The sequence below is a fragment of the Streptomyces sp. NPDC041784 genome (assembly GCF_055591025.1).
Genome location: NZ_JBVJAB010000007.1, coordinates 81,254 through 137,280, shown reverse-complemented (window position 1 = coordinate 137,280; position 56,027 = coordinate 81,254). Strand labels below are relative to the sequence as shown.

Genomic DNA, 56,027 nt, shown 5'->3' with positions numbered 1-56,027 from the left:
GGCGATCGAGACCGCCATGAACAGCGCGAGCGCGCTCGCCCCGAGCACCACCAGCGCGGCCGACACACTCAGCCAGGCCAGCCCGAGCAGGCCGGCGCCGAGCCGGTGCAGTCCGTGGTCGGCGTCGCCGGCCAGGAGCGGCACCGCGGCCACCGCGAGTGCCCCGATCGCGACCGCCCGGAGCTCCTGTCCCGGCGCCAGCCAGGCGGCCAGCACCACGCCCGAGACCGCCGCGGCCAGCACCACCCGGTCCGCCCGGCCCAGCCGCATCAGCCCGCCGAACTCCATCACCGCGATCACCCCGACCACGAGGGCGATAGCAGCGGTACCCGGGCGGCCGAGCCAGAACGCCCCGGTGACCAGCGGAACTCCGACCGCCCAGGCGCACCACCGGATCAGCAGCTCGCGGCGGCGCGACGCCACCACCGCGACACCGCCGAGGACCAGCGCCCCACCGAGGCAGGGCGCCAGGGAGGCCACCGTGATCACCGAGCGGCTCCGACGGCGGGAACGCCCTCAGGCATCGCAGCGAGCGGGGCCGCACCCGGCCGCAGCACGTCCAGGGCGGCCCGACACGCGGCCACGATGCGCGCGTTCTCGGCGGTGTCCTTGACCGCGATACGCACGGTGCGCCCCTGGTACTCCGCCGACAGCGGCGACAGATCGCGAAGACAGACGTCGTGGCGGCGGCACTCGTCGACCAGTTGCGCGGCACTCGGCCCGCCGGACGGCAGGGTCACGGTGAGGAAGTTCGCCACGGCCTCTTCGACCACCACGGCGTCGTCCACGCCGGCCAAGTCGGCGGCCAGCTGCCGGCGCAGCGCGTGCGTGCGCAGCCATCGGTCGTCGTAGTACGCCGGGTCGCGCAGGGCTGCCACCGCGGCGAGCTGCGCGGGGAGGCTGACCGGCCAGGGCGGGGTCCGTCGGCGTAGCCGCGCCGCGGTGGTCGGCTCGGCCACCAGGTAGGCGGCCCGCATACCGGACAGCGCATACATCTTGGACAGCGAGGTGCAGACCACCACCCGCGGGTCCGTCGCGGCGAGGCCGGCGAGCGACTCGGTCAGGTCGACATAGCCCAGGTATGCCTCGTCGATCCACCAGCGGGTCCGGGCCGGCGCGGCGGCGATCAGCGAGCGCAGCTCGGCGGCCGGTGCGTGGCGTCCGGTGGGGTTGTTCGGATTGACCACCACCACGAGGTCGTAGCGGCCGGACCCGACGGCGGCGGACAGCCGGGCCTGATCGATCCGCCAGCCATCCTCGCGGCGCAGCCGGAACCGGTCCACCCGGCATCCGATCACCCTCTCCGTGACATGGGCGTACTCGCCGTAGCCGGGGTCCATCAGGAGCACCCTGCTCTCCGGGGTCAGCCACTGGCCGAACGCCCTGAAGATCAAGTCGGATGAACCGGCGCCGACCGTGAGCGTCTCCACCGGCAGCGCCCGGGCCGCGGCGATCTCCGCCAGGAGACCCTCGGCGCCGGTCGGCGGCGAGGTCCTGGCGGCCCAGGCCGGATCCTCCGCCAGCGCCGCCACTGCCCCGGGGGCGGGCGGGAACCAGGCGTCCAGGACATCGGCGGCGACCACCTCATGGCGCCGGTGCAGGCTACGGAAGTCCGTGCCGATGGCGGCGAACGAGGCACCGCCGTGCTCGCAGCCGTCCGGCCGGGGAGCGAACGGCACGTCCAGCCGCCAGTCCACCACGGAACGCAGCCGCTCCACGAGGGTGCGGTAGCGGTCCGTCGTGACCTTCGTCAGCTCGGCCACGCTGCCGGTCAGCACCTCGAACGTGACCGCACCGCTGTGGACGGTACGGCCGACCGGGCGCAGGCCGGCGGCCCGGTACATGTCGAGCAGTTCGGTGCGCCCCATCGCCACCACCCGGCGACCGCCCCGGGCGGCGATCCAGCGCAGCGCCGCGTACATCAGCAGCGGTGCCGCCGCGGAGGCCCGCCAGCGCGGCTCGACGGTGAGGATGCGCACCTCGAACAGGTCGGCCTCGGTCAGCAGCGGCAGCTCGTCGCGGGTCAGGTACTTGTCCAGCGCGTACCGCCCCACCCAGGGCGGAGTCAGGCTGACAAAGCCGATCCGGGCCGCGCCTCGCGCCGCGACCAGGTAGACGTTGTCGCCGTCCAGCCCGTCGCGAAGCCGCCCGGCGGGATCCGGCGCATGCTGGCCCAACTCCTGTGCGTACACGCGGTGACGCAGTTCGTGGATCCACTCGAGATCTTCCGGAGCAGCAGCGCGCAGCTGCAGGTCACGGCCCATCAACACCTCTTCCGACGCGGGGACTTCATCGTCGTGGGCGAGGATCGGGCGCGTCAGGGCGGAGCGACGCAGTCGGCCTGAGTACGCGTACTCAGGCGCGGCCGCGCCGCGCCCGCCCTTCCAAGGACGTCGGTGGCGACAACTACCGGGGAACGTCAGGCCGTCGAGGCCCGCGTCGCCTCGTCCCAGGCGTGCGGGCTGCGGTAGTGGTTGCGGTGTCCGGCGGCGAGTACGGTCCGCAGGGACGCGAGATGCGGGGTGTCCGCCGGGAGTTGGAGTCGGGCGAGGAGGGCCCGTGCGGCCGTGGGGTCCAGGTCGCCGGAGACGTCGTGGTAGCCGGCCAGCAGGGCCTTGAGCAGCGGCGCGTGCAGTGCGGGGAGCCGCGCGGCGGTGTCGTACACGCTCTGCTTCACGGGCCAGGGCACGGGGCCCGAGCAGGCCAGGACCCGGCCGGCCCGGCGGAGTCGGGCGGGCGAACTCTCCGCCACGACATGGTCGATGTCGTTCCCGAGCACCTCGGCGAAGGCCGTCGCGGCGGTGTCGTGGTCCTCGAACCAGTCGGCCCAGAGCGAGTAGGTGACGGCCTCGGCGTCCCGCTCCGCCTCCAGCCGTCGGCGGTAGCCGTCCCACAGCGGGTCGGCGGGCAGGGGCCCCCGCGCACCACGATCCGCGAACCGGATCTCGCACGTCACCCAGTAGTCGTCGAGAAGATCCAGCAGCCCGAAGGCCACCCGTACCCTCCCGGCCATGTCCAGGCCCTCGTCCGTGAACACCTCGCCGGCCCAGGAGTGCGCGACCTCGTTGGCGGTGAGCGGCCGGTCCGGCCTCTCGACGTCGCCCCACCCGTCAGCGGCCTCGACGACGCCGCACTCGGCGAGCCAGCGCCGCGCTTCCCGCATGGCTTGCGATTCCATACGAAAAGTATGACGAGTCAAACAGTTCACCGGTCAGCCTTACTGAAGCACCGGATCGAGTGGCGGGCCGGGCCCTGGCTCCCAAGTGGTCACAGAAGCGGGGACGGACCGTCCGGAACCGTCAGCAGCGCCAGATGGGCGATGTCTCCGGGCGGAGGTGTCGTCACCGACCAGAGAGGCGCAGGGGATCCGTCGGCGACGGCGGCCGGGGCGTCGGTCAGGTTCATCCGCTCGCGCAGCCGGCCGTAGAAGTCCATCGGCCCCAGCCGTACGGCCCGCAGCCGGCGCGGAGCGGCGTACACGCCGATCCAGTCCCCCGGGTCCAGCACGCCTCGTAGCTGGCCGTCGATGCTGACCGCGGCCGGCCCGGACCGTTCGAGGACGCGCAGGCCGACGGGTTCGTCGGGCGCCGTGACGACCGAGCGGTCGAACGCCATGTGCGGGGCGACCGGCGTGAAGACGAGGGCCTCGGCCCGCGGCGAGACGACGGGGCCGCCGGCGGCGAAGCTGTAGGCGGTCGAGCCGGTCGGGGTGGCCACCAGCAGCGCGTCGGCGGAGTACGACGCCAGGAGTCGGCCGCAGACGTAGACGCCGACCGACACCTGGCGGTCCCTGGCCAGCTTCTCCAGGACCACGTCGTTGAGAGCGGTGACGTCGAGCGGGATGCCCCACTCGTCGTCGACCTCGCAGTCGGGGCGCACCTGGGGAGGCGGCAGGAGCGGCCCTCGGCCGTACCGCGTCCATGCCTCGATGTCCGCCGGCACCTCCAGGCGGCGGGAGGCGCGCAGGGCGAGCAGCATGCGGCTGTCGATCCTGAGCCGGTCCTCGCGCACCGCGTCCAGGGCCGACCCCAGCGCGGAGGCCGGCACCTCCGTCAGGAAGCCCACCCTTCCCACGTTCACGCCCAGGACGAGGGCGTCGTTCTCCGCCGCCAGCCGCGCACCGCGCAGGAAGGTGCCGTCGCCACCCAGCGTGACGATGAGATCGGGGTCTCCTGCCGCCTCGACCTCGTCGTGGGCACGGCGGCGCCCGCCGTCGCGCCACACGTCGATGTCCGTGCACCGCACAGCGTGTTCCTCGCACCAGGCACGGACCACACCGGCCGCCTGCACGGCCTCCGCGCGTCCGCCGTGCACCACCAGACCGAGTCGGCTCACCCGCATCTCTGCCTCCAGGACATCCTGGTCCCCAGGGCCGGCAACGGCCACCCGGCCGCCCCGGCCGCCCCCTCCGTAGGATCGCCTCATCCGCCCGGTTCCGCACGCGCGGTCGGCAGGGGAGGACGTCGGTCCCGGGCTCGGACGAGGGCCGACCGGCCCTACCCCCTCGCGGCGGTCACGGGGACGATGGAGTGATGTTCCAGAACGACGCCATTCGCGCACTCGACCGGCAGGAGTGCCTACGACTGCTGGCCAAGGCACCGGTCGGCCGCGTGGTGTACACCCGGCAGGCACTGCCCGCCGTCCTCCCGGTGAACTTCACCCTCGACTCCGACACCTCCGTGCTGCTGTACACCTCGCCCGGATCCGACCTGGTACGTGCCATCGACGGCGTCGTGGTCGCCTTCGAGGCGGACGAGTACCACCCGGTCACCCAGTCGGGCTGGAGTGTCATCGTCACGGGCCGGGCCACCGTGGTGTCGGATCCCGCCGAGCACGAGCGGCTGTCGCAGAGCGGGCCGCGCTCCTGGATGCCCATACAGGACGGGGTCTTCGTACGGATCGAGTCCGATCTGGTCACCGGCCGCGACCTCAGGGGAACACCCGTCACGCAGTGAGGCGCAGCCCGCGCCGGCCCGCCGGGCTGCCGGGCTGCTCAGGGGGAGGCCTGACCGGCCCGTATGCAGCGGGCCGTACGGCCTCGGTCGCGGGCAGGCCACTGCTGCCGGCGGGCGGATCCGTGCGCAAGGGGCCGATCAGCCCATGCGGCAGCGCCGCGCCGGGCGGAGAGTGGAAGGAGGAGCCCGTACGGCATCGGGAGGCGGGATTCATGTGGCACCGGAGCCCGAAGCTTCTCGCCGCGCCGGACCGGCCACATGAGCGGGGCCGGTTCCGCCACGGCGGCGCCGACCGCCCGCGCGCTCGGCAGGAGCCGACCGAGAGGAGTTGATCGCCATGACGTCCCCGGCGGCCGTGCCCGGCTTCCCGGTCCGGGTCACAGCACGACTCGACGCACCACTGTCCCGCTGGCTGTGGCTGGTGAAGTGGATCCTCGTGATCCCGCACTACGTGGTGCTGTTCTTCCTGTGGATCGCCTTCTTCGTCGTCAGCGTGATCGCGTTCTTCGCCATCCTGTTCACCGAGCGCTACCCCCGCGCACTCTTCGACTTCAACCTGGGCGTGCTGCGCTGGAGCTGGCGGGTCGCCTACTACTCGTACGGCGCCCTCGCCACCGACCGCTACCCACCGTTCAGCCTGGGCGAGGAGCCCGGATACCCGGCGCGGCTGGACATCGCCTACCCCGAACGTCTCTCTCGGGGCCTGGTCCTCGTGAAGTGGTGGCTGCTGGCCATCCCCCACTACATCGTCATCGGCTTCTTCCTCGGCGGCTGGCACCTCGGCTGGGACGGCGGGCTGGTGGCCGTACTGACGGTGATCGCCGCCGTGATCCTGGCGTTCACCGAGACATACCCCCGAGACATCTTCGACCTGATCGTGGGCCTGAACCGCTGGGTGCTGCGGGTCGCCGCCTACGCCGCTCTGATGACGGACGCCTATCCCCCGTTCCGGCTCGACATGGGCGGCACCGAAGCGGACATCCTGCGCAAGGCCCCGTGATCACCGCACGCGGCACGTCGTCGGCGTCGTCTGCGGAGCCGACCCGCTCCCTCACACTCCCCGGGCGGGGGCCCTCCGACGAGGGCCGATCGGCTCCCCCGGAGCGCACCGTCCGGCCCTGTCCCCCGCTGCCGGGACTTCCGAGGATTGAGGCAGAGGATCGAGGCAGTGGAGGGTACGGCGTGCGGCAGCCGGCCGTAGGGCGTCCGCCGCGTCGAGCGCAGGAGGTGCCCCATGACCAGACCCGTCGTGGTCGGACTCGACGGCTCCCCCGGCAGCGTGACGGCCACGTGGTGGGCCGCCGGACAAGCCACGCGAAGGCGGTTGCCGTTGGTCCTGCTCCACTCGTGGACCACGCAACCGCTCGACGTGCCGATCCCGCAGGAGGCCCGGAGCAAGCAGCAATACGGGCGGGACCTGGTCCAGCGTATGGAGGCCGAGCTGCTGCACCGGTACGGCGATCTGACGCTGACCACGGAACTGGTGTCCGACACCGCCGCCCACTGCCTCGTCGAACGCAGTGAAAGCGCGGCCTTGCTGGTGCTCGGGTCCCGTGGCCTCGGATCGGCGGCGAGTTTCCTGCTCGGTTCCATCAGCCTGCACGTGCTGGGTCTCACGCAATGCCCGGCGGTCACCGTCAGAGCCGGCGATCCCTGCGTCGAAGTCGGCTGGGGACACCCGGCCGTAGCGGACCGCCACGAGGTGGTCGTCGGCGTTCAGGAGCCGGGGCCGGCGAGCGACGCGCTGCTGGAGCTGGGTTTCGCCGCCGCCGAGTCGTACGGCATCGGCGTACGTGTCGTGCGAGCCCTGCCTCGTTCCACGCCGCAGCCGAAGAGACGGGCACAGCTCGCCACCACGTTGGCGCTGTGGCGCGAGATGTTCCCGGACGTCCCCGTCGTGGAGCAGATCGTCACGGGTCCGGCCGCCGAGGCGCTGCTGTCCGCCGCCACGCACAGTCGGCTCACCGTGGTGGGACGCCGCCGTCATCCGTCCCACCTGACGTGGAAACTCGGGCCCGTCGCCCACGCGGTGCTGCACCACGCTCCGTGCCCCGTCGCCGTCGTACCGCACGGTTGAGGCAGAGGCGCGGAACCGGGCGGGCCGCGCCGACCCCGGCATGAACCCGACATGAACCCGACCCCGGCATGAACCCGCCGCTCAGCACGGTCCGGGGCACCTACACATGGGGCACGACGGCGACAGGGCAGCCGACGTGGTGGATCGCGGCGTGGGTGACCGGCCCGGTGCGGGGGCCGACCGGCCGTTCGGCGAGGCGGTGGCCCACGACGAGAAGGCTCGCTCCGGTCGAGGCCCGCACGAGCGCGGTCGTGGGCTTGTCCCGCACCACCGTCTCCAGGACCTCCACGTCGGGGTACTTGTCGCGCCACACCCGGAGCACGGCCCTGAGGAAACCCAGCCACTCCTCGCCCCGCCAGGAGTCGCCGACCACAGCGCTGTCGCCGGGTCCGAGACCGATGGCCCCGGGTCCAGGACCGATCGCGCCGGGCCCCTGCCAGGCGTACACGGCGCGCAGCCGGGCGTGCCGGAGCCGGGCCGCCTCGAAGGCGAACTCGATGACCTCGTCGCAGGCGTCGGTGAGGTCGACGGCCAGCACCACGTCCCGGTATGCGGTGTCCGTCGAGGCATCGCCGTCGTCCGCCGACACGTGTTCGTCAGTCGGCACGTGGTCGTCCGCCGGCACATGTTCGTCCGCCGCCTCCTCACCGGCCCGGACGAGGACGACCGGTCGCGTGGCCTTCGCGACCACACCGAGCGCGACGGACCCCACGAGGAATCCGGTGAAGCCGCTCAGTCCGCGCGAGCCCAGGACCATCAGGTCGGCCTGGTCCGCCGCCTTCAGCAGGGCCGCGGCGGCCGGGCCCTCCATCAGCTCGTCGGAGAGGCGGACGTCCGGGCACTCGGCACGGACGCGTTCCTCCGCCTGGCGCAGGGAACGCCGGGCCAGATGCCGCTGAGCGGCACCCTCGATCTCGCGTTCGTGCCGCCGGGGGTGCCAGTCCCAGGCCTGCACCAGGCGCAGCGGCCGGTCCCGCCGCGCGGCCTCGCGGGCCGCCCACGCGGCGGCGGCCAGACTCTCGGCGGATCCGTCGACTCCGGCGACAACGGGCAGAAGCATCGCGGCACCTCCGGCAATGGCTGTTTCTGATCCAGCACCAGCGTCGTCCCGAAGTCCCCGCGCCGGCAGGGGCCGGCAGGTCCTGCCGTGGGGCCGTCCGGCCCCTCAGTCCGCGAGCGACAGGCGGCACGTCTCCCCCGGCTCCACGCGGACCGCACGGTCCGGCAGCCGGATGTCGATCGGCGCGCGGTCGGACGGCGGCACCGTCACCTCCAGCCGGCCGTGCTCCAGGCGCAGCCGCACACCCCAATGCCCTTGGTAGTGAAGGGAGAAGCCGTAGGCCGACAGTTCCGGCAGCGGTACGGGATCGAGCCACAGCAGGCCGGCGCGGGTCTCCAGTCCGGTCAGTCCGCGTTGGACCAGGTCGAGGGTGCCGGCCATGGCGCCCAGGTGGATGCCCTCGCCCGTGGTACCGCCCTGCAGGTCGGCCACGTCACCGAGCAGGGCTTCCTGGCAGTACGTCCACGCCTCCGCCCGCCGGGCCCGGGCCAGGACCCAGCCGTGGACCAGGCCGCTGAGGGTGGAACCGTGACTGGTGCGGTGCAGGTAGTGGTCGACGGTGCGCTGCCAGGTGTCGTCGTCGAGGGGATGGCCCAACCGGTCGAAGAGGCCGGCGAGTTCGGCCGGTGAGAAGAGGTAACCGAGCATCAGGACGTCGGCCTGTTTGGACGCCTTGTAGCGGTTGACGGTGTCGCCCTCCGCCTCCAGGATCCGGTCCAGGCGCCGGATGTCGCCGTACCGCTCGCGGTAGCCCGCCCAGTCCAGCTCGGCGAGGTCGCCGTAGCCCTCGAACTGGCTGATGACACCGTCGTGGAAGGGCACGTGGAGGGTACGCGAGACGTCCTCCCACTGTTCGAGCTCGCCGTCGTCCAGGCCGGTGCGCTCGGCGAGTTCGCGCCGCCGGGGCTTGGGCAGGATGCGCAGCACCTCCAGGGCCCGGGTGAGCACCCAGGCGGCGGTGACGTTGGTGTACGCGTTGTCGTCGAGGCCGGGTTCCGGCGCGCCGGGGTAGGCGTCGTGGTACTCGTCGGGTCCCATCACACCCCGGATGCGGTGCCGGCCCAGCCCTTCGTCCCACTGGGCCGAGTCCGCCCAGAAGCGGGCGATCTGCAGCAGCATCTCGGCGCCCTTCGTGTGCAGGAACTCGGCGTCGTCGCTGGCCTCGCAGTACTGCCAGACGTTGTACGCCACGGCCGAGCCGACGTGCCGCTGGAGCCGGGAGTGGTCGGGCAGCCAGCGTCCCGAGCGGGGGTTGAGGTGGAGTTCCTGCGACTCCTCGCGTCCGTCGCTGCCGCTCTGCCAGGGGTACAGCGCTCCGCGCCGGCCGGCCGCTCGGGCGGCGGCGCGGGCCTGGTCGAGGCGGCGGTGACGGTAGAGGAGCAGGGCGCGGGACACTTCCGGGAAGTGCAGGTTGAGGTACGGCAGCACGAACAGCTCGTCCCAGAAGACATGCCCGCGATACGCCTCCCCGTGCAGTCCCCGGGCCGGTACTCCGACGTCGAGGTCCGCCGTGTGCGGGGAGAGGGTCTGCAGGACGTGGAAGAGGTGGAGCCGAAGGATCCTGCCCGCCTCCCCGGGAACGTCCAGCTCGGCCCGCCGCCACAGCTGGTCCCAGGCCGTCAGGTGTGATTCGAGCAGCTGGTCGAAGGCGGGTGCCGCACCCACGCGGTCGATCGCGGCGTCCAGCGGGTCGCTGATCGCCGGGTCGCGGGAGGTGTGCAGGGCGATGGTCTTGTCGACGGTGACGGTACGGCCGGGCAGCAGACCCAGCCGCACCAGCTGACCGACACGCGGCCCCGCCTGCCGGACGGTGACATCCGCGTCGGCGGTCAGCCGGGCCGCCATGCCGACGCGGATGTCGGAGGTGCGGGTACGGCAGCGCAGCCACACGGTGTCCGGCGTGGCGGCACCGGTGTGCACGTGCGTCAGGTGGCGGCCGTCCAGATCCCGGTAGCGCGGTACCCCGGCGTTGGTGACCCCGCCGTCGAGAGCCGCCTCGACATCGAGGTCTCCGGCGAAGCCCTCGGCCGTGAACTCGGTGCGCAGCGCCGCCAGATGGGGGTCGGCCATGTGCACGAGCCGCTGCTGGCGTACGGAGAGCACCCGGCCCTCGCCGACCGCGTACCGCGTGCGGCGCTCCAGCAGTCCCGAGTCCAGGTGCAGCACCTGACGGTGGGCGAGCACCTCGGCCGTGTCGGGGGTGAGCCACGGCCGGCCGGCGAAGCGGAACCGCAGGGGCAGCCAGTCGGGGAGGTTGACCATGTCCTCGTTCTCCACCCGGCGCCCCGCGACCTCCGTGGTGAGCCGGTCGTAACCGCCGGCCACGTAGGTGCCGGGGTAGTGCACGTCGTCCGCCGCGCACTCCGGCAACGCCCCGCGGGTGGCGAAGTAGCCGTTGCCCAGCGTGCACAGCGACTCCCGCAGGCGCTCGTCCGCCGGGTCGTAGCCGTCGTACTCCCAGGTCCGGCCCGTCACGGTCGTGCTCCCTCGGCGAGCAGCTCCGCGAGGTCGGTCACGACGATGTCGGCGCCGTGGTGCAGAAGTCGCCGCCGGGTGTCGGGACCGTCGGCCCGGTCCACGCCGACGACGAGGGCGAAGCCGCCGCTGCGGCCCGCCGCGACGCCCGCCAGGGCGTCCTCCACGACCGCGGCACGGACCGGGGGCACGCCGAGCCGACGGGCCGCTTCCAGGAACAGGTCGGGCCGCGGCTTGCCCGCGAGCCCCAGGCGAGCCGCCTCACCGCCGTCGACCAGGGCGTCGAAGAGGTCGAGCACGCCCGCTCCGGTGAGCAGCTCACGGGCGTGCCGTGACGCGGAGGCCGCGGCCACCGGCACCTCGGCGGCACGCAGCGCGCGCACCAGCCGTACCGTCCCCGGATACGCTTCGACGCCGTGTTCGCGCAGCCGCCGGGTGAACAGCCGCTCCTTGTCCTCGGCCACGGTGTGCACGAACGCCTCGGTCGGGTCGAGACCGCGCGACGCCAGGAACGCGGCGGCGCCGTCGAGGCGGGATCTGCCGTCCACGTACCGCAGGTAGTCGTCGCCGGTGTCGAAGGGGCGCCGCTGCGCGGGGTCCTCGGGCGGGTGCGCGGCCAGGAAGGCGTCGAAGGCGGTCTTCCAGGCGGCCGCGTGCACGCGCGCCGAATCGGTGATCACCCCGTCGGTGTCGCACACGACCGCCTCGATGTCCCGCAGCGCGGGTGCGAGCGCGTCGTACGACCGAGCGGCCATCGTTCACTCCCTCCACGGGCGGCACGTCACTCCCACCATCGGGGCGGCACGTATCTCCCTGCACGGACGGCACGTACAACGTTCACACCGCCTGCGGCCCGACCGCCACCGGACAGTCCGCATGGTGGAGCAGGGCGTGGCTCACCCGCCCGAGCTGAAGCCCGAGGCGACCGCGCCGGCGCCCGGCCCCCACGACCACCAGGTCGGCTGCGGACGAGCGGTGCACCGGTTCCTCCGCGAGCGCGGGATCCTCGGCGCTCAGGGGGCACGACTCCAGCGTCGTACCGGTCGTGGGCTTGCGCCGTGGGCCCCTCGGTCCGCCCCTGGGCCCGCTCGGCCCCTGTGGCGCGTCCGTGGGTCGGCGGAGGCTGAAGGCAAGGCGAGTCCCCGGAAGGGGAGTTCGCGATCACCACAGGAGAGGGGCTCAGTCATGAAGCCCATCAGGACAGGCGCTCTCATGGTCGACGACGTCGTCACCGTGCGGTGCGGCACACCGTTCAAGGAGGTGGTGCGCCGGCTCGAAGAGCACGGCATCAGCGGGCTCCCGGTGGTCGACGACGACGACAAGGTCATCGGTGTGGTCTCCGAGACCGACCTCATGCTGCGCCAGGCCCGCGAGCCACGTGGCGCCCGCGGCTGGACGCGCCGCCTGCGTCTGTTCGGCGGCGGCGCCCGACGTGCCGCCGCCAAGAGCCGCGCGCGGACGGCCGGCGGAGTGATGTCCACGCCCGCCGTCACCGTGCGCGCCGACGCCACGGTCACCGAGGCCGCCCGGCTCATGGCAGGCCATCGCGTCGAACGGCTTCCCGTGGTGGACGAGGAGAACCGGCTGATCGGCATCGTCACCCGCCGAGACCTGCTCCAGGTCTTCCTGCGCACCGACGACGAGATCCGGCGGGAGGTGCGGCAGGAGGTGTTCCTCAACACGCTCTGGCTGGCCCCGCACACCGTCGAAGCGGCCGTCGAGGACGGCGTGGTCACGCTCACCGGCCAACTGGAACGGCGCAGCGAGATTGCCGTCGCCGTGGGCATGACGCGCCGGCTGGACGGTGTCGTGGACGTCGTCGACCACCTCTCCTACCGGATCGACGACAAGCGTCTGCAGCCCGCCGAACAGGGGATGCAGGGCGTCGCCGACGACTGGCTGCGCAAGCTCTGAACCGGAGGTCCGCAACAGTCCGTGCGCGCGGGCCCGTTGGGCCCTGCGGACCTGATCAGGGCCGATCGGCCCTGGTGGCCGGGCGGTCCTTCATGGTGGGGTGGAGGTGGCGGGAGGACCCGAAGAGGACGCGGAGATACGGCCGACGACACGACGTCGTGCGCCGCGCCTTCAGGATCCGCGAGAAGCGGCCGGCGTCCTTCCCGTCCTCCCTTTCGAGGAGGAGACCATGTACGGCAGCCCGCACGTCGTGCGCGACGTGATGACACGCGCCGTCGTCGCCGTCGGCCGCGACGCGCCGTTCAAGGACATCGTCCAGCTCTTGGAGCGATGGAAGGTCAGCGCCCTGCCCGTGGTCGAGGGCGAGGGGCGGGTGATCGGGGTCGTCTCGGAGGCGGATCTGCTGCCCAAGGAGGAGTTCCGGGACCGCGATCCGGACCGGTTCACCCAGCGGCGGAGGCTGTCCGACCTGGCCAAGGCCGGCGGGGTGAGCGCCGAGGAGCTGATGAGCAGCCCGGCGATCACCGTGCACGGCACCACCACCCTGGCCGAGGCCGCACGCATCATGGCCCGGCGGAGCGTGAAGCGGCTGCCGGTCATCGACGGCGAGGGCGTGCTCGAAGGAGTCGTCAGCCGCTCGGACCTGCTCAAGGTGTTCCTGCGCAACGACGAGGACCTCACCGAGGAGGTGCGCCACGAGGTCGTCGACCGTCTGTTCCCGCTGTCCGCCGACCACATCCGGGTGGAGGTCGCCGAGGGCGTCGTGACCCTCACGGGCTGGGTGGACGGCCCGCACCTGGCACCCGTGGCCGAACGTCTGGCGCGGGCAGTCGAGGGAGTGGTCGACGTCCGCTGCCGCCTCACCACCGCCTCGGCGCGGAGCGACCCGCTGTGAGGGACGGGAGGACGTGGTCCGGACCCGCGCCGCCACGCGGCGGCGGCGGTGCGCGCGGCCGGTGACCGGTGATGCACCGGCGGCGCGCGACACGGCCGCAGCTCGCGAGAGGCGCCCGCCGGCTACCCGTCCTTCACCGGTACCGCCCACACCAGCGAGGTGCCACCGCCGGAACGTTCCGCCAGTTCCAGCGCGCCGCCCAGTTGCTCGGCCCGTTCCGCCATGTTGCGCAGTCCGCTGCGGCGGCCGTCGGGCGGGATGCCCACACCGTCGTCCGTGACCGACAGCCGCACCTCGCGCCCGTCGGTCGTGAGGGCGACCTCGGCCCGGCCGGCGCGGGCGTGGCGGGCGATGTTGGTCAGGGCCTCGGAGAGGACCGCCACCACGTGATCGGCGGCCTCCTTGGGCACGTCGGTGTCCAGCAGGCCCTCCATCCGCACGCTGGGGGCGAAGCCCAGGACCGGCGCGGCCTCGCCGACGACCCGCATGGCGCGGGCCCGCAGTCCGGTCCCGGCGCCTCCCTCACGGGCGCGCAGCGCGAAGATCGTCGACCGGATGATCTTGATCGTCTCGTCGAGGTCGTCGACCGCCCGCACCACGCGCTCGGAGGCTTCCGGGTGCTCGATGAAGCGGCCCGCGCTCTGCAACGTCATGCCGGTGGCGAAAAGCCGCTGGATCGCCAGGTCGTGCAGGTCACGGGCGATGCGGTCGCGGTCCGTGAGCACGGCGATCCGCTCGGCGTCGAGCCGACGATCCGCCAGCTCCATCGCGATCGCGGCCTGCCCCGCGAAAGCCTGCAGCGGCTCGATCTCCTTGGCGGCGAACCGTGCCTGCCCGGCCTCCCTGACCAGCAGGACGACACCGCGGGCACCGCTCTCCCCCGTGCCCACCGGGACGGCGACCGCCGGGCCGAGCCCGGCGAGGCCCGGCGCTCCCGCCACCCGGTCGTCATGGGTGACGTCCGTGCTGACGACCGCGGTCGCGGTGGAGAACGCCTCGCCGATCAGGCTGCCCTCGATGGGCAGGACCAGCCCCCGGAGCGCCTCCGCCTCCTGCCCGAGGGCCAGCTCCACGGTGAGCGAGCCGGTCTCCTCCATCGGCATGGCGACCACGGCCAGCGCCGCGCCCGTGATCTCCCGGGCCCGGTCGGCGATCAGCCCGAGGGCCTCGGCACGCTCGCTGCCGGACATCAGGCTGTGGGTGATCTCGGCGTTCGCCTGCAGCCAGCGCTCGCGCAGCCGGGACTCGGCGTACAGCCGCGCGTTGTCGATGGCGACGCCGGCCGCGACGGCCAGGGTCAGCGTGACGGAGATGTCCTCCTCGTCGAACTGGCCGCCGCCGCGCTTCTCCGTCAGGTACAGATTGCCGAAGACCTGATCGCGTACCCGGATCGGGACGCCGAGGAAGGTGTTCATCGGCGGGTGATGGGGCGGGAAGCCGTACGAGGCCGGGTGATCGGAGATCTTCGCGAGCCGCAGGGGCTCGGGGTGACGGATCAGCTCCCCGAGGATGCCGTGGCCCTCCGGGTAGGGGCCGATGGCGGCGATCTGCTCCTCGGTGACACCGACGGTGTGGAAGGCCGACAGCCGCTTGCCGTCGGGGCCGATCACGCCGAGCGCGGCGTACTCCGCGTCGACGAGCGCCGCCGCCGCTTCTACGATGCTGTGCAGGGCCTGTTCCAGGTCCAGCTCGCGGCCGACCGAGAGCACCGCCTCCAGCAGGCTGTGCACCCGGTCCCGGGTCCCTCGCGCGGCGTCCAGCCGCGCCTGGAGCTCTTCCAGCAGTTCGTCCAGCCTGAGCTGAGGCAGCCGTACACGGGCCTCCTCGGGGCTTCCCACCTGCGATTCCTCCAGGTCCCTCGTCGAGCGGACACCCACTGGTCCGGTCAGGTGCCACGGTAACGGCCGACGGGCCGGGGCGTAAGCGGAACCAGCCGGGTCGGGCGGGCTCCGCCGCCGTGCCGCCCGCTGGCCGTGCAGGCCCTGGACCTGGGCCGATCGGCCCACCGGGCAGGACGGACAGCACCTGGCCCCGCCACCCCGCTCATCCGACGCTGGAGGTGTACCGAGTCCGCAGACCGACCGAGGAGAACCGAGGAGACCGGCGTCATGGTCCGTTACGTGTACGACTTCGCTGAGGGCGGCCGTGACATGGCCGACCTGCTCGGCGGCAAGGGCGCGAACCTGGCCGAGATGACCCGGCTGGGCCTGCCCGTCCCGCCGGGCTTCACCCTGACCACCGAGGCCTGCCGGGCCTTCCTGGCGACCGGCGCGGAACCGGAGGGCATGCTGGAGGAGGTCTCCCGGCACCTGTCCGCCCTGGAGGAGTCCGCCGGGCGCCTGCTGGGGCAGCGGGACGATCCGCTGCTCGTGTCCGTCCGGTCCGGGGCCCGGTTCTCGATGCCCGGCATGATGGAGACCGTCCTGGACATCGGCCTCGGCGACGACTCCGTCCAGGGCCTGGCCAAGGTGTCCGGCAGCGACCGCTTCGCCTGGGACTCCTATCGCCGGCTCGTCCAGATGTTCGGCAGTACGGTCATGGGCGTCGACGCGGCCCTGTTCGACGGGGCCATGACCCTGCTCAAGGAGACCCGCGAAGCCCCCGACGACCTCCACCTCGACGCGAACGACCTCGCCCGGCTCGTCGAGACGTACAAGCGGCTGATCCGCGACGAGACGGGACAGGACTTCCCCCAGTCCCCCGCCGAGCAGCTGCGCCTGGCGATCCTCGCGGTCTTCCGCTCCTGGAACGGCGAGCGCGCCCGCGTCTACCGCAGGCGCGAGCACATCCCCGACGACCTGGGCACGGCGGTCACCGTCCAGCGGATGGTGTACGGCAACCTCGGCGCCGACTCCGGCAGCGGCGTCGCCTTCACCCGTGACCCGGCCACCGGGCGGCCCGGCCTGTACGGCGACTACCTCGCCAACGCCCAGGGCGAGGACGTCGTCGCCGGTATCCGCAACACCGTGCCCCTCATCGACCTGGAGCGGCTGGACCCGCGTTCCTACCAGCGGCTGCGCGACCACATGGGCGTCCTGGAACGGCACTACCGCGACCTGTGCGACATCGAGTTCACCATCGAGCGCGGCACGCTGTGGATGCTCCAGACCCGGGTCGGCAAGCGCACCGCCGGGGCGGCGTTCGCCATCGCCGCCGAGCTGGTGGAGGAGGGACAGATCACGCCGGAGGAAGCGCTGGCCCGGGTCAGTGGTGACGGCCTCGCCCGGCTGATGTTCCCGCGTTTCGACACCACCGCCACCGGCCCGGCGCTCGCCCACGGCCTGCCGGCCTCCCCGGGCGCCGCGGTCGGCGCGGCGGTCTTCGACTCCGCCGAGGCCGTACGGCGTGCCGCGGCCGGCGAGAAGGTGGTGCTCGTGCGCCAGGAGACCACCCCGGACGACCTGCCCGGCATGGTCGCCGCCGAGGCCGTGCTGACCAGCCGGGGCGGCAAGACGAGCCACGCGGCCGTCGTCGCCCGCGGCATGGGCAAGGTGTGCGTGTGCGGCGCCGAGGAACTCGCCGTGAACACCGGGGCCCGGCGGTTCACCACCGCCGACGGCACCGTGGTCGAGGAGGGCACGGTCATCTCCGTGGACGGCTCGGCCGGCGCCGTGTACGCGGGTGAGGTCCCGCTGGTGGCCTCCGCGGCGATGCGCTACCTGGAGACCGGCGAGCAGTCCGGCGCTGTCGTGGCCGCCGTGGCCCGCGCCCTCGAACAGGCGGACTCCGTCCGGCGGCTGGAGGTCAGGGCGAACGCCGACACCCCCGAGGACGCGGCCCGTGCCCGCCGGTTCGGCGCTCAGGGCATCGGTCTGTGCCGGACCGAGCACATGTTCCTCGGGGAGCGGCGCCGGCTGGTCGAGCGGATGATCCTGGCCCGTACCGACGCCGAGCGCGACCGGGCGCTGGCGGCTCTTCTCCCGCTCCAGCGGCGGGACTTCGTCGGCATCCTGGCGGCGATGGACGGCCTGCCCGTGACCATCCGCCTGCTGGACCCGCCGCTGCACGAGTTCCTGCCCGACCACACCGAACTCGCCGTACGGATCGCCTCGGCCGAGGCCCGTGGAGAACGACCGGACCCGCACGACGTCGAGTTGCTCGACGCGGTGAACCGCATGCACGAGGAGAACCCGATGCTCGGCCTGCGGGGCGTGCGCCTGGGACTGGTGGTTCCGGGCCTGGTCGCCATGCAGGTCCGGGCGATCGCCGAGGCGGTCGTCGAGCGCACGCGGGCCGGGGGATCCCCCGAGGCGGAGATCATGGTGCCGCTGGTCGGCGCGGTCGAGGAACTCCGGCTCGCCCGCGAGGAGGTGGAGCGGGTGCTCGCCGAGGTCGGCGCCGACACGGGCGTCCCCGTCCGCTGTCCCGTCGGCACCATGATCGAGCTGCCCCGGGCCGCGCTCACCGCGGGCCTGATCGCCGAGGAGGCGGAGTTCTTCTCCTTCGGCACCAACGACCTGACGCAGACCACCTGGGGCTTCTCCCGCGACGACGTCGAGGCCGCGTTCTTCTCCGCCTACCTCGACAAGGGCGTCTTCGCCGTCTCCCCCTTCGAGACGATCGACACCGACGGAGTGGGCCGACTGGTCCGGATCGCGGTCGACGAGGGACGCGCCGCGCGCCCCGGCCTGAAGATCGGCGTCTGCGGCGAACACGGCGGCGACCCGGAGTCCGTGCACTTCTTCCACGCGGCGGGCCTGGACTACGTCTCCTGCTCCCCGTTCCGTGTCCCGGTGGCCCGGCTGGAGGCCGGCCGGGCCGCCCTGTCGGCGACGGAGGGCAGCGACAGCCGCTGACCGGCCCGCTCCGGCCCGGCAGGGACGATCGGCTCCCGACCGAGGACCTTCGGCACTGGAACGGCGTGACGATCCGTAGGACTCTTGACCCAGGAGCGGCACCGATCCCCCGCGGTGTCGCTCCGCCCATACCCGTGAAGTGTGCCGGGGTGCGCCGCGATCAGGCACCCTCGGCCCCGGGCCGCCCCCAGGGGGTGTCTTGTGGATCTTGCCGGGGTCGCGGGCCCTGGCACGCACATCTGCCGCGTTGTCGTCGGTTGCCAACTCCCCCACGCTCGGCTGCGCTCGCGCGGGAGGGACCCCCATCGCGTTGACGCCCTCCTCCGCCTTGCAACTGCACGCACCAGACCCCGCCCGGCCGCGCTGAAAGGGCCCCGCTGATGGGAGCCGACCTGATCCACAAGACACCCCCTAGTACTGCAACGGTGCTAGCCCGACCTGGTGCGGACCGCGATCCGGCGGCCCGTGACGGCGTACGGATCGATCCGGACCCACAGGTCGCGCCGGCCCCCGGCCCAGGGTGTGCTGTGCGCCCGTTCGGCGAGACGATGCGTCTCGCCGACGTCCGTCACCATGCGCGCGTGTCCGCGCACCAGCACGCTCCAGCCGTTGCTGAAGGTGTCGTCGATGCGGTCGACCTCGAAGGCGACCGGGCAGCCGGCGGCCAGCGACGGTGTCGCACCGTGTGCGGTCCGGAAGACGATCGCGCCGTCGACGACGCTGTAGTTGACCGGGACGACGAGCGGCGCCTGGGCCGTGGGCACCGCGAGCCGTCCCACGCCGTGGGTCGAGAGCAGGGCCTCGCACTCGGTCCTGCTCAGCTCGGTGAACTCGGGAGCGGGCCCGGCCTGTCCGGGACCGGGCGGCCGTTCGGCCTCGCCTCCGGCCAGCGCCGAGACGGTGGTCCGCAGCGCGCCCGCCAGGCTGAGCAGTGCGCCCCGGCCCGGTGCGGCACCGGGGTGCTGCTCCAGGTGCGCCAGATAGCTGGAGGCCATGCCGGCGCGGGCGGCCGTCTCCCCTCGGGTCAGCCCGAGTTGGTGGCGGCGTGCGGCGAGCCGGCGGCCCAGGTCTCCCGAGGGCGGAGTCTCCGTCACGTTCGCCTGTTTCCGTTCGGCCATGACCCGTCACGTCCTCTCCTCAGGTCGCCCGGACGGCGACCTCCTCGTGCGACTGCTCGCCGAGCACCACCTTGAGCGCGCCGGTGTCGGCGGCCCCGGCGAAGACGTGGTACGCCTCCTCCATGTGGTCCAGCGGGAAGGTGTGGGTGACCAGCTGGGCGGTGGGCAGCCGGCCGGCGGCGGCCATGCGCAGCAAGGTGGGGGTGGAGTGGGTGTCCACCAGCCCCGTGGTGATGGTCACGTTCTTGATCCACAGGTCTTCCAGGTGCAGGGTGGCGGGCTTGCCGTGGACGCCGACGTTGGCCACGTGGCCGCCGGGGCGCACCATGCGTGTGCAGAGTTCGAAGCTCTCCGGCACGCCGACCGCCTCGATGACGACGTCCGCGCCGAGCCCGTCGGTGAGGTCCGCGATCAGTTGCTCGGGCTCCTCGCGGGCGTCGGCCACGGCGTCGGCGCCGAGCCGCCGGGCGGCCTCCAGCCGGGACGCGGCCAGGTCGACGGCGACGATCCGCTCGGGCGCGAACAGGCGCGCCGTGGCGATCGCCGCGAGGCCGATGGGGCCGACTCCGACGACGGCGACGGTGTCTCCCGGTCGCACACGCCCGTTGAGGACGCCCACCTCGTAGGCGGTCGGGAAGATGTCCGCCAGCAGGACGGCGTCCTTGCTCTCCACCGCGCCGGGCAGCGCGTGCACGGACAGATCGGCGTAGGGGACGCGGACGTACTCGGCCTGGGTGCCGTCGATCAGGTGGCCGAGGATCCAGCCCCCGCCGCCCCGGCACTGGCCGTAGGCGCTCTCGCGGCAGAAGCGGCAGCGGCCGCAGGGGCTGATGCAGGAGACCAGCACGCGGTCGCCCGGACGGACGGTCCGGACGTCGCCGCCGATCTCCACGATCTCGCCCACGGCCTCGTGGCCCAGGACCGTGCCCGGGCGCACCTCGGGCACGTCACCCTTGAGGATGTGCAGGTCGGTGCCGCAGATGGTGACGGCGTCGACGCGCACGATGGCGTCGGTGGGGTCCTTGACGGCGGGGTCCGGGACGTCCTGCCAGGCGGACTGCCCGGGACCGTGGAAGACGAAGCCTTTCATGTCCTTCCTCACCCTCCTCGCTCCGGTGCGGAACCCGGGGCCGGCGGTGCTCACCGTCTCCCGCGGACCGGCGCCGACGTCGGTACCGGAATGGCCCCGCAGATCCAGCTTGTGCGCTGATGACGTCCGGCGCACGGGCCGTCCGGTCCCCATGGCCCGGACGATCTCGCCCGTACGCACCGCCGCACGGCGTCAGGAGTCCTGCTCGTACGCCCGCGTCACGCCCGCGTCAGCTCGTGGGCGACACCGGCCGCCCAGGTCTCGATCACGTGGAAGTCCCGGAAGTCGCCGCCCTTTCCGGAGCGCACGATCATCCCGGCCACGCGCCCCTTGGCGCCGTCCTCCAGGCAGCCCCCGAAGGTGACGTGCGCCCGGAGGTCCAGCCGTGTCATCGCCCGCCGTACACCGCGCACGGGCGGGATGTCCCGTTCGGAGGCCGAGGCGTCGAGCGGGCCGCTGCTGAAGAACCAGACCGGGCGCTCTGCGAGCGGACGGCGGTGACGGCGGACGAATCGGCGCGCGTCCTTCTGCCAGCGTCCGGCCGCCGACCACGACGGCGTCGTACTTCTCCCCGCCGTGCTTCTCCCCGCCGTGTTTCTCCCCGCCGGTGTCGTACTCGGCGAGGCCGATCACGCGGCCGTCCGCCTCGGCCAGCAGGGCTCGGTAGCCGGGGCGTGCCAGGGCGCAGGCCCGGTCGGCGGCCAGGGCGGCCGAGCGCCTGCTCGCGGAGAAGAACCGCAGGCGGAGGTTCTCCTGCGACATCTCCTCGTAGAACCCCCGCACCTGTCCGTGGTCGCCCGGCAGCACCGGCCGGATGCACACGGTGGTGCCGTCCGCGAGCAGCGCGTGGACCGAGGGTCGGTCGATCAGGTCGTCCGTCACATCGCAGATCTCCTCCATGCCTCTCGACACTTCGATCGTCCGACGGAGCCCGGGGGGATCACAGGGGCCGTCCGGGGTGCAACGGGGGCCGATCGGCCCGCACGCTCACACCCGCTCGGGCACGATCGCGACGGGGCACGCGGCGTGGTGCAGGACCCCGTGCGCGACACGGCCCAGTTGGAGCCCGCGGTGCCCGGGGTCGCGGCGGGCACCGACCACCAGCAGCCCGGCGTCGTGGGAGGCGCCCAGGAGGACGCCGCGAGCGGATCCCTCGACGGTGCGACGCCGCACGTCGACGTCGGTCGGGGCGTCCTTCAGCGCCGCTTCCAGGGCCTCGACGGCGTGTTCCTCGTACAGGCGCGCGGGTTCGCCGGCGAGCAGCGGATGGTGCACGCTCTCGTGTGCGGGGCATCGCCATGCCCGTACGGCGTCCAGGGGTACGGCGCGCAGCCGCGCCTCCTGGAAGGCGAATCGCGTCGCCGCGGAGTTCTGCCCCTGCTCACCGACGCCCACCACGACGCGGCCGTGGGCCGGCGAACCGACCCGGTTGTCGTGGCTGCCGCGCACCACGACGACCGGGCAGTCCGCGTGCGCGGCCACGGTGAGGCTGACGGACCCGAGCAGCATCTCGGCGAGACCGCTGCGGCCGCGGGTGCCGAGGACCAGCGCGGAGGCGCCTCGGCCCTCCCGCACCAGCGCGTACTCCGGTTCCTCGGGAAGCACGTCGGAGACGACCCCGAGGTCCGGCCGGCGGCTCAGGGCGCGCCGTACGGCGGTGCCCACGATGTCGTCCGCCCGTACCTCCTCCCACGGTTTGCCGAGGTCGTCGGCGAGAGCGGTGCCCTCGTAGCGCTCCCAGAGGGAGGCGTACACGACCCGCAGCGGGGTCCCGCGCAGGGCCGCCTCGTCGGCGGCCCAGTCGACGGCGCGCAGGCTCGGCTCGGAGCCGTCCACGCCGACGACGATCGGGAGGGCCATCGGTCTCACCGTCCCGCGCCCAGGTCGAAGACGATCCGGGCCTTGACCTGGCCGCGCAGCACCTCGTCGATGGACTCGTTGACCGAGGCCAGGGAGCGGGTCTCGTAGATGACCTCGGTCCGGCCGGCCGCGTGGAGCTGGAAGACCTCCGCGAGGTCCTGACGGGTGCCGACGATGGAGCCGATCACGGAGGTGCCGTTCAGGACGGTGTCGAAGATCGGCACCTGGACGGTGCCGTGGGCCGGAAGCGCGACCATGACGAGCTTGCCGCCGCGCCGCAGACCGGAGTTGACGGCGGCGAACGCGGCCTCGTTCACGGCGAGGGCGATCGCGGCGTGGGCGCCGCCGTGCCGCTTGAGCACCGCTCCGACGTCGTCCTTGCGGGCGTCGATCAGGATGTCCGCCCCGAGTTCGGCGGCGAGGTCGAGCTTCTCGTCGGTGACGTCGATCGCGGCGACGGTGGCGCCGGCGATCTTCGCGTACTGCACGGCGAGATGGCCGAGCCCGCCGACGCCGGAGATCGCGACGAGCTGCGTCGGCTTCACCTCGGCGACCTTCAGGGCCTTGTACGTGGTGACGCCGGCGCAGGTGAGCGGGGCGGCGTCGAAGGGGGTGATGCCGTCCGGCACCGGCTGGGCGAAGTCGGCCCAGGCCAGCATCTTCTCGGCGTACCCGCCGTCGCAGCCGTAGCCGGTGTTGATCTGCCGCTCGCACAGCGTCTCCCAGCCGGACAGGCAGTGCTCGCACCGCCCGCAGGCCTTGCCGAGCCAGGGCACGGCGACGCGCTGCCCGACGGCGAGGTGGGTGACGCCGTCGCCGAGGGCGCCGACCAGGCCGACTCCCTCGTGGCCCGGCACGAAGGGCGGGTTCGGCTTGACCGGCCAGTCGCCGTGCGCGGCGTGGATGTCGGTGTGGCACAGTCCGGAGGCCTCGACGCGGATGCGGACCTGACCGGGGCCGGGCTCGGGTTCGGGGCGCTCCTCGATGACCAGGGGTTCGCCGAACGCTCGTACGACCGCTGCCTTCATGGGTCTCGTCTCCTTGGGAGTGGGTCAGCCGTGCGGGACGACGGCGACCGGGGCGGTGGAGTGGTGCAGGACCGCGTGGGTGACGTGGCCGATGTGGGCACCGAAGGGGCTGCGGCGGATGCGTCGGCCCACGACGACCAGGGATGCCTCGTGGGAGGCGTCGACGAGGTGGACCGAGGGGCTGCCGTACCGGGACTCCCGCACGACCTCCACGTCCGGGAACTTCTTCCGCCAGGGAGCCAGGACCTGGTCCAGGGCCTCGGCGTCGCTCAGGGCCAGTGCCTCGTGCAGGGCGGGATTGGCGGGCGTGCCGTACGCGTAGTAGGGCGGCGGGTTCCAGCCGTGAACGACGCGCAGGGAGGTGGCGCGGCGCTCGGCGGCCTCGAAGGCGAACTCGATCAGCGTCTCGTCCGGGTGCTCGATGTCGAGTCCGAGCACCACGGGCCGGAACGGCGTCGCCGCGGACGGCACACCCGCCGGGTCCATCTCGTGCTCGTCGGCGGCCTGCTCCAGGGCGCGCACCAGCACCACGGGATGGTCGGCATGCGCGACGACGGACAAACCCACAGAACCGACCATAAACCCGCCGAGTCCGCCGAGGCCGCGCGAGCCCAGGACGAGCAGCTCGGCGCTCTTCGCCGCCGCGGCCAGTGCGTCGCCCGGGTGACCGGAGAGCTGCTCCCTGGTCACCTCGACGCCGGGGTGGCGCAGGCCGATGCCCTCGGCCGCCTCGCGAGGGATCCGCTCGGTCCAGTGCTGCTGGGTCTCGGCTCCCAGGAGCGGGGCCTGCGCCATGGGCTCCGGTACCGGCTCCCAGACATGGACGATCTTCAGGGGCAGGCCGCGCAGCTTGGCTTCGCGAGCGGCCCATTCCGCGGCGGCCCTGCTCTCCTGCGAGCCGTCGAGACCTACGGTGATGGTGCGGAGCATGATCTCCACCTCCTGGGGCGAGGGATCTGATTCCAGCGTCGTGTTCGGGGAGTTCCTCGGGCAGGGGCCACTGGTCCCGGATCGGGACCGGACGGTCCACCGCCGGCGGTGGACCGGCGCCTCACGGCGCTCAGTCGTGCGGTACCACCGCGACCGGTGCGAACGCGTGTTGCAGCACGGCGTGCGTCACCGGGCCGACACGGCCACCGACCGGCGCGCGGCGGTCGCGCCGGCCGACGACGACGAGCGCCGCGTCCCGTGAGGCGTGCACGAGATGACGTCCGGCGCCGCCGATCACGGCCTGCTCCCGTACCTCCACCCCGGGGAACTTGTCCTTCCAGGGGCGCAGGACGTCGCTCAGCCCGTTCCGTGCTTCCTGGGCCAGTTCCGCGTTGAGCCCCGCGTCCAGGACGGCGCCGTAGCCGTAGACGGCCGCCGGGTTCCAGCCATGGACCACCCGCAGGCCGGCCGCGCGCCGCCGGGCGGCCGCGAAGGCGAACTCGATGACGGCCTCGCCCGGGTTCTCCAGGTCCAGCCCCAGCACGACGTCGCGGTACGGCGTGACGGTCGTTCCGGCGCCCATGGCGTCCGGCAGATGCTCGTCCTCGGCGCGCTCACCGGCCCGTACGAGGACGACGGGGTGTTCGGCGCGTGCCACGACGGCCTGGGCCACGGAGCCGACCAGGAACCCGGCGACCGTGCCGAGGCCCCGGGAGCCCAGGACCAGCAGGTCGCTGTCCTCGGCGGCGGCGAGCAGTGCGGGGACGGCCTGTTCCCCGGTGAGCGTGGTGGTGATCCGCAGACCGGGGTGGCGCCCCGCGAGCCGGGACTCGGCCTTGTGGAGCAGGTCGGTGGCCCACTCACGTTGTGCGTCGATCGCGCCCGGCGCCGGAAGGCCGCCGAGCGGGGCGTAGAGGGGCCCCAGCGGGTCCTCGGCACGGACGAGGCGCAGGAGCGCCTCTCGTTGTGCTGCTTCGCGGGCGGCCCAGTCTGCGGCGGCGAGACTTTCGGGCGAGCCGTCGAGACCGACGGTGACGGTGGACATGTGCGGACCTCCTTCGGGGTTGCACCGCTAGTCTCCGAGCCCCAACACCTCGGCCAGTAGGGGCCGGAGGTCCCTGCGGGGGGCCGATCGGCCCCCCGGAAGCGGCCCTTGACGCCGTGTCAGTCGGCGTCCCCGGGCCGCCGTCTCACACCGCCCGCAGCCCGTGCTCGCGGAACTGCTCCCGCACCCGCTCGACGAGGTGGCGGTCGGGCACCGGGGTGTCCTTCAGCGGGAAGGGGATGCCGAGGGCCTCGTACTTGTGCGCGCCGAGCTTGTGGAACGGCAGGACGTCCACCCGGTCGACGTTGCCCAGCCCGGCCAGAAACGCGCCCAGGCCGTCCACGGCACTCTCGTCGTCGGTCCAGCCGGGGACCAGGACGTAGCGGATCCACACGGGGACGCCCAGCCGGTCCAGGCGGGTGGCGAAGCCGAGGGTGGGGGCCAGAGCGCCGCCGGTCAGCTTGCGGTAGGTGCCGATGTCGAAGGACTTGATGTCCAGGAGCACCAGGTCGGTGTCGGCCAGCAGGGTGTCGTCGGCGCGGGCGCCGAGGAAGCCGGAGGTGTCGAGCGCGGTGTGCAGTCCGAGCTCCTTGCAGCGATGGAGCACGGCGGCGGTGAAGTCGGACTGGAGCAGGGGCTCGCCGCCCGTGACGGTGACCCCGCCGCCGGCCGTGGTGACGAAGGCCCGGTACTTCTCGATCTCGGCCGTCACCTCGTCCACCGTGGCCTCGCGGCCGTCGCGCATGTGCCAGGTGTCGGGGTTGGCGCAGTACAGGCAGCGCAGCGGGCAGCCGCTGACGAAGAGCACGAACCGGGTCCCGGGACCGTCCACGCCGGTGGACAGGTCCCAGGAGTGGATCCGGCCCTTCCCCATCGTGACCATCGTGCTCACAGCGATCCGTGGAAGGTGCGGCTGATCACGTCGAGCTGCTGCTCACGGGTCAGCCGGACGAAGTTGACGGCGTAGCCGGAGACCCGGACCGTCAGCTCCGGATACTTCTCCGGGTGCTCCATGGCGTCCTCCAGGGTGGCCCGGTCCAGGACGTTCACGTTCATGTGGAAGCCGCCGGAGGCCATGTACGCGTCCAGGATCCCGGCCAGGTGAGCCGCGCGCTCGGCGGGGTCGTGGCCCAGTCCCTCGGGGGTGATCGTCGTGGTCAGCGAGATCCCGTCGCGGGCCTGTTCGTACGGCAGCTTGGCGACCGAGAGGGCGGAGGCGGCCACGCCGTGCCGGTCGCGGCCGTTCATCGGGTTGGCGCCGGGCGCGAAGGGCTCGCCGGCCCGCCGGCCGTCGGGGGTGTTGCCGGTGTGCTTGCCGTAGACCACGTTGGAGGTGATCGTCAGGACCGACTGGGTGTGCTCGGCGTCGCGGTACGTGGGGTGGCGGCGCACCTTGGCCATGAAGGACTCGACCAGGCCGACGGCGAGGGCGTCCGCCCGGTCGTCGTTGTTGCCGTACGCCGGGAACTCGCCCTCGACCTCGTAATCGACGGCCAGCCCGGTCTCGTCCCTGACGACCTTCACGCGGGCGTGCTTGACGGCGGAGAGGCTGTCCGCCGCCACCGACAGGCCCGCGATGCCGCAGGCCATGAACCGGTGCACGGGGTAGTCGTGCAGGGCCATCTCGATGCGTTCGTAGGCGTACTTGTCGTGCATGTAGTGGATGACGTTCAGCGCGTCGACGTAGGTGGCCGCCAGCCAGTCCAGCATCCGGTCGTACGCCGACGACAACGCGTCGTAGTCCAGGTACTTCCCGGTCAGGGCCGGCGCCTCGGGGGCGATCTGCTCGCCGGTCATCTCGTCCCGGCCGCCGTTGACGGCGTAGAGCAGCGCCTTGGCCAGGTTGACCCGCGCTCCGAAGAACTGCATCTGCCGGCCCACCGCCATCGCCGACACACAGCAGGCGATCGCGGTGTCGTCGCCGGTGCGCGGGCGCGTCAGATCGTCGGACTCGTACTGGATCGCGCTCGTGTCGACGGAGACCTGTGCGCAGAACCGCTTGAAGCCCGAGGGGAGTCGGGGCGACCACAGCACGGTCAGGTTGGGCTCGGGGGCCGGGCCGAGGTTGTACAGGGTCTGCAGGAAGCGGAAGGAGGTGCGGGTGACCAGCGTCCGGCCGTCGGTACCGATGCCGCCGATGGACTCGGTCACCCAGGTCGGGTCGCCGGAGAACAGGGCGTCGTACTCGGGGGTGCGCAGGAACCGGACGATCCGCAGCTTGATCACGAAGTCGTCGATCAGTTCCTGGGCGCGGGTCTCGTCGAGGATCCCCTCGTCCAGGTCCCGCTGGAGGTAGACGTCCAGGAACGTGGAGGTGCGGCCCAGCGACATCGCGGCGCCGTTCTGCTCCTTCACCGCCGCCAGGAAGCCGAGGTAGAGCCACTGCACGGCCTCGTGGGCGGTGACGGCGGGGCGGGTGACGTCGCAGCCGTAGCCGGCCGCCATGCGCGTCAGCTCTCCCAACGCCCTTATCTGCTCGGCGAGTTCCTCGCGGTCCCGGATGACGTCCGGGGTGGAGGGCCGGGCGTCCAGCCGGGCCTTGTCGGCCCGCTTGGCCTCGGTCAGCCGGTCGGTGCCGTAGAGCGCGACGCGCCGGTAGTCGCCGATGATCCGGCCCCGGCCGTAGGCGTCCGGCAGCCCGGTGATGATCCCGGCCTTGCGGGCGGCGCGCATCTCGGGCGTGTACGCGTCGAAGACACCGTCGTTGTGCGTCTTGCGGTAGGTCCCGAAGACGCGCGTGACGAACGGGTCGACCTGGTAGCCGTACGCCTTCAGCCCGTTCTCCACCATCCGCAGCCCGCCGTTGGGCATGATCGCCCGCCGCAGCGGGGCGTCGGTCTGGAGGCCGACGATCAGTTCGCGGTCCCGGTCGATGAAGCCCGGCCGGTGCGAGGTGATCGTGGACGGGTTGCCCGGGTCGACGTCGAGGATGCCCCGGCGCCGCTCCTCGGGGAACAGGGAACTCACCTTCCCCCACACGGCACGCGTCCGCTCGGTGGGCCCGGCCAGGAAGCCCGAGTCACCCTCGTACGGCGTGTAGTTCGCCTGGATGAAGTCACGCACGTCGACACTCCCCCGCCAGCGTGCGCCGGCGAAGCCCCGCCATGCCTGCGGCGTCCGGGGTCCAGCCGTCACCGTTACCGTCATCGCCGGTCTCTCCTCAGTCCGCACGGATGCTCTTCCTGCACCGCCGATCCTTCTCGCCCGCCTCGGCCGCCGGGAGGGTCCGTCGGCGCACCGCGGGCGGCCACCGGTCCCTCCCACACCGGCCGATCGGCCCCTGGTACCCCGAACGGCCCGATCGATGGACCGGGTGGCCCCTGTCCCGCTCGGGGGACGCGGCACACCCTGGCCGTGGAAGGTCCCACACTCCTCGCGGAGGCACGCCATGAACGCTTCCCCCACGCCCACCATGCTGCGCTCGCTGACCGCCGAACATCGCGAGCGGCTGATGCACTTCGCCCGGGACGTGTCCTTTCCCCAAGGAACCCGCCTGTTCGAGGAGGGCTCCCGCGCCGACCGGTTCTGGATCATCCGCACCGGCAGCATCGAGCTCGACATGCGCATCCCCGGCCGTCGGCCCGCCGTGATCGAGAACCTGGGCCACAACGAACTGGTCGGCTGGTCCTGGCTCTTCCCGCCGCACATGTGGCACCTGGGCGCCGGGACGACGACACCCGTGCGGGCCTACGAGTTCGACGGCGCGGCGGTCCGGTCCCTGTGCCGGGACGACCCGGACCTGGGCCGGGACGTCAGCGAATGGGTGGGGCAGGTCCTCGCCCACCGCCTCCGCTCGGCCAGGACACGCCTGTTGGACCTGTACGCCCCGTACGGCGCCGGCAGCGTCGTCTGAATCCGCCGGCCCCCTGGATGAACGACGGAGGAACGGCCATGCACGGAACGCCGTACATCGTCAGCGATGTCATGACCCACACGGTCGCCGCGGTCGGCCGCGGGGCGGCCTTCAAGGACATCGTCCGGCTGATGCAGGAGTGGAAGATCAGCGCCCTGCCCGTGATCGAGGGCGAAGGCCGGGTCGTCGGCGTGGTCTCCGAGGCGGACCTGCTGGCCAAGGAGCAGTTCCGCGACAAGGATCCCGACTTCCCCGGCCTCTCCGACCTGGAGAAGGCGGGTGCGCTGACCGCCGAGCAGCTGATGACCTCCCCCGCCCTCACCGTCCGCGCCGACGCCACCCTCGCCCAGGCGGCTCGCACCATGGCCCGGTCGAAGGTGAAGCGGCTTCCCGTGGTCAATGCCCTGGGTCTGCTCGAGGGCGTCGTCAGCCGCGCCGACCTGCTCAAGGTCTTCCTCCGTGACGACGAGGAGATCGCCGAGGAGGTACGGCGTGAGGTCGTGGCCCACCTCTTCCCGCCACCGAAGCCGGCCGTCCGCGTGAGCGTGACGGACGGAGTCGTGCGGCTCACCGGCCGGATCCGGGACACCTCGCTGGTACCGGTGGCGGCACGTCTGTCCCGTGCCGTCGAGGGCGTCGTGGACGTGGAATTCGACCTGGGCACCGCTCATGTCGCGGGTTGACTCGCGGGTTGAGTCGCGGGAGGGCCGTCGCCTTGAGTCGCGGGAGGGCCGTCGCCGCCCGAGCGCGCGTGACGTCACCGCGCCTCGGGCCTCGGCGCGGTGACGGGTGCCATGGCGCCATGGCACCCGTCACACGATGTCGAGCACCTCCGCCACCGGGCGGCGGGGCGTGGCCGCCCCTCGCGGGCCGTAGCCGAGTCGCAGCACCATCTGCACCTGGCCGGTGCCCGCCCCGGGGTCGCGGGCCAGCAGGCGCAGCTCGCGGTCCTCCAGGGCGTGGGAGCTCAGGGAGGTGGCCAGGCCGGCCAGGGTGGCCTCCAGCAGGACGCGCTCCAGTGCCTGCCCCGCGCGCAGCCAGTCGGCGGGGCCGTCGCCGGGTGTGCTGAGCAGAGCCAGGTGCGGGGTGTGTTCGAAGGTGGTGGTGCCGCGGTCGGCCACCTGCCGACGCCCGACGAAGTCCCGTACGGGAGCCCTGCCGTCCCGTTTGCGGGGGCCGAAGGCGTACTCGGGGACGCCGTCGACGGCGGCGTCCGCCTCCGGTCCGAGCCTTGTCCAGCGCACCAGGTCCACGTTGGCGCCGGCGTCCATGACATCCCGGCTCTCGGCGTCACGGACGAGGTCGAGGACGGTCTCGGCATGCCAGGGGCCGGGGAACAGCAGCTGGGCCCCTTCCCGCGCCGCGGCCTCGCACAGGGCGGCCTGTACGTCGTCGGGGACGTCCTTCTCGGCGAAGGGGTGTCGGCTCGTGTGCCGCTGCCGGATCCCCGGACACAGCCGCGCCAGGTCGTCGTCCGGGACTCGCCCCGCCGGGTCGAACAGGTGGACGGACGCGAGCAGCAGCGAGTCCCGCGGACCGGGACCGGGACCGGGCAGCAGTCGCGTCTCCGGGACGAAGCCCTCATGGGCGGCGGCCACGCGCAGATTGAACAGCGCCGCTCCGCAGCCGATGTGCAACGCCCGGTTGCCGGGATCCGAGCGCGGCATGGCCCGCTCCGGGTCCGCGTACAGCAGCACGAGACGCCCGCCGGTCACGAAGCGGAACCGCCACGGCTGCGCGTTGTGCATGGACGGCGCCGCCGTGGCCTCGGCCACCAGCCTCGCCACCGTCTTCTCGTCGAGTCGCGATGCCATGGCATCCTCCTCACACGCTCGGGAACCCGGTTCGTCAGTTCTGCGGGAGCCGGGCGGCGACGTACTCGGTGAGGTCGAGCAGGCGGTTGGTGTAGCCCCACTCGTTGTCGTACCAGCCGAACACCTTGACCAGGTCACCGTGCGCCTGGGTCAGCTGGGCGTCCAGGACGCAGGACGCGGGGTCACCGACGACGTCGCGGGAGACGATCGGCGCGTCCGAGACCCGCAGGATGCCCTTGAGCGGTCCGTCGGCGGCCTCGCGAAACGCGGTGTTGATCTCGTCGGCGGTCACGGCACGGTCCAGGACCACGCTCAGGTCGGTCAGCGAACCGTCCTCGACGGGGACCCGTACGGCGATGCCGTCCAGCGTGCCGACCAGTCGGGGCAGCACGAGGCCGACGGCACGGGCGGCCCCGGTGGACGTGGGGATGATGTTCACGGCGGCGCTGCGGCCCCGGCGCGGGTCCTTGTGCGGGCCGTCCAGGACCACCTGGTCGTTGGTGTAGCCGTGGATGGTGGTCATCAGGCCCTTGACGAGGCCGAAGCGCTCGTCGAGGACCTTCACCATGGGGGCCACGCAGTTGGTGGTGCAGGAGGCGTTGGAGACCACGTGGTCGCGCTCCGGGTCGTACGTGCCTTCGTTGACGCCCATCACGAGGGTGGCGTCGACGTCCTTGCCCGGCACCGACAGCAGCACCTTGCGGGCGCCGGCCTTCAGGTGCAGGCCCGCCCGTTCACGGGTGCGGAAGCGGCCGGTGGACTCGATGACGATGTCGACCCCGACATCGCCCCAGGCCAGGGCCGCCGGGTCGCGCTCGGCGGTCACGGCGACGCGGTGTCCGTCGACCGTGAGCGAGGTGTCGTCGTGCTCGACCACGCGATGCAGCCGGCCGTACGTGGAGTCGTACTCCAGCAGATGGGCCAGCGCCGCCGGCGAGGTGAGGTCGTTGACCGCGACGACCTCGACCGGCGTGCCGGCCGAGGTCTCCGCGCGCTCCAGCACACCGCGCAGATAGTTGCGTCCGATGCGGCCGAAGCCGTTGATGCCGACGCGCACGCTCATGTCCGTCATCCTCCCGATGAGTGCTCCGGTGGTGTCCGGGTGCACTGCCAGCCTGCTGGCCGGGAGGGGGATCCGGCTTGGGCCGTAAGGGGAGGAGAGGGGGGACGTTCGGCCCCGTGGGCCCGGTGTGCGGGGCGGGGCGGGCTCAGTGCCCTTGCTGCCGGAGCCGGTCCTGGGCCTGGGTGGCGATGACGGCGGCCTGGATGCGGCGCTCCACACCGAGTTTGGCCAGCAGCCTGGAGATGTGGTTCTTGACCGTCTTCTCCGCGAGGTAGAGCCGCTGACCGATCTGCCGGTTGGTCAGTCCCTCGCCGATCAGGGCCAGGATCTCCCGCTCCCGGTCGGTGAGGCCCGGCAGGGCGTCGGGCTCCGGCTCGGGGTCCTGGCCCTGGCGCAGGCGGGCCATCAGCTTGGCGGTGGCGCTCGGGTCGAGCAGGGACTGGCCGGCGGCCACCGTACGGACGGCCGAGACCAGGTCCGAGCCCTGGATCTGCTTCAGTACGTATCCGGAGGCACCGGCCATGATCGAGTCGAGCAGCGCCTCCTCGTCGTCGAACGAGGTCAGCATCAGGCAGGCCAGGTCCGGCATGCGCGACCGCAGCTCACGGCACACGGTCACGCCGTCGCCGTCCGGCAGGCGGACGTCGAGCACCGCCACCTGCGGGCGCAGCGCGGGCACCCGCACCAGCGCCTGCTCCACGGTGCCCGCCTCGCCGACCACGGTGATGTCCGGCTCGTCGTTCAGCAGGTCACGAACCCCGCGCCGTACCACCTCGTGGTCGTCCAGCAGGAAGACCTGGATCGGGTGGTCGGGTCCGGGCCGTTCGCCGTCCGCCATCGGATGCTCCTCGTTCTGCGCCGTCTGACTCCTGCACCGGACCACACCCTCTGCGTGACCCGGTCCCTGCCTACCGTTGATCGTGCGCGTTCCAGGGCCGAAGGGCCAGGGCCGGTCGGCCCTATTGCTTCAAGATCGGCGTCTGGACGATTCGCTCGTTCGCCGCCCGGCCGGGTGCGGCCGCCTCCGGCACGGGCCCCGATGAACCGGGGCATTACGGTCCCCGCTCCGGGACGGTCGGCCCCTGCCTCGGGGACTCGTCGTGCGGGACTCTGAACGGCATCGGGCCTGGTTGCCCCGTCCCCGTCCGTAGGGACGGGGACGGCTGCCGCTCGGCCGGTAGAGCTCGTGCGGACGGTGGACGTGGAAGGGTGGAAGGAGCGACGTGATGACCCGCATTGTCGGCGAAGTGATGACCAGCGAGGTCGTCGAAGCGCACCGGGAGACGTCTTTCAAGGACGTGGCACGGCTGCTGGACCTGCACCGGATCAGCGGCCTGCCCGTGGTGGACCACGACGACAAGGTCCTCGGGGTGATCTCCGAGACCGACCTGATCCGCCATCAGGCGGCCCAGCCCACGCACGGCCGCCTCCGGCGACCGCGCAAGCGTCCACCCCGCCGCTCCACCCGTCACGCGACCTCCACGGCCCACGTCCTGACCGCCGGAGAGCTGATGTCGACGCCCGCCATCACCGTGCACCCCGAACAGCGCGTCGCCGACGCGGCACGGATCATGGAACGCCGCCGCGTCGACAGGCTTCCCGTGGTGGACGAGGAGGACCGGCTGATCGGCATCGCCACCCGACGGGACCTGCTGCGGGTCTTCCTGCGGACGGACGAGGAGATCCGCCGGGAGGTCTTCGACGACGTCCTGACGCGGGCCCTGTGTCTGCCGCCCCACACGGTGAACGTCTCGGTCCGCGACGGCATGGTCACACTGGCGGGCCGGCTGGAACGGCGCGGCGACATCCCCCTGGCCGTCCGGCTGGCGTGGCGGGTGGACGGGGTGGTCGGCGTCGTGAACGACCTGACGTTCCGCGTCGACGACACGCAGCAGCCCGAGCGGCGCACGGGCCGGATGGCCCACCCCTGGCTGCTCGGGCACTGACCACGGGCGTCTCGGGGACGAGAACACGGCAACCTGCCCGCCCACGCTCCTCCATCTCCCCCACCTCCTCCACCTCCTCCGCAGAGGCCGTGGGGGCCATGGGGCCGTGGGGGCCGTGGGGGCCACCCGGCCCGGGGATCCGGGGCCGGTCGGGCGCCCACCGGGGACCGGGGGAACCTGCCCGGCGTACCGACGCCGGGAAGACGCTGCCGCTGGAACGGGGACAAGGCGGCCGAGAACATGTTCGCCTGCGAGCACGTCACGCACAGCATGGCCCCGATGAAGACCGTCGGCGTCATCGCCCGCGACGACATCGAGGACATGATCGAGGTGGCCGAGCCCGTCGGCGTGGTGTGCGCGGTCACTCCCGTCACCAACCCGACCTCCACCACGATCTTCAAGGCGCTGATGGCGCTGAAGACCCGCAACCCGGTCGTGTTCGCCTTCCACCCCTCCGCCCAGCGTTGCAGCGCGCGGGCGGCCCGCATCGTGCGCGACGCCGCCCTCGCCGCGGGAGCGCCCGAGCACTGCATCCGGTGGATCGAGACACCGTCCGTCGAGGCGACCGGCACTCTGATGCGGCACCCGGGGGTCTCGCTGATCCTCGCCACCGGTGGCAACGCCATGGTCAGGGCGGCCTACTCGGCGGGCAAGCCCGCCCTGGGGGTCGGCGCCGGCAACGTCCCCGCGTACGTGCACGAGAGCGCCGAGCTGCGCCGCGCCGTCAACGACCTGGTGCTGTCCAAGGCGTTCGACAACGGCATGATCTGCGCCTCCGAGCAGGCCGTCATCCTGGACGACGAGATCTACGACGCCGCACTCGCCGAGTTCGCCACCCTGCACGCCCACCTCGCGACCACGGAGGAGAAGGCGAAGCTGGAGGCGTTCCTCTTCCCCGTGGGCGCGGCGGGCGCGGGCTGCGAGCCCAAGGTGAACTCCGCCGCCGTGGGACAGAGCCCGGCGTGGATCGCGGAGCGGGCCGGTTCCAGGTGCCCGCCGACACCTCGCTCATCCTGGTGCGGACGGATCGGGTGGGCCCGGACGAGCCGCGAGCGACCCCGGCGCGGTCGCGGCCGACAAGGGCCGACAGGGCCGACAGGAGGTCGTCCCTCGTGCCGAGGGGCCCCGTCGCGAAGCGGGTCGCGGGGCCGGTGTGCCCGAATCAGGGGGCCGTTCGGCCCCTCTTCGCCCGGCGCCGCGAAACAGCGCGGAAACGCGGTCGGGTGCCTGCTACACAGAGGGTGCCGCCCGATGCGATGCGGCGTCTTCCCACCTCATCCCTACCCGGGAGGCTTCATGCTGTCCGCAGAATCCACCGCAGTGATCCGTGCCACCCTGCCCGCGGTCGCCGGGGCGCTCGACGAGATCACGACGCGCTTCTACGGCGCGATGTTCCGCGACCGGCCGGAGCTGCTCGACGGGATGTTCAACCGGGGCAACCAGGCCAGCGGGGCCCAGCGGCGCGCCCTGGCCGGTTCGATCGCCGGGTTCGCGACCACGCTGCTCGAGAGTCCGGACACCCGCCCGGACACGCTGCTGGACAGGATCGCGCACAAGCACGCCTCCGTCGGCGTCACCGACGACCAGTACACGATCGTGCACAAGTACCTGTTCGGCGCGATAGCCGAGGTCCTCGGCGACGCCGTCACCCCCGAGGTGGCGGCCGCCTGGGACGAGGTGTACTGGCTGATGGCCGGCGCCCTGATCGGCCGGGAGGCCCGCCTGTACCAGGACGCGGGCGTGACGCCCGGCGAGGTGTGGCGGCAGTGGACGGTCGTCGAGCGCCGGGCGGAGAGCCCGGACGTGGTGTCCTTCGTCCTGCGCCCCGCCGACGGCGAGCCGGCTCCGCACGCGCGGGCGGGCCAGTACGTGAGCGTCCGGGTCCTGATGTCCGACGGGGTACGCCAGCCGCGCCAGTACAGCCTGTCCTCCGACCCCGGCGGGGACCTGCGGCGGATCACTGTCAAGCGGGTCGCCGGCACGGCCGACGCACCGGACGGCGAGGTCTCCAACGTCCTGCACGAGCAGATCCACGAGGGAGACGAACTGACGCTGTCCGCACCCTTCGGTGACGTCTTCCTCGACGACCCGGCCGACGCGGCCACCCCGGTCGTCCTGGTCTCCGCGGGCATCGGCTGCACCCCCATGACCGGGATCCTGACCCACCTGGCCGCCCACGGCTCGACCCGCCCGGTCCTGGTCCTGCACGCCGACCGCTCCCCCACCGACCACGCCCTGCGCTCCGACACGCACGCCCTGGTCGGCCAACTGCCGGGCGCCCGCGCGGTCTTCTGGTACGAGCACCCCGGCCAGGAGGAACCCGACGCCCGCGAGGGCCGGATGAACCTCGACGGCATCGAACTGCCCACGGACGCCACCGTCTTCCTGTGCGGCCCGCTGCCGTTCATGCGGGACGTACGCGGACAGCTGCTGCGCGCCGGAGTTCCGGCCCGGCACATCCGCTACGAGGTCTTCGGCCCCGACCTGTGGCTGCCCGGCCCGACGGCCTGAACGACGCCGGCCACCCCACCGCACGTCCCGGAGAGGAACCGACATGATCAGCGATGACACCCAGAACACCGCTCCCACCGTGCACTTGCGTTCGGAGGGCGAGGTGGACGGGGAGACCCTGGTGTACGCCCGTACGAAGATCGACGCCGTCGTCGGCCGGCCGGGACTGCCCGCCGTCGCCGGCGAGGTGCGGATCACGAGAGCGTCCGCCCGTCACGCGGAGCACCCCTGGTCGGCGACGGCCGCCCTGCACGTCGGACGGCACGAAGTGGTCGTGCTCGCCGAAGCGGCCACCGGCCACGAACTCGTCGACCAGCTCCAGGACCTCCTGCGCCGCCAGACCGAGAAGGCCACCCGGACGGGACGCGACGGCCATCGGGCGGCGGCCCCGCCATGGCGCGGTGGCGCCGGTGGGCCGCCCGCCGCCGAAGACGGTGGCGGGACGGCGGACCCTCGCCCCAGGTGAGTCCGATGAGTCCGATGGGTGCGATGAGCGCGATGAGGGCGATGAGGGCGAGGTGAGCGCGGGCCCGGCCGGTGACGGTCCACCGTCCGGGCCTCGGGCCGGCTCCCGTCCGCGCACGGACGACCGGGCCCCGCCTCAAGGGCCATACGGACCACACGGGTGACCAATGGCCCACTGACGGCCCTCGCGGGAGCGGGCGACACTGACCGTGAGGTTCCGATCAGCGTGTGAGGACGAGGAGTTGTGCGGTGGCGAAGGCGTATCTGGTAGGCAGCGGGATCGCGGCGCTCGCCGCGGCCACGTTCCTCATCCGCGACGGCGGTTTCGACGGATCGGACATCCACCTGTTCGAGGAGCAGCGGAACATCGGCGGGAGCCTGGACGCGGGGGGCACGGCGAACACCGGCTACACCATGCGCGGCGGGCGGATGTTCGAGGCCGAGTTCCGCTGCGCGTACGACCTGCTGTCCGGCATCCCCACCCTCGACGACCCCTCGGTGTCCGTGACACAGGAGATCCTGGCCGGGCACGAGGACCTCGCCTGGGACGACATCAGCCGTCTCGTCGACGGACAGGGAAAGATCGTCGACGTCCACTCGATGGGATTCTCCGAGCGGGACCGGATCGACCTCGTCAGATGTCTGGCGTCCCCGGAGGGGCACCTGGACGGCAAGCGGATCACCGACTGCTTCGGCGAACACTTCTTCACCACGAACTTCTGGTTCATGTGGTGCACCACCTTCGCCTTCCAGCCCTGGCACAGCGCGATCGAGTTCCGCCGCTACCTCAGGCGCTTCATCCATCTCTTCCCCGAGTTCGCCTCCATGTCGGGGATCCACCGGACCCGCTACAACCAGTACGACTCCATCGTGCTGCCGCTCACCTCCTGGCTGCGCGAGCGTGGTGTCACGGTCCACACCGGCTGCCGTGTCACCGACCTCGGGTTCACACCAGGGCTGCGCAGTGGCACCGTGCGGACCATCCACCTGACCCGTGGCGGCCGCGACGAGAAGATCACCGTCGCTCCCGAGGACCTGGTGCTGGTCACCAACGGCTCCATGACCGACGCCTCCAGCCTCGGCTCGCACACCGCGGCGCCCCCACCGGCACCCCACCGCTCGGAAGCCTGGCTGCTGTGGCACCGGCTCGCCCGCGGACGCGAGGACTTCGGCAGCCCGGCCGCCTTCGACAAGCGCGTCAAGGAGTCCCGCTGGGAGTCGTTCACCGTCACCGCCAAGGACCCCGCCTTCCTCGAGGCACTGGAGGAGTTCAGCGGCCGGCAGACGGGCAAGGCCGGTCTGATGACCTTCACCGACTCCAACTGGCTGCTCACCATCGTCGCCCAGCGCCAGCCGGTCTTCCGCGACCAGCCCGACGGCGTCTCGGTCTGGTGGGGCTACGGCCTCTTCCCCGGCCGCGCGGGCAACCAGACGCCCAAGCCGATGACGATGTGCTCCGGCCGGGAGATCCTCGAGGAGGTGCTGCACCACCTGCGGTTCGACGAGGCGCTCAGGGCCCGCGTCCTGGCCACCTCCACCGTCGTGCCCTGCCTGATGCCGTACATCACCAGTCAGTTCCTGGTCCGGCGGCGCGACGACCGGCCCAAGGTCGTCCCCGAGGGATCGGTCAACCTCGCCTTCATCGGGCAGTTCGCGGAGGTACCCGACGACGTCGTCTTCACCGTCGAGTACTCCGTACGCACCGCCTGGGCGGCCGTGGCCCAGCTCCTCAAGCTCGACAAGCACCCTCCGCCCGTCTACAAGGGCCACCACGACCCCCACGTCCTGGCCGCCGCCCTGGAGACCATGCACCGACGGTGAGTTGTGGCCTCAGCGGGTCCCGAAGGTGTCCATTCGGATGTTCTCCGGGTCGGGGCCGCTGCGCAGGCCGGTGTCGAGGGCGTCGATGGCCACTGCGGGGGCTCTGGTAAACGCCGAGGCCCGTCGCGCGCATCACCATCGAGGGTGACCGGTTCCCGGCGGCGGCCCTCGCCATGACGGGCGTCGAGGCACCGTCCCGCTGAGCGACGACAGCGAATTCGCCGTACGGCGACTCCTGCGAGCCCGACACCCGCGTGATCCTGCCGGTCGGGTCGATCAAGCGGCCCCCACCGCTCCGTGCGGTGGGGGGCGTAGGCACGAGCCCTGGACCTGACCTCCTATTCGGTGCGCAGGGCCGTGGCGGTTCGGGCCCCGGCGGCCCAGCCGGCGGGCAGGAGCGCGCCCAGGATGGCGATGAGCAGGCCGCCGAGTGCGAGCGGGAGCAGTTCGGCCCCGTGGTAGACGGCCGTGACGGAGTCGGGGAGGCGGAGTCCCGCGCTGTCGCCCATCGCGGGGATGACCCAGCCGTGCAGGGCTACGCCGAGCGGCACGCCCAGAGCGCCGGCGACCAGTCCGGTCACGACGACCGAGGTGAGGACCATCGCGATGGTCTGGCGGGGCGTCATGCCGAGCGCCTTGTGGACACCGAGCTCCCGGACCCGCTCGCGGGTGTCGAGCAGCACGCCGTTGAGCACGCCGAGCGCGGCGACGGCGACGAGCATCAGCGTGAGGATCGCGGACAGCGCGTTGAGCGTGACGACCATGTCGCCGCCGGCGTCGAGGCCGCCGGCCCGAGCACCGACCCCCAGCGGTGCCAGGTCCTTGTTCAGCGCGTCGAGGTAGCCGGAGACATCGGTGCCTGACGTGACCGCGATGTGATGGCTCGTCTCCGTCAGGTCGGGATGTGCCGCCGTGAGGGTCGTGGCGTCGGTGAAGACCTGCATGCCGTCGTTGCGGGGGTCGAGGGCCTCGCCGACGATCCGGACCGTGACCGGCTCGGCCAGGCCGTACAGGGTGACGGTGTCGCCGATGCGGGTGCCGGTGGCGGCCAGGAACCGGGTCGGGACCACGGCCTCGCCGGGCTTGTCGATCCAGCGGCCCGAGACCATCGTGTAGCCGCCCCAGGAGGCGTCGCCGGTGAAGGCGATCACGTCGGTGGTGCCGGTCACGCCGGACACGGTCGCCCGTACCGTCGCGGCGCTGTAGTGCGTCCTGGTTCCGGCGGCGGCCTCGATCGCCGCGGCGACTGCGGCGGGATCGGTCTTGGTCTGCTCGGTCTGCTTCTCGGGGCCAGGGCCTTGGGGCCCGAAGTCCGGCAGGGGCGCGGGCACGACGACATCGGCGGCGTCGTGGGCCTTGGCTTTCATCACCTCGGCGAGCGAGGCGCCCATCCCCACGGTGAACGTGACGGCGATGGCGCCGAACAGGATCGCCGTGCCCATGGCCAGCGCGCGGGCGGGCCGCGCGAAGGGCCGGGCCAGGCCCAGCGCGACCGGCTGCGGCAGCGGCAGCCGGCCGGCCAGGCGGGCCGCCCACCGGCCGCGCGCCACCGACGCGGTACGCCCGACGGCGAGCGCGTCGACCGTGCTCAGCCGGCCGGCGCGCCAGGCACTTGCCCACGCGGTCGCCGTCACCAGGCCGAGCATTCCGGCGATCACCGTCAGGTCGACCCAGGGGGCGATGGTCAGGGACGAGGTGCCGTAGACCTCCTCGGTCTCGGCCAGTACGGGGACGGCGAGCAGGTGGCCGGCGAGGAGACCGAGGGCCGTGCCGACGGCGGCCGGGATCAGCGCCTGCCCCACGTAGGCCCGTACGACCTGGGCCGGGGTGAAGCCGACGGCCTTGAGGATGCCGATGCGGCGCGTTCCCGTGCCGACGGCCGACGCGACGACGTTGCCCACGATGAGCACCGACATGACCAGGCCGAGGGCCCCGAACGCGATGAGGAACGGGACGTAGAGGGCGGTGTCGCGTTCGGCGGTCTTCTTGACGGTGAGCCAGGACTGTTGGCCGACGGCCGTTCCCGGCGGCAGGGTATCCGTCACGGCCTTGCGGCCCGCGGTGATCCGCGCGGTGGTGTCCGCGTCGGTGAAACGGTAGAGCATCTGGTAGCCGCCGCTGCCGGGCGCGGTGAGCGCCGGCATCTGGGACGGAACCACCCAGGCGTCGGCGGTCTGCGTGACCGAGCGGGCCACACCGACCACCGTCAGCGTCGGGCCGCCGGGCAGATCGGGGAAGGCGAGCTTCATGCCCATGGCCGGGAAGAGCGAGGAGTTGGCGGACAGCACGATCTCACCGGAGTGCGCGGGCCACCGTCCGTCGAGCAGTGCCACCTCGTCCACGTCCCGGCCGGGATCGCCCCGGCCGACCACGGTCATCGGCCATCCGGGGCCCGCGCCGTCCGACCGCGGGGTGACCGTCGCCGTACGGAACGGCCCGGCTGCGGCGCTGACCCCTTCGGCGTCCTTGGACTTCGACAGCTGCCCGGCACTCACCTTGCCCGCGTCGAACTGCACGGACAGATGCGCGCCGTGCTGCCCCGCGAAGGCGTCGTCGAAGGGCGCGCCGGACACCACGAGCAGCGATCCGCCGAGGACGGAGGCGGCCACCGCCATCATCGTGGCGAGCCCGATCACCAGCGTCTGCACCCGGCGTCGTGCCACCCCCGAGCGCACCACCTTGCCGAGCGCGCTCATCGGACGGCCTCCGGGGCGACGGCCTGCGACCGGACGTCCTCGGTGATCCGGCCGTCGGCGATCCGGACCGTACGGTTGGTGCAGGACCGGGCCAGAGCCAGGTCGTGGGTGACCACGACGATGGTCTGGCCCTCGGCATTGAGGCCGGTGAGCAGCCTGCTGACGTCCTGTCCGGCGGCCGTGTCCAGGGCCCCGGTCGGCTCGTCGGCCAGGAGCAGCGCCGGCCGGTTCATCAACGCCCGGGCCACCGCGACGCGCTGCCGCTCGCCGCCGGACAGCCGCCCCGGGTAGGCGCGGGCGTGCCGGTCGATGCCCAGCAGTTCCAGGAGTTCCGCCGTCCGGCAGTCAGCCTCGCCACGTGCCGTGCCGGCGAGCCGCGCGGGCAGGACGACATTGTCGGCGACGGTCAGATCGTCGAGCAGGTTGAAGAACTGGAAGACCATGCCGATCTTCGACCGCCGGTAGAGCGCCGCTCCGGCTTCGCCCAGCCGGTCCACCCGCACCCCGTCCACGGTGACGGTCCCCGTATCGGGCCGGTCCAGGCCCGCGATCAGATTGAGCAGCGTGGACTTACCGCTGCCGGAGGGGCCGAGGATCGCGACGGCCTCGCCGGGCTGCACGGTCAGCGACGCCTCGTGCAGCGCGGGCGGGCCGTCGTCGTATCGGCGGCTCACCTCGCGCAGTTCGATCACCGGCATGGTCATGGAGAGGCTCCTTGGGTACGGGCAGTTGGCTGCGTGAACGCTAGGAGCGGGCCCGGCCCGCACGCGTCGCCCGCCCGAACCCCTTGCGGTACCGCGCTGGGACGATCCCCGGGAACGTCATCCCTGCGATGTAGGCCGGTGATGTATCCGGTGCGGTGGGAATGACCACCTGGACGGACTTCGCGGGTGCGCGCGGCGGCGACAATGAACCGGTGACGGACGTACGTACGACGCTGGAGGGGCTGCGGGAAGCCGCCTGCCGGACGGTTCGCGACGCCGGGCTTTCGAGCGGTCCACCGCTGCGGCCCACGCGGCGCGCCTGGCGGTTCGACGCGCTGGTGGCACTGGCACTCGGAATCACCACCGTCTACTACGGCGTCGACAACGCCGATGTCGTCGTGGTGCGTGAGATCGCCCCCGGCGTGGAGCTCGTCATGCCGCGCCCGTCCGGCCCCGGCGGTCTGGCCTTCATGGTTGCTCTCGCCGTCATCGCCTCGGGTGCCCTGGCGCTGCGCCGCCGCTACCCGCTCGCCGTGCTGTGCATCGTGACGGCCGCGACACTGGCGACACCGCAGAGCGTCCTGCGGCTGACCTTCTACGCGTTCGTCATCGCCGTCTACAGCGCCGCCGTGTACAGCCCGTACCGGGTGGCGACATTGGCGGCGCTTCCGGTGTCGGTCGTCCTGGTCGGCACCTCGGGGAACTCGGTGACACCGATCGTCCCCAACGAATACATCGCGCTGCTGATCCTGGTCCCGATGGCCGTGGCCGCCGTCGGCCTGCGTACCTGGAAACTCCGGACCGACGAGGGCCGCACCCGGCTCTCCGCCCTGGAACGCGAACAGGCGGAGGCGCTGCGCCGGGCCGTCGAGCATGAGCGGGCCAGGATCGCCCGCGAACTGCACGACGTCGTCACGCACAACGTCAGCGTGATGATCATCCAGGCGGGCGCCGCCCGCAAGATCATGAAGACCTCCCCCGAGCAGGCCGGCGAGGCGCTGCTCGCCGTCGAGGCGGGCGGTCGGGCGGCCATGACCGAGCTGCGTCACGTCATGGGACTGCTCACCATGGCCGACGAGGGCGAGGGCGAGGGGACGGACGGCGGTGCGGACATGGCCGGCACGGCGACGGAACTGGCACCGCAACCCGGCCTGGGCCAGCTGGAAACACTGGTCGGACGGGTCCGGGACACCGGACTGCCCGTCGACCTGACCGTGACCGGCCCTCCCCGTCCCCTCCCGCCCGGCCTCGAACTCGCCGCCTACCGCGTGGTCCAGGAAGCCCTGACCAACACCGTGAAGCACGCGTCCGGCGCCACCGCCGCCGTGAGCGTCGAATACGGCCCGGAACGGCTCCGGGTGGAAGTCACCGACACCGGTGGACGACCGGGCGCGGCCGCCGGAAGCGGCCGGGGCCTGATCGGCCTGCGCGAGCGCCTCGCTGTCTACGACGGAACCCTGAGCACCGGCCGACGCCTGACCGGCGGCTACCGTGTGGAAGCGCTGATCCCCCTGGAGGCACCGTGACCGAGCAGCCGCCGCGTGTGCTCCTGGCCGACGACCAGACCCTGGTCCGCACCGGATTCCGGATGATCCTCAACGCCGACGGCATCGACGTCGTCGCCGAGGCGACCAACGGAGTCGAAGCGGTCGAAGCGGTCCGGCGCACACGCCCCGACGTGGTCCTGATGGATGTCCGGATGCCGGAGATGGACGGCCTGGAGGCCACCCGCCGCATCCTCACCGGCGCCCCCGGCGAACCCCGCGTCATCATCCTGACCACCTTCGACCTGGACCGGTACGTCTACGCCGCCCTGTCCGCCGGGGCCGCCGGCTTCCTCCTCAAGGACGTCACCCCCGAACACCTGGCCTCGGCCGTCCGCACGGTCCGTACCGGCGACGCCCTCCTGGCGCCCGCCATCACCCGCCGCCTCGTGCAGCGGTTCGCCCGGCACGGCAGCGACACCGCCGCTCTCCACCGCGACCTCGCCTCGCTCACCCCGCGCGAGCTGGAGGTCCTCGGTCTGCTGGCCCGAGGACTGAGCAACGCCGAACTCGCCACCCGCCTCCACCTGGCCGAGGCGACCGTCAAGACCCACGTCGCCCGCATCCTCGCCAAACTCGGACTCCGTGATCGTGTCCAGGCTGTCATCGTCGCCTACGAGACAGGGCTGGTCAGCGCCGGCGAACGCGAGGCCGCCCAGCAGCCCGCCGGGCAGACGTAGACCGAGGCCGAGGCCGGGCCGGCGCACTCCCGGAATCTGCATACGCCCCGGATCCCCCGACCGGCCTCGACCTCGGCGCCCGTACCCCGTGGGGGACGGGCCCGCGCGGCAGCCCCGGGGCGTTGTACGCCCGATCAGTCGATGACGGCGGTGGCCTCGATCTCCACCAGGTGCTCCGGTACGTCCAGTGCCGCGACGCCCAGCATGGAGGCCGGCGGGACCGGGGTGACGCCCAGGGCCGCGGTCGCCCGGGCGATCCCCTCCATGAGCAGGGGCATCTTGTCGGGGGTCCAGTCGACGACGTAGAGGGTCAGTTTCGCCACGTTCTCGAAGGTGGCGCCGACGCCGGCCAGGGCGGTGGCGACGTTGCGGTAACACTGCTCGATCTGGGCCGCGAGGTCGCCTTCGCCGATCGTGACCCCGTCGGCGTCCCAGGAGACCTGACCGGCGACGAAGACCAGCTTCGACCCGGTCGCGATCGACACCTGCCGGTAGGCGTCGATCGTCGGCAGTCCATCGGGATTCACCAGGGTGATGGTCATTTTGTATGCCTCCGTTGTGATGTGAGCCGCTCTCTTGCGGTTACCCGGAAACCGTAGGAGAGTGACCGCTGACATGGAAGAACGCACTTTTCGGTGACTGGGGAACCTGATGGTGACCAAGCAATACAGCGGCTCGCCCGAGGACGCGGACCTCAGGCGAGCGGACTCTCTGGCGCGGGAGATCTTCTCGGACGTCGCCAACAAGTGGGCGCTCCTGATCATCGAGGCTCTGGGGCAGGGCACCCTGCGCTTCAGCCAGCTGAGGAACGAGATCGAGGGCATCAGCCACAAGATGCTCACCCAGAACCTGCGCATGCTGGAGCGCAACGGTCTGACCGCGCGGACGGTGCACCCCGTCGTACCGCCGCGGGTCGAGTACACCCTCACCGAGGCGGGCCGGGCCCTTCAGGTGACGATCGACGGAATGTGCGACTGGACCCACCAGTACCTCGGCCACATCGAGGAGTCGCGCAACCGCTTCGACTCCTGACCTCTCGGGCAGCCCGCACCTTTCGGGCGGCCCCGTGGTGGTGCCGTTCGCCGCGCGAAATGCCCCGTGGTCGCGTAGGGTCACGATGCCGCTACGTCGAGGCAGGCGGTACGGCGCTTTCCTTCGCGCGGGCGCGCGGACGGCGGCTCGACCGATCAGGAGTGCCCATGCCAGGACAGTTCGAAGCGATCGTCGAAGTCGACCGGCCGGTCGAGGAGGTGTTCGCCTACCTCGCCGACGGGCGCAACGATCCGCAGTTCAGCCCCCGTGTCCTCAAGATCGAGCGGATCCCCGACGCCCCGACCACCGTGGGCACCGTCTTCCGGAGCACCGTCAAGGACGCCGGGATGAAGACCGCCAGGGAGTTCCGCATCACCTCCCTCGAAGCCCCGGTGACGATGCGGTGGGCCGAGATCTCGAAGAACACGGTGACGGCACGCGAGGGCGGCTACGAGCTCGAGTCGCTGGCCGGCGGCAGGACCCGCGTCCGGATCTTCAACGTCCTGGAGGGCCACGGGCTGGGCAAGCTCCTCGTCGGCCTGGCGCTGGCCGCCGCCCGCAAGGACGCCGACGCGTTCGGCCGCCGGATCAAGGCAGCGGCCGAGGCCGCGATCGCTCCGCGCTGACACCCTTTCCCGACATCCCGACATCCCGACATCCCGGCTTCTCGGCATCTCGGCTTCTCGGCTTCTCGGCTTCTCGGCTTCTCGGCATCTCAACGGTCGGCCCGGGGAAGCGGACTCGGTCGGACTTCCGCTTCCCCGGAGCCGGATGCCCTGGCACCCCTACGGCACCACGGCACCGACGCCCGCTACGCCACGGCGTTGAGCGCGGAGTACAGGGCGTAGAGCACCGCGGGAAGAGCGCCCACGAGCCCCGTGAGAGCCGCGATCACCACGGGTAGCCGCTTGTTGGTCCGCAACGATCTGACGAGGTAGGCGACCAACACGAAATAGGCCAGAGTCACGACGACTCCGGCCATTAGTACAGGTGGACTGATGGATTGCATGACAGCGCTCGATCTCCCTATGACGTGTGCCCAGTCCGGATCTGATCTGCGGCACGCATCGACAGGGAGGCCGTCAAAGGCCCTTGGCGGGGGCCGGCCCACCCGCGGCACGGCAGCATTGGGATGACGGTAGCTCAAAGGGGCTCAGACGGGCCAGAGTTGAGAGAAGTCACCGGCGAGCGGATCGAGGCTCCGGGCGGCCGGGGGCCCGGGATGCCACTCCCGGGAGACCCCGGCACGACGCAGCCCCGGACTGGGCAAGTCACAGAGTGCGGTGAGCCGATGGTCGCAGCCGCCGATAAACAATCGATACACGTCTGCTAAACGAGTTGATAGGCTGGCGCGAGGGGAGGCAGCGATGGACGGAGTACCACGGACACCGGAACAGCGGGGCCCCCTCGCCTCCCGGGACACGCCGGCCCCGCTGCGTTTCAGCGTACTCGGGCCGGTGCGCGCCTGGCGCGGCGACGAGCAACTGCCCACGGGATCTCCCCAGCAGCGCGGCCTGTTGGCCGCCCTCCTCCTGCGCGAGGGCCGCACGGCGACCGCGAGCGAGCTGATCGACGCCCTGTGGGGCGATGAGCCGCCGTCGCAGGCACTGGCCGCGGTACGGACGTACGCGTCCCGTCTGCGCAAGATCCTCGATTCCGGCGTCCTGGTGAGCGAATCGGGCGGCTACGCGATCCGCGGCGGGCCCGGTGACGCCCTCGATCTGACGATGGCACAGGACCTGGCGGTGGAGGCGGAGAAGGCGAAGAACAGCGGGGACCTGTCGCACGCGCGCTACGCGCTGGGCAGGGCGCTGGATCTGTGGGACGGCGAGGCACTGTCCGCGGTGCCGGGCCCGTACGCGGAGGCGCAGCGCTCCCGTATCGAGGAGTGGCGGCTCCAACTCCTGGAATCCCGCTTCGACATGGACCTGGAGCAGGGCCACCACACGGAGGCGGTCTCCGAACTGACCGCCCTGACCGCGGCGTACCCGCTGCGCGAGCGACTGCGCGAACTGCTGATGCTGGCCCTGTACCGCAGCGGACGCCAGGCGGAGGCCCTGGCCGTGTACGCCGACACCCGCCGCCTGCTGGCGGACGAACTGGGCGTCGACCCCCGCCCCGGCCTGAGGGAACTCCAGCAACGCATCCTGAGCGCGGACCCGGCTCTCGCCGAACCGCCGGCACGGTCGGCGCGGTCCGAGTCCTCCCCCGCCCCGGTCCGCCGTCCGGCCCAGCTCCCCGCCACCGTCGCGGACTTCACCGGCCGGACGTCCTTCGTGCGGGAGCTGGGCAGGACCCTGGCGTCGGCGACCGGCGACCGGAGCCCCGTCATGGCCGTGTCCGCGCTGGCGGGCATCGGGGGCGTCGGCAAGACGACCCTGGCCGTGCATGTGGCCCACGAGGCGCGAACCGCCTTTCCCGACGGACAGTTGTACGTCGACCTCCAGGGCGCGGGCGCGCGGGCGGCCGAGCCGGAGGCGGTGCTCGGCTCCTTCCTCCGCGCGCTGGGTGCGGCCGACTCGGAGATCCCCGACTCGCTGGAGGAGCGTGCGGCGCTCTACCGCTCGGTCCTGGACGGTCGCCGAGTCCTGGTCCTGCTGGACAACGCGAGGGACACGCAGCAGGTACGCCCCCTGCTGCCGGGCACCTCCGGCTGCGCGGCGCTGGTGACGTCCCGGGTGCGGATGGTGGATCTGGCGGGCGCCCATCTGGTCGACCTCGACGTCATGTCCCCCGACGAGGCGCTCGCCCTCTTCACGAAGATCGTGGGAGAGGAACGGGTCGCCTCGGAGCGGAAAGCGGCCCTGGACGTGGTCGCGGCCTGCGGTTTCCTGCCGTTGGCGATCCGCATCGCCGCCTCCCGGCTGGCCGCCCGCCGCACGTGGACGGTCTCGGTCCTCGCGGCCAAGCTGGCGGACGCGGGGCGGCGGCTGGACGAACTCCAGGCCGGCGACCTGGCCGTGAAGGCGACCTTCGAACTCGGCTACGGCCAGCTGGAACCCGCCCAGGCCCGGGCGTTCCGCCTGCTGGGCCTGGCCGACGGCCCGGACCTCTCCCTGGCGGCCGCGGCCGCGGTCCTGGATCTCCCGGTGGCGGACGCCGAGGACCTGCTGGAGTCCCTCGTCGACACGTCGTTGCTGGAGTCGGCCGCCCCCGGCCGCTACCGGTTCCACGACCTCGTACGGCTGTACGCGCGCGCGTGCGCGGAACGCGACGAGTGGCCGCCCACCGAGCGGGAGGCCGCGATGTCCCGGCTGCTGGACTTCTACCTGGCCACCGCGGTGCGCGTGTACGCGGCCGAGCGACCCGGTGACCGACTGGTCGACTGCCTGGAGCCGGCCGACGGAGGACTGTCCTTCGGCGACCGCCACCGGGCGCTGGACTGGCTGTTCGGCGAGGGAAGGGCACTGCTGTCCACGGTCCATCAGGCCGTCGCCGCGGGCGAGTTGCGCAAGGCCGTCGATCTCCTGCTGGTGGTGCGGGATCTCGCCGAGTCCGGCAGCAACCTCACGTCCTACGAGTCGGCGGTGACGGCGCTGCTGCACGCCGCCGTGACCGTGGACGACCGCCGGAGCGAGGCGCGGGCGCGGGGGCTCCTCTCCCATGTGCACACCCTCCTGGGCCGTTTCCAGCAGGCGGAGCGGGAGGCGAGCGAGGCGGTGCGGCTCGGCGGGTCGGCCGGTGACGCCTGGACGACGGCCGACGCGCTCAACAGCGCGGGGATCATCGCGCTCCACCAGAACCGGCACGGCGACGGCGAGACGTACCTCTCCCAGGCCATCGAACGCTTCCGCACTCTGGGCGACCGCCCCGGAGAGGCCGGCGCCCTGTGCAGTCTGTCCCGGATCCACCTCGCGACGGGCCGCATGACGAGCGCCGTCGCGCTGGCGCAGCGGGGCCTCGACATCTACGACGCCCTGCACAGTGCCGTACGCGGCGCCAACGGCCGCTACACCCTCGCCCTCGCACTCAGCCGGAACGGGCAGCTGGACGCCGCGTCCACCCGTCTCCAGGAGGCTCTGGCGGTGTTCCGCGAGAGCCGTCAGCGGCTGTGGGAGGGCATGTGCCTGTTCCGTCTGGCCGAGGTCGACCTGGCCGCGGGGCGTCCGGCACAGGCCGCCGCCCACGCCGAGACGGCGCTGAGCGCGCGCAGTGACATGGGCGGGATGCGGCGCCGGGGCGACATCCTGACCGTCCTCGGCCGCGCTCTCGCACAACTGGGCCAGTCCGACCGTGCCGGCGCCGCGTGGCAGGAGGCACTGGTGCTCTACGAGCAGTCGGACGCCCCCGAAGCCGGGTCGGTCCGTGCCCTGCTCGGCGGGGCCCGCCGGACGTACAGCGTCGCTTGACGGAGCGGGGGTCACGGGACGGCGTTGCGCCCGCCGTCCGGTCCCGTCCGCCCTCTAGGCTCGGCCCGTGGGGCAGCCCGAGCAGCGCGCCGAAGGTGCGGGACCGTTCACGACCAGGCTCACCTGGCACATTCCCGACGGCGGCACCGCTGTGTGGGAGTCACGACTGGCGCGGCGGCGCGGAGTACTCGCCGTCCGTGCGCCCGGTGCGGCGGCCAGTCGGCACACCCGTGCGGACGCCGTGGCCCTCGCCCGGCTGCGCCGGCTCAACGCCATCGCGGCGATCGCCTTCGTCGTCGGCGGGGCACTCTTCGCGGTCGGCGCGGGCGTCGCGCAGTTCGGTTCCGGCGACGCCACCGTGTGCGCCTCGATCTATTTCGCGGGCGGCCTGTTCTTCAGCACCGGCGGGTACGTCTCGCTGCTCCAGGTGATCAACGCGCCCCGTCATGTCGGCGGCGGCGCGGGCCGGCTGGTCACCCACCGCTGGCGGTGGTGGAGTTACGAGCCGATGCGGGTGGACTGGCTGGGCGCGTTCGTGCTGTTCGCCGGCACCCTGGTCTTCGGCGTGGACCTGCTGGACTCCTTCCTCCAGGGCCTGAGCGTCCAGCAGGTCAACCGGCGGATCTGGGTGCCCGACGTGGTGGGCTGCGTGCTCTTCCTGGTCTCCGGGCATCTGGGCTTCGTCGAGATCTGCCACGGCCGGCCCTGCGTCCGGCCGCACAACCTCGGCTGGTGGATCGTCGCCGTGAACCAGCTCGGCTCCGTGCTGTTCATGGTCTCGGCCCTGGCCGCCTTCACCCGGCCTGCCACCGGCAGCCTGGTCAACACCGACATCGCCAACTGGGGCACCCTCACCGGCGCCCTGTGCTTCTCCGTCGCCGGCGTCCTCCAGCTCTATGAACGCCCCTAGGCCCAGGCCGCGCGACAGCGGCGAGAAGCAGTTCAGGTCAGCAGGTGACCGGTGTGGGAGAGGCGGCGTGCGGCGGACAGGAGGGCCTGGATCTGGGGACCGACGTGGTCGATGTGCCGCACGGGCGTCCTGAAGGGCAGGCGGACGTCGCGGTGGGTGTGCGGGTATTCGAGACGCAGGGTCAGTCCGTAGCGGTCGAGGCCCACCGGGAGCGCGCGCAGCATGCCGCTGTCCGGCAGCGGGCGGACGAGGCGAAGGAGCCGTGAGACGAGGTCGCCGTGATCGTCGACGAGGTGGGTCAACAGGGATGACTCGCTCGTCGCCACGGGGTCGGGTTCGGCGTCCTCGAGCGCTTCGAGGGTGACGCAGGTGCGCCCTTCGGCATCCTCCAGGACGGCCTGGCCGAATTCCATGCAGGTGCTCGTCGTGGACTCGGGGGCGAAGGCCGTGGCCAGCAGCCCGGTCAGCGTGACACGGGCGCGCAGCCGGTCGCGTACGGGTGTGGGGGCGATGTCGGTGAGTTCCAGCTTGACCGGGAAGCACCTGGCCGTTCGGGCCTCGGCGTTCTCCGGCGGGGCGTGCAGGTGGACATGTCCCATGGCCCCCGTGTCGTCGAGTCGGCGGACCTCGGCGTGCCGTCCCTCGCTCACGACGGTCATGGAATGGGCGGCGGCCAGAATCGAGCGCATGCGCTCGGCGGCCGTCGGTGCGGTGGCGAGGGTACGGGAACGACGCATCCGGGCTCTCCAAACCGGTGACGTACTTAGGTTTGCCTAACCTAACTCATCCTCTCCGGTGACGGCCAGCATCCGCCCCCTCACCGGAGCCGCTCGGGTGGTCGGACCAGACGATGAGCCTCCGAAGACGCCGTCAGCGTGACTTCCGCGCCCGTCCGCAACCGGCACGCACCTTCCGACGCTCTGAACCTGCACAACCACACGCTGCCGGTGAGGAGACAGACGTGACCACCACCTCCGTTGAGTACAACTCGCCCCGCACCTTCGTCGACCCGTATGCCGTCGACGCCTATGCCGTCGACGCCTATGCGGTCGACGCCTACGCCGTCGACACCGCCGACGCCCGCCGGCCCGCTCCGGCCGGCGCGGAGCAGGACGCCGACTTCCTGCTGGCGCCACCGCGTCCCGCCGACCGCCTCAGCTACTCCATCCACCCGCGCGACCAGCGACGCCTCGACCTGCACGCGGCCCTGACCGCGGCGGGCATCCCGCCGCACCCGGAGGACCAGGACGCCATCAACCAGCTCAGCGCCCTGCCCAACAGCATCAACGCCGCCCTCCACCGCTGGCTGCACCACACCACGTGAGCGACGCCGACGCGCCACACCTCGTCGGCGCCCCGCCCCACGGGGACGTGCGGCAAGTTGCGCGACGGCGGCGGTCGTCTCATAGTCCGAGGTATGGACGCGCGCGAAGCGGCGCTCCAACGGGCATACGACCATGCTGTCCGCTGGCTGGCGAGCCTGTCCGATCGTCCGGTTCCCGCCCGCGCCTCGGTCGAGGACATCGTGCGCGGGCTGGGCGCGGACCTGCCCGGCGGTCCGAGCCCGCCCGCCGATGTCGTCGACCTGGCGGCCACCGCCTGCGAGCCGGGGCTCACCGCGTTCCCCAGTGGGCGCTTCTACGGGTTCGTCGTCGGTGGCACCGAACCGGCCGCGCTGGCCGTGGACTGGCTGGTCAGCGCCTGGGACCAGAACTGCGTCATGCGCACCGTCTCCCCCGCCCACACGGCGGCGGAGGACATCGCCGGCGCTTGGCTGCTCGATCTGCTGGGTCTGCCGGGCGACAGCGCCGTCGGCTTCACCACCGGTGCCACGATGGCGAACTTCACCTGCCTCGCCGCCGGGCGCGACGCGGTGCTGGGCCGTGCCGGCTGGAACGTCGCCCGTGACGGGCTCGTAGGCGGCCCGGCCCTGCGCGTCCTCGCCGGCACGGACCGCCACATGGCCATCGACCTGGCCCTGCGCTATCTGGGGCTCGGTGAGCCCGAGCTGGTGCGGGCGGACGACCAGGGGCGCATCGAGCCGGAGGACCTGCGGCATGCCCTGGCGGCCGACGGGCAGCACCCCACGCTCGTGGTCCTCCAGGCCGGAGACATCCACTCCGGCGCCTTCGATCCCTTCGTGGAGACGATCCGCGCCGCCCACGAGGCGGGCGCGTGGGTGCACGTCGACGGCGCCTTCGGTCTGTGGGCGGCCGCCTCCCCGCGTCACGCCCACCTGACGGCGGGCTGTTCGGCCGCCGACTCCTGGGCGACGGACGCCCACAAGACCCTGAACGTCCCCTACGACTGCGGCCTCGCCATCGTGCGCGACCCGGCGGCCCTGCGCGCGGCGATGGGCCTGCACGGCGCCTACCTCATCCACGCCGAACACGGCGACCCCGTCGACAAGGTGCCCGAACTCTCCCGGCGCGGCAGGGCGTTCACCGTGTGGGCCGCGCTCCGTTCCCTCGGCCGATCCGGTGTGGCCGACCTCGTCGACCGGCTCTGCCGGCACGCCCGCGCCTTCGCCACCGGGATCACGGGCATCGACGGCGCGACCGTCCTCAACGACGTGGTCTTCACCCAGGTCTGCGCCCGTTTCGGCGACGACGAACGCACCGAACGGGTCATCGACCGGCTGCTCGACGACGGCACGGCATGGATCAGCGGTTCCACCTGGCACGGCCGCCGCGTCATGCGGATCTCGGTGAGCAACTGGTCCACGACCGACGACGACGTGACGCGCGCGCTCGACGCGATCCGCAGCGCATCGATCAACGCCCCTTAGAACTCCTAACGAAATGAGTGGCGCGGAACGTTAGGGTCAGGTGGTCATGAGTCAGAGCGGTTCATGTCGACGGTCAAGTACTTCCTCCTGCTCGACGGCTTGAGGGTCACGTAATTGCCCAGGCGGAGCCTGTCGACGAGGGCTGCCCGCTCAGAAAGCGTGTGGGGCAAACCCTCACGAGTTGAATCTCATACCCCCCGGCAGCTACCGCGCGCTCGGATCACGGGCCGTGCGCTGGAGGCGCCGTGCGGCGCGGTGCTGCTGGGGCGGGCTGTTGGCCGACGCCCGCTGTGGTGCATCGCCGGCTGCGGGGCTGATCCCGGGCTGCGGGCCCTCACCCTCGGCTGTCTCGCCGGACTGCACCGCCATCCCCGTCTCTGTCGCTGTCCAGGCGGCGCAGTACAGCAGTAGCCTGGCCATGAGGTTGATCCACAACACGACGGCGACCGGCACGGCGAAGGCGCCGTACATGCTCTTCCCCGCGACACCCTGCAGATAGCTGGTCAGCAACCATTTGAGCAGCTCGAAGCCGACCGCACCGATCAGACCGGCCACCACGACCGCGCGCGGGCCGGGTTGCACCCGCGCCAGCCGGGTGAGCAGGTAGACCAGCAGCAGGAAATCGACGAGAAGGGCTATGGCCAGACCCGCGAAGAACAGCAGCGCCCGTCCCGCCCCGCCCTCGATCCCGACCTCGTCGGCGGCCCAGCCAACCGCAATGTTCGCGAACACCGAACTGCCGATCGCGAGGAGCCCGACCAGGCCGAGACCCACCAGCACCCCGGCGTCCTTGATCTTCAGCAGGATTGGATTCCCCGGGTCCTGCTCCTTCTCCCACACCGCGCGCAGGCACCCGCGCAGGGCGCCGACCCAGTTGATCCCGATCACGAGCAGCAGCACGCCCGCGATGAGCCCGACGGCTCCGGCGTGCGCGACGAGGCTCTCCAGGTCCAGCAGGTCCGAAAGGCCCGGCGCCTGGTCGGCGATCTTGTCCTGGAGTTTCCCGAGCTGGTCCTCGCTCAGCAGCTTGGCGCCGATCGCCGCGCCCACGGTGATCAGCGGGAAGAGGGCGACGAAACTCGTGAAGGTGATGGCGGCGGCGAGCCGGGCCCAGTGAACCGTGGCCAGCCGCTCGAACGCCCGCCACACGTGCGTACGTCGCAGCCGTCCGACGCCAGGCAGCCTAGTCAGCCATTCCATGAAGAACACCCACTCCCAGCGTACCCACGGCGAGGGCAGAGGCATCCAGCAGCGAGGCCCCAGCGGGCGCACCGCTTCCGCACCCAGGATCTTGCCGAACGCCGCTGAACGTGGATCTTCCAGTGGCTCATGGATGACGACTCGCGGCGGCCGACTGGCTCTCGCACTCGCTCGGCAGAGCGTGCAGTCGCCGCCAGCAGATGAGTGTGCATCCGAGGGTGAGGAACGCTTCGTGGATGTCGTCGCGTATCTCCCAGCGGATCCGCAGGCGGCGGAACCAGTGCAGGTGCGCGAACGTGCGCTCCACGACCCAGCGTTGGGTGCCCAGGCCGGAGCCGTGCTCGGTGCCGCGGCGGGCGATCAGCGGCTTCACGCCGAGGTCCCAGACGAGGCGGCGGTACTTGTCGTGGTCGTAGCCACGGTCGCCCAGCACCACGTCCGGGCGGCACCGGGGCCGGCCACGCTTGCCGCGCACGGGCGGCACCGCCTGGAGGAGTGGGATCAGCTGGGTGACGTCGTTGCGGTTGCCGCCGGTCAGGGTCGCGGCAAGCGGGATGCCGGTGGCGTCGGTGATCAGGTGATGTTTGCTGCCCGTCCTGCCCCGGTCAACGGGGCTTCGTCCGGTCTTGGAGCCCCCTTTAACGCCCGGATGTGGGAGCCGTCGACGGCCGCCCGGGAGAAGTCCAGGGCGTTCGCGCTGCGGAGCTTGGCGAGGAGGACCTCGTGCAGCCGGGGCCACACCCCGGCCTCGGTCCACCCGGCCAAGCGGCGCCAGCACGTCATGCCCGATCCGAAGCCGAGTTCCTGCGGCAGGTGTTCCCAGGCAATCCCGGTGTGCAGCACAAACAGGATGCCCTGGAACACCAGCCGGTCCGGATGCCGCTTGCGTCCCGGATGCCGCGTCCGACGCTCAACCTTGGGCAACAGCGGCTCGACCACCGCCCACAACTCGTCATCGACTTCCCACGGCTTCGGCCGAGCCACCCCACACCCCCCCCCAGATCACCAGTCCCACAGTGATCCAACCACCCCGAAGATCATTTCGTTAGGAGTTCTTAGCCTGACCTCTTGGCCCGGCCTCCCAGCCGGGCCTCCCAGCCGGGCCTTGACCTCACCGACGAGTCGAGTTCGTCGGCTTGGTGGCGCGGACGATCGCGGAGTGCATGCCGTCGGCCACCGGGTGGGTCGCGGTGATGTCGACATCCGTGAAGCCGGCGGCCTCCAGGCCCTCCCGGTACTCGGCGAAGGACAGGGCGCCGGCGATGCAGCCGACGTAGTCGCCGCGTTCCGCCCGCTGTTCGGGGGCGAGCCTGTCGTCGGCGACGACGTCGGAGACGCCGACGCGGCCGCCGGGCCTGAGGACCCGGAAGATCTCGGCGAACACGGCCGGCTTGTCCGTGGACAGGTT

Annotated in this window: 47 protein-coding genes and 4 pseudogenes (2 of these 51 running past the window's edge); 21 read left to right on the top strand and 30 right to left on the bottom strand. The window is 72.3% G+C overall.

What is annotated here, in order from left to right; translation table 11 throughout:
• The 4 genes from ACZ6D7_RS17195 to ACZ6D7_RS17180 form a co-directional block, all read right to left on the bottom strand.
• Positions 1 to 489 carry the 5' portion of a phosphatidate cytidylyltransferase gene (locus ACZ6D7_RS17195; RefSeq protein WP_469491085.1) on the bottom strand. Its footprint begins 315 nt before the window's first position, so only the first 489 of its 804 coding nucleotides appear in the window; it begins with the start codon at positions 487 to 489; the stop codon falls past the left edge of the window.
• Positions 486 to 2,264, bottom strand: a complete 1,779-nt coding sequence (locus tag ACZ6D7_RS17190) for an aminotransferase class I/II-fold pyridoxal phosphate-dependent enzyme (RefSeq protein WP_469491084.1) — start codon at positions 2,262 to 2,264, stop codon at positions 486 to 488. Before ACZ6D7_RS17190 ends, ACZ6D7_RS17195 begins: the two co-directional genes overlap by 4 nt.
• Before the next feature lie 155 nt (positions 2,265 to 2,419).
• Positions 2,420 to 3,178 (bottom strand): hypothetical protein, encoded by a 759-nt coding sequence (locus ACZ6D7_RS17185; protein ID WP_469491082.1) that lies wholly within the window; start codon positions 3,176 to 3,178, stop codon positions 2,420 to 2,422.
• A gap of 89 nt (positions 3,179 to 3,267) precedes the next feature.
• Entirely contained in the window at positions 3,268 to 4,341 is a 1,074-nt protein-coding gene (locus ACZ6D7_RS17180) for an NAD(+)/NADH kinase (protein ID WP_469491081.1), read from the bottom strand.
• Positions 4,342 to 4,532: 191 nt separating this feature from the next.
• Here ACZ6D7_RS17180 and ACZ6D7_RS17175 point away from each other — a divergent pair, with 191 nt between their 5' ends.
• From ACZ6D7_RS17175 to ACZ6D7_RS17165, 3 genes are all read left to right on the top strand, one after another.
• A complete protein-coding gene (locus ACZ6D7_RS17175) occupies positions 4,533 to 4,955 on the top strand; it encodes a pyridoxamine 5'-phosphate oxidase family protein (protein ID WP_469491079.1) in 423 nt (140 codons plus the stop codon).
• Between the two features lie 337 nt (positions 4,956 to 5,292).
• Entirely contained in the window at positions 5,293 to 5,955 is a 663-nt protein-coding gene (locus ACZ6D7_RS17170; RefSeq protein ID WP_469491077.1) for a DUF4389 domain-containing protein, read from the top strand.
• Between the two features lie 234 nt (positions 5,956 to 6,189).
• Entirely contained in the window at positions 6,190 to 7,032 is an 843-nt protein-coding gene (locus tag ACZ6D7_RS17165) for a universal stress protein (protein WP_469491075.1), read from the top strand.
• 100 nt (positions 7,033 to 7,132) lie between these two features.
• Here ACZ6D7_RS17165 and ACZ6D7_RS17160 read toward each other — a convergent pair whose 3' ends face one another.
• The 4 genes and pseudogenes from ACZ6D7_RS17160 to ACZ6D7_RS17145 form a co-directional block, all read right to left on the bottom strand.
• On the bottom strand, positions 7,133 to 8,092 hold the full coding sequence (locus ACZ6D7_RS17160) for a universal stress protein (protein ID WP_469491073.1): 960 nt from the start codon (positions 8,090 to 8,092) through the stop codon (positions 7,133 to 7,135).
• Between the two features lie 105 nt (positions 8,093 to 8,197).
• A complete protein-coding gene (locus ACZ6D7_RS17155) occupies positions 8,198 to 10,567 on the bottom strand; it encodes a glycoside hydrolase family 65 protein (RefSeq protein ID WP_469491071.1) in 2,370 nt (789 codons plus the stop codon).
• Positions 10,564 to 11,322, bottom strand: a complete 759-nt coding sequence (locus ACZ6D7_RS17150; RefSeq protein WP_469491068.1) for an HAD family hydrolase — start codon at positions 11,320 to 11,322, stop codon at positions 10,564 to 10,566. Before ACZ6D7_RS17150 ends, ACZ6D7_RS17155 begins: the two co-directional genes overlap by 4 nt.
• Positions 11,323 to 11,404: 82 nt before the next feature.
• Positions 11,405 to 11,548, bottom strand: a pseudogene (locus tag ACZ6D7_RS17145) (universal stress protein); the annotation flags it as partial.
• Positions 11,549 to 11,752: 204 nt separating this feature from the next.
• On the opposite strand from ACZ6D7_RS17145, the gene ACZ6D7_RS17140 reads away from it, so the two are divergent.
• Both ACZ6D7_RS17140 and ACZ6D7_RS17135 read left to right on the top strand, forming a co-directional pair.
• Positions 11,753 to 12,481 carry a CBS domain-containing protein gene (locus ACZ6D7_RS17140; RefSeq protein ID WP_469491066.1) on the top strand — a complete coding sequence of 243 codons (729 nt, stop codon included), beginning with the start codon at positions 11,753 to 11,755 and terminating at the stop codon, positions 12,479 to 12,481.
• A 229-nt stretch (positions 12,482 to 12,710) separates the two neighbouring features.
• Positions 12,711 to 13,376 carry a CBS domain-containing protein gene (locus ACZ6D7_RS17135; protein WP_469491063.1) on the top strand — a complete coding sequence of 222 codons (666 nt, stop codon included), beginning with the start codon at positions 12,711 to 12,713 and terminating at the stop codon, positions 13,374 to 13,376.
• 122 nt (positions 13,377 to 13,498) lie between these two features.
• Here ACZ6D7_RS17135 and ACZ6D7_RS17130 read toward each other — a convergent pair whose 3' ends face one another.
• Entirely contained in the window at positions 13,499 to 15,214 is a 1,716-nt protein-coding gene (locus ACZ6D7_RS17130) for a sensor histidine kinase (RefSeq protein ID WP_469491061.1), read from the bottom strand.
• A 270-nt stretch (positions 15,215 to 15,484) separates the two neighbouring features.
• Between ACZ6D7_RS17130 and ppdK the strand changes: the two genes are divergently transcribed.
• The gene (gene ppdK, locus ACZ6D7_RS17125; protein WP_469491060.1) at positions 15,485 to 18,172 is read left to right on the top strand and encodes a pyruvate, phosphate dikinase; all 2,688 of its coding nucleotides are present in this window, start codon (positions 15,485 to 15,487) and stop codon (positions 18,170 to 18,172) included.
• A gap of 428 nt (positions 18,173 to 18,600) precedes the next feature.
• Here ppdK and ACZ6D7_RS17120 read toward each other — a convergent pair whose 3' ends face one another.
• The 10 genes and pseudogenes from ACZ6D7_RS17120 to pflB all read right to left on the bottom strand — a co-directional run bounded on the left by ACZ6D7_RS17120 (position 18,601) and on the right by pflB (position 28,390).
• Positions 18,601 to 19,290: a helix-turn-helix domain-containing protein gene (locus ACZ6D7_RS17120; RefSeq protein ID WP_469491058.1), complete on the bottom strand. Its 690-nt coding sequence runs from the start codon at positions 19,288 to 19,290 to the stop codon at positions 18,601 to 18,603.
• A gap of 19 nt (positions 19,291 to 19,309) precedes the next feature.
• A complete protein-coding gene (locus ACZ6D7_RS17115; RefSeq protein WP_469491057.1) occupies positions 19,310 to 20,380 on the bottom strand; it encodes a zinc-dependent alcohol dehydrogenase family protein in 1,071 nt (356 codons plus the stop codon).
• A gap of 218 nt (positions 20,381 to 20,598) precedes the next feature.
• Positions 20,599 to 20,922: pseudogene (locus tag ACZ6D7_RS17110) on the bottom strand (flavodoxin domain-containing protein); the annotation flags it as partial.
• A gap of 55 nt (positions 20,923 to 20,977) precedes the next feature.
• A pseudogene (locus ACZ6D7_RS17105) lies at positions 20,978 to 21,262 on the bottom strand (GNAT family N-acetyltransferase); the annotation flags it as partial.
• A 105-nt stretch (positions 21,263 to 21,367) separates the two neighbouring features.
• Entirely contained in the window at positions 21,368 to 22,240 is an 873-nt protein-coding gene (locus ACZ6D7_RS17100; protein WP_469491055.1) for a universal stress protein, read from the bottom strand.
• Positions 22,241 to 22,245: 5 nt separating this feature from the next.
• The gene (locus ACZ6D7_RS17095) at positions 22,246 to 23,268 is read right to left on the bottom strand and encodes a zinc-dependent alcohol dehydrogenase (RefSeq protein WP_469491051.1); all 1,023 of its coding nucleotides are present in this window, start codon (positions 23,266 to 23,268) and stop codon (positions 22,246 to 22,248) included.
• A gap of 24 nt (positions 23,269 to 23,292) precedes the next feature.
• Positions 23,293 to 24,198, bottom strand: coding sequence for a universal stress protein (locus tag ACZ6D7_RS17090; protein ID WP_469491049.1), 906 nt, complete (start codon positions 24,196 to 24,198; stop codon positions 23,293 to 23,295).
• 130 nt (positions 24,199 to 24,328) lie between these two features.
• Positions 24,329 to 25,243, bottom strand: coding sequence for a universal stress protein (locus tag ACZ6D7_RS17085; RefSeq protein WP_469491047.1), 915 nt, complete (start codon positions 25,241 to 25,243; stop codon positions 24,329 to 24,331).
• A gap of 145 nt (positions 25,244 to 25,388) precedes the next feature.
• Positions 25,389 to 26,126, bottom strand: a complete 738-nt coding sequence (gene pflA, locus ACZ6D7_RS17080; RefSeq protein WP_469491546.1) for a pyruvate formate-lyase-activating protein — start codon at positions 26,124 to 26,126, stop codon at positions 25,389 to 25,391.
• 5 nt (positions 26,127 to 26,131) lie between these two features.
• Positions 26,132 to 28,390: a formate C-acetyltransferase gene (pflB, locus tag ACZ6D7_RS17075; RefSeq protein WP_469491044.1), complete on the bottom strand. Its 2,259-nt coding sequence runs from the start codon at positions 28,388 to 28,390 to the stop codon at positions 26,132 to 26,134.
• Positions 28,391 to 28,631: 241 nt separating this feature from the next.
• Between pflB and ACZ6D7_RS17070 the strand changes: the two genes are divergently transcribed.
• Together ACZ6D7_RS17070 and ACZ6D7_RS17065 are read left to right on the top strand one after the other, a co-directional pair.
• A complete protein-coding gene (locus ACZ6D7_RS17070; RefSeq protein WP_469491042.1) occupies positions 28,632 to 29,096 on the top strand; it encodes a Crp/Fnr family transcriptional regulator in 465 nt (154 codons plus the stop codon).
• A 38-nt stretch (positions 29,097 to 29,134) separates the two neighbouring features.
• The gene (locus tag ACZ6D7_RS17065; protein ID WP_469491040.1) at positions 29,135 to 29,779 is read left to right on the top strand and encodes a CBS domain-containing protein; all 645 of its coding nucleotides are present in this window, start codon (positions 29,135 to 29,137) and stop codon (positions 29,777 to 29,779) included.
• 129 nt (positions 29,780 to 29,908) lie between these two features.
• Here ACZ6D7_RS17065 and ACZ6D7_RS17060 read toward each other — a convergent pair whose 3' ends face one another.
• The 3 genes from ACZ6D7_RS17060 to ACZ6D7_RS17050 all read right to left on the bottom strand — a co-directional run bounded on the left by ACZ6D7_RS17060 (position 29,909) and on the right by ACZ6D7_RS17050 (position 32,811).
• Positions 29,909 to 30,910 (bottom strand): Acg family FMN-binding oxidoreductase, encoded by a 1,002-nt coding sequence (locus ACZ6D7_RS17060; RefSeq protein WP_469491038.1) that lies wholly within the window; start codon positions 30,908 to 30,910, stop codon positions 29,909 to 29,911.
• Between the two features lie 34 nt (positions 30,911 to 30,944).
• Complete coding sequence (gene gap / locus ACZ6D7_RS17055; protein WP_469491037.1) at positions 30,945 to 31,973, bottom strand: type I glyceraldehyde-3-phosphate dehydrogenase; 1,029 nt, start codon at positions 31,971 to 31,973, stop codon at positions 30,945 to 30,947.
• A gap of 145 nt (positions 31,974 to 32,118) precedes the next feature.
• Complete coding sequence (locus ACZ6D7_RS17050; protein WP_469491036.1) at positions 32,119 to 32,811, bottom strand: response regulator; 693 nt, start codon at positions 32,809 to 32,811, stop codon at positions 32,119 to 32,121.
• A 388-nt stretch (positions 32,812 to 33,199) separates the two neighbouring features.
• Here ACZ6D7_RS17050 and ACZ6D7_RS17045 point away from each other — a divergent pair, with 388 nt between their 5' ends.
• The 5 genes and pseudogenes from ACZ6D7_RS17045 to ACZ6D7_RS17025 all read left to right on the top strand — a co-directional run bounded on the left by ACZ6D7_RS17045 (position 33,200) and on the right by ACZ6D7_RS17025 (position 38,716).
• On the top strand, positions 33,200 to 33,919 hold the full coding sequence (locus ACZ6D7_RS17045) for a CBS domain-containing protein (protein WP_469491034.1): 720 nt from the start codon (positions 33,200 to 33,202) through the stop codon (positions 33,917 to 33,919).
• A 240-nt stretch (positions 33,920 to 34,159) separates the two neighbouring features.
• Positions 34,160 to 34,711 (top strand): annotated as a pseudogene (locus ACZ6D7_RS17040) (aldehyde dehydrogenase family protein); the annotation flags it as partial.
• Between the two features lie 504 nt (positions 34,712 to 35,215).
• Positions 35,216 to 36,430, top strand: a complete 1,215-nt coding sequence (locus ACZ6D7_RS17035) for a globin domain-containing protein (RefSeq protein WP_469491544.1) — start codon at positions 35,216 to 35,218, stop codon at positions 36,428 to 36,430.
• Positions 36,431 to 36,473: 43 nt separating this feature from the next.
• The gene (locus ACZ6D7_RS17030) at positions 36,474 to 36,896 is read left to right on the top strand and encodes a hypothetical protein (RefSeq protein ID WP_469491032.1); all 423 of its coding nucleotides are present in this window, start codon (positions 36,474 to 36,476) and stop codon (positions 36,894 to 36,896) included.
• 248 nt (positions 36,897 to 37,144) lie between these two features.
• The gene (locus tag ACZ6D7_RS17025) at positions 37,145 to 38,716 is read left to right on the top strand and encodes an oleate hydratase (protein ID WP_469491030.1); all 1,572 of its coding nucleotides are present in this window, start codon (positions 37,145 to 37,147) and stop codon (positions 38,714 to 38,716) included.
• A gap of 338 nt (positions 38,717 to 39,054) precedes the next feature.
• On the opposite strand, the gene ACZ6D7_RS17020 is transcribed toward ACZ6D7_RS17025, so the two are convergent.
• Together ACZ6D7_RS17020 and ACZ6D7_RS17015 are read right to left on the bottom strand one after the other, a co-directional pair.
• Positions 39,055 to 41,412 carry an ABC transporter permease gene (locus ACZ6D7_RS17020; protein ID WP_469491029.1) on the bottom strand — a complete coding sequence of 786 codons (2,358 nt, stop codon included), beginning with the start codon at positions 41,410 to 41,412 and terminating at the stop codon, positions 39,055 to 39,057.
• Positions 41,409 to 42,116 (bottom strand): ABC transporter ATP-binding protein, encoded by a 708-nt coding sequence (locus ACZ6D7_RS17015; protein WP_469491027.1) that lies wholly within the window; start codon positions 42,114 to 42,116, stop codon positions 41,409 to 41,411. Before ACZ6D7_RS17015 ends, ACZ6D7_RS17020 begins: the two co-directional genes overlap by 4 nt.
• A gap of 161 nt (positions 42,117 to 42,277) precedes the next feature.
• Between ACZ6D7_RS17015 and ACZ6D7_RS17010 the strand changes: the two genes are divergently transcribed.
• Both ACZ6D7_RS17010 and ACZ6D7_RS17005 read left to right on the top strand, forming a co-directional pair.
• On the top strand, positions 42,278 to 43,642 hold the full coding sequence (locus tag ACZ6D7_RS17010; protein ID WP_469491025.1) for a sensor histidine kinase: 1,365 nt from the start codon (positions 42,278 to 42,280) through the stop codon (positions 43,640 to 43,642).
• Positions 43,639 to 44,340, top strand: coding sequence for a response regulator (locus tag ACZ6D7_RS17005; protein ID WP_469491023.1), 702 nt, complete (start codon positions 43,639 to 43,641; stop codon positions 44,338 to 44,340). The genes ACZ6D7_RS17010 and ACZ6D7_RS17005 overlap by 4 nt, the downstream gene beginning before the upstream one ends.
• 134 nt (positions 44,341 to 44,474) lie before the next feature.
• Here the strand turns inward: ACZ6D7_RS17005 and ACZ6D7_RS17000 are convergent, their stop codons facing one another.
• Entirely contained in the window at positions 44,475 to 44,882 is a 408-nt protein-coding gene (locus ACZ6D7_RS17000) for a RidA family protein (protein ID WP_469491020.1), read from the bottom strand.
• 109 nt (positions 44,883 to 44,991) lie between these two features.
• Between ACZ6D7_RS17000 and ACZ6D7_RS16995 the strand changes: the two genes are divergently transcribed.
• Positions 44,992 to 45,372 (top strand): winged helix-turn-helix transcriptional regulator, encoded by a 381-nt coding sequence (locus ACZ6D7_RS16995; protein ID WP_469491018.1) that lies wholly within the window; start codon positions 44,992 to 44,994, stop codon positions 45,370 to 45,372.
• 167 nt (positions 45,373 to 45,539) lie between these two features.
• Positions 45,540 to 45,998, top strand: a complete 459-nt coding sequence (locus ACZ6D7_RS16990; RefSeq protein ID WP_469491016.1) for an SRPBCC family protein — start codon at positions 45,540 to 45,542, stop codon at positions 45,996 to 45,998.
• A gap of 185 nt (positions 45,999 to 46,183) precedes the next feature.
• Here the strand turns inward: ACZ6D7_RS16990 and ACZ6D7_RS16985 are convergent, their stop codons facing one another.
• The gene (locus ACZ6D7_RS16985; protein WP_469491014.1) at positions 46,184 to 46,339 is read right to left on the bottom strand and encodes a hypothetical protein; all 156 of its coding nucleotides are present in this window, start codon (positions 46,337 to 46,339) and stop codon (positions 46,184 to 46,186) included.
• A gap of 400 nt (positions 46,340 to 46,739) precedes the next feature.
• Here ACZ6D7_RS16985 and afsR point away from each other — a divergent pair, with 400 nt between their 5' ends.
• Positions 46,740 to 49,721: an SARP-family global regulator AfsR gene (gene afsR, locus ACZ6D7_RS16980; RefSeq protein ID WP_469491012.1), complete on the top strand. Its 2,982-nt coding sequence runs from the start codon at positions 46,740 to 46,742 to the stop codon at positions 49,719 to 49,721.
• A gap of 67 nt (positions 49,722 to 49,788) precedes the next feature.
• The gene (locus tag ACZ6D7_RS16975; protein WP_469491010.1) at positions 49,789 to 50,631 is read left to right on the top strand and encodes a hypothetical protein; all 843 of its coding nucleotides are present in this window, start codon (positions 49,789 to 49,791) and stop codon (positions 50,629 to 50,631) included.
• A 32-nt stretch (positions 50,632 to 50,663) separates the two neighbouring features.
• Here ACZ6D7_RS16975 and ACZ6D7_RS16970 read toward each other — a convergent pair whose 3' ends face one another.
• Positions 50,664 to 51,368 carry a DUF2470 domain-containing protein gene (locus ACZ6D7_RS16970; RefSeq protein ID WP_469491009.1) on the bottom strand — a complete coding sequence of 235 codons (705 nt, stop codon included), beginning with the start codon at positions 51,366 to 51,368 and terminating at the stop codon, positions 50,664 to 50,666.
• 224 nt (positions 51,369 to 51,592) lie between these two features.
• Here ACZ6D7_RS16970 and ACZ6D7_RS16965 point away from each other — a divergent pair, with 224 nt between their 5' ends.
• Positions 51,593 to 51,955, top strand: a complete 363-nt coding sequence (locus ACZ6D7_RS16965; protein WP_469491007.1) for a hypothetical protein — start codon at positions 51,593 to 51,595, stop codon at positions 51,953 to 51,955.
• Between the two features lie 93 nt (positions 51,956 to 52,048).
• Positions 52,049 to 53,419, top strand: coding sequence for a pyridoxal phosphate-dependent decarboxylase family protein (locus ACZ6D7_RS16960; RefSeq protein ID WP_469491006.1), 1,371 nt, complete (start codon positions 52,049 to 52,051; stop codon positions 53,417 to 53,419).
• Positions 53,420 to 53,623: 204 nt separating this feature from the next.
• Here ACZ6D7_RS16960 and ACZ6D7_RS16955 read toward each other — a convergent pair whose 3' ends face one another.
• The 3 genes from ACZ6D7_RS16955 to arsM form a co-directional block, all read right to left on the bottom strand.
• Positions 53,624 to 54,619: a YihY/virulence factor BrkB family protein gene (locus ACZ6D7_RS16955; RefSeq protein WP_469491005.1), complete on the bottom strand. Its 996-nt coding sequence runs from the start codon at positions 54,617 to 54,619 to the stop codon at positions 53,624 to 53,626.
• A gap of 127 nt (positions 54,620 to 54,746) precedes the next feature.
• Positions 54,747 to 55,603, bottom strand: a protein-coding gene (locus tag ACZ6D7_RS16950; protein ID WP_469491004.1) for an IS5 family transposase whose coding sequence is annotated in 2 segments (ribosomal slippage) — positions 54,747 to 55,261 and positions 55,261 to 55,603 — 858 coding nt in all. Because the reading frame shifts where the segments join, the coding sequence is not laid out codon by codon here.
• A gap of 127 nt (positions 55,604 to 55,730) precedes the next feature.
• Positions 55,731 to 56,027: the 3' portion of an arsenite methyltransferase gene (gene arsM, locus ACZ6D7_RS16945; protein WP_469491003.1), read on the bottom strand. It continues 468 nt past the right edge of the window; the window shows 297 of its 765 coding nt (coding positions 469-765); the start codon falls outside the window, past its right edge — the gene reads right to left on this strand; it ends in the stop codon at positions 55,731 to 55,733.

What these genes read in the sequence shown, in the direction of transcription:
- ACZ6D7_RS17190 (WP_469491084.1), bottom strand. Translation starts at nt 2,264, where the DNA reads ATGGGCCGTGACCTGCAGCTGCGCGCTGCTGCTCCGGAAGATCTCGAG.
- ACZ6D7_RS17165 (WP_469491075.1), top strand. Translation starts at nt 6,190, where the DNA reads ATGACCAGACCCGTCGTGGTCGGACTCGACGGCTCCCCCGGCAGCGTG.
- ACZ6D7_RS17090 (WP_469491049.1), bottom strand. Translation starts at nt 24,198, where the DNA reads ATGCTCCGCACCATCACCGTAGGTCTCGACGGCTCGCAGGAGAGCAGG.
- ACZ6D7_RS17010 (WP_469491025.1), top strand. Translation starts at nt 42,278, where the DNA reads ATGACCACCTGGACGGACTTCGCGGGTGCGCGCGGCGGCGACAATGAA.
- ACZ6D7_RS17070 (WP_469491042.1), top strand. Translation starts at nt 28,632, where the DNA reads ATGAACGCTTCCCCCACGCCCACCATGCTGCGCTCGCTGACCGCCGAA.
- pflA (WP_469491546.1), bottom strand. Translation starts at nt 26,126, where the DNA reads ATGGTCACGATGGGGAAGGGCCGGATCCACTCCTGGGACCTGTCCACC.
- ACZ6D7_RS17180 (WP_469491081.1), bottom strand. Translation starts at nt 4,341, where the DNA reads ATGCGGGTGAGCCGACTCGGTCTGGTGGTGCACGGCGGACGCGCGGAG.
- ACZ6D7_RS17045 (WP_469491034.1), top strand. Translation starts at nt 33,200, where the DNA reads ATGACCCGCATTGTCGGCGAAGTGATGACCAGCGAGGTCGTCGAAGCG.
- ACZ6D7_RS17060 (WP_469491038.1), bottom strand. Translation starts at nt 30,910, where the DNA reads ATGGCATCGCGACTCGACGAGAAGACGGTGGCGAGGCTGGTGGCCGAG.
- ACZ6D7_RS17065 (WP_469491040.1), top strand. Translation starts at nt 29,135, where the DNA reads ATGCACGGAACGCCGTACATCGTCAGCGATGTCATGACCCACACGGTC.
- ACZ6D7_RS16990 (WP_469491016.1), top strand. Translation starts at nt 45,540, where the DNA reads ATGCCAGGACAGTTCGAAGCGATCGTCGAAGTCGACCGGCCGGTCGAG.
- ACZ6D7_RS17170 (WP_469491077.1), top strand. Translation starts at nt 5,293, where the DNA reads ATGACGTCCCCGGCGGCCGTGCCCGGCTTCCCGGTCCGGGTCACAGCA.
- ACZ6D7_RS16955 (WP_469491005.1), bottom strand. Translation starts at nt 54,619, where the DNA reads ATGGAATGGCTGACTAGGCTGCCTGGCGTCGGACGGCTGCGACGTACG.
- ACZ6D7_RS17115 (WP_469491057.1), bottom strand. Translation starts at nt 20,380, where the DNA reads ATGAAAGGCTTCGTCTTCCACGGTCCCGGGCAGTCCGCCTGGCAGGAC.
- ACZ6D7_RS16995 (WP_469491018.1), top strand. Translation starts at nt 44,992, where the DNA reads ATGGTGACCAAGCAATACAGCGGCTCGCCCGAGGACGCGGACCTCAGG.
- ACZ6D7_RS17050 (WP_469491036.1), bottom strand. Translation starts at nt 32,811, where the DNA reads ATGGCGGACGGCGAACGGCCCGGACCCGACCACCCGATCCAGGTCTTC.
- ACZ6D7_RS17085 (WP_469491047.1), bottom strand. Translation starts at nt 25,243, where the DNA reads ATGTCCACCGTCACCGTCGGTCTCGACGGCTCGCCCGAAAGTCTCGCC.
- ACZ6D7_RS16970 (WP_469491009.1), bottom strand. Translation starts at nt 51,368, where the DNA reads ATGCGTCGTTCCCGTACCCTCGCCACCGCACCGACGGCCGCCGAGCGC.
- gap (WP_469491037.1), bottom strand. Translation starts at nt 31,973, where the DNA reads ATGAGCGTGCGCGTCGGCATCAACGGCTTCGGCCGCATCGGACGCAAC.
- ACZ6D7_RS17140 (WP_469491066.1), top strand. Translation starts at nt 11,753, where the DNA reads ATGAAGCCCATCAGGACAGGCGCTCTCATGGTCGACGACGTCGTCACC.
- afsR (WP_469491012.1), top strand. Translation starts at nt 46,740, where the DNA reads ATGGACGGAGTACCACGGACACCGGAACAGCGGGGCCCCCTCGCCTCC.
- ACZ6D7_RS17100 (WP_469491055.1), bottom strand. Translation starts at nt 22,240, where the DNA reads ATGGCCCTCCCGATCGTCGTCGGCGTGGACGGCTCCGAGCCGAGCCTG.
- ppdK (WP_469491060.1), top strand. Translation starts at nt 15,485, where the DNA reads ATGGTCCGTTACGTGTACGACTTCGCTGAGGGCGGCCGTGACATGGCC.
- ACZ6D7_RS17015 (WP_469491027.1), bottom strand. Translation starts at nt 42,116, where the DNA reads ATGACCATGCCGGTGATCGAACTGCGCGAGGTGAGCCGCCGATACGAC.
- ACZ6D7_RS17120 (WP_469491058.1), bottom strand. Translation starts at nt 19,290, where the DNA reads ATGGCCGAACGGAAACAGGCGAACGTGACGGAGACTCCGCCCTCGGGA.
- ACZ6D7_RS17035 (WP_469491544.1), top strand. Translation starts at nt 35,216, where the DNA reads ATGCTGTCCGCAGAATCCACCGCAGTGATCCGTGCCACCCTGCCCGCG.
- ACZ6D7_RS17000 (WP_469491020.1), bottom strand. Translation starts at nt 44,882, where the DNA reads ATGACCATCACCCTGGTGAATCCCGATGGACTGCCGACGATCGACGCC.
- ACZ6D7_RS17095 (WP_469491051.1), bottom strand. Translation starts at nt 23,268, where the DNA reads ATGAAGGCAGCGGTCGTACGAGCGTTCGGCGAACCCCTGGTCATCGAG.
- ACZ6D7_RS16960 (WP_469491006.1), top strand. Translation starts at nt 52,049, where the DNA reads ATGGACGCGCGCGAAGCGGCGCTCCAACGGGCATACGACCATGCTGTC.
- ACZ6D7_RS17175 (WP_469491079.1), top strand. Translation starts at nt 4,533, where the DNA reads ATGTTCCAGAACGACGCCATTCGCGCACTCGACCGGCAGGAGTGCCTA.
- ACZ6D7_RS17150 (WP_469491068.1), bottom strand. Translation starts at nt 11,322, where the DNA reads ATGGCCGCTCGGTCGTACGACGCGCTCGCACCCGCGCTGCGGGACATC.
- ACZ6D7_RS17185 (WP_469491082.1), bottom strand. Translation starts at nt 3,178, where the DNA reads ATGGAATCGCAAGCCATGCGGGAAGCGCGGCGCTGGCTCGCCGAGTGC.
- ACZ6D7_RS17135 (WP_469491063.1), top strand. Translation starts at nt 12,711, where the DNA reads ATGTACGGCAGCCCGCACGTCGTGCGCGACGTGATGACACGCGCCGTC.
- ACZ6D7_RS17030 (WP_469491032.1), top strand. Translation starts at nt 36,474, where the DNA reads ATGATCAGCGATGACACCCAGAACACCGCTCCCACCGTGCACTTGCGT.
- ACZ6D7_RS17160 (WP_469491073.1), bottom strand. Translation starts at nt 8,092, where the DNA reads ATGCTTCTGCCCGTTGTCGCCGGAGTCGACGGATCCGCCGAGAGTCTG.
- pflB (WP_469491044.1), bottom strand. Translation starts at nt 28,390, where the DNA reads ATGACGGTAACGGTGACGGCTGGACCCCGGACGCCGCAGGCATGGCGG.
- ACZ6D7_RS17020 (WP_469491029.1), bottom strand. Translation starts at nt 41,412, where the DNA reads ATGAGCGCGCTCGGCAAGGTGGTGCGCTCGGGGGTGGCACGACGCCGG.